The sequence below is a fragment of the Stenotrophomonas sp. I18B00994 genome (assembly GCF_014145825.1).
Classification (GTDB): Bacteria; Pseudomonadota; Gammaproteobacteria; order Xanthomonadales; family Xanthomonadaceae; genus Stenotrophomonas; species Stenotrophomonas maltophilia.
Window position 1 is genome coordinate 55883 of record NZ_JACIUW010000013.1, and the last position, 54121, is coordinate 110003.

General features: G+C 66.9%; 49 protein-coding genes and 2 tRNA genes (1 of these 51 only partly in view). 26 read left to right on the top strand and 25 right to left on the bottom strand.

The genetic code is table 11. From position 1 onward, the window contains the following. The 10 genes from H4O10_RS15055 to H4O10_RS15100 form a co-directional block, all read right to left on the bottom strand. Nucleotides 1–361, bottom strand: the start of a protein-coding gene (locus H4O10_RS15055; protein WP_033832932.1) for an endonuclease/exonuclease/phosphatase family protein. It extends 524 nt beyond the left edge of the window; 361 of the gene's 885 nt are visible here — the first part of the coding sequence; it begins with the start codon at nucleotides 359–361; the stop codon falls past the left edge of the window. 2 nt (nucleotides 362–363) lie between these two features. Continuing rightward, a complete protein-coding gene (locus tag H4O10_RS15060) occupies nucleotides 364–3531 on the bottom strand; it encodes a discoidin domain-containing protein (protein ID WP_033832933.1) in 3168 nt (1055 codons plus the stop codon). Further along, the gene (locus H4O10_RS15065) at nucleotides 3528–4364 is read right to left on the bottom strand and encodes a carbohydrate ABC transporter permease (RefSeq protein WP_005410322.1); all 837 of its coding nucleotides are present in this window, start codon (nucleotides 4362–4364) and stop codon (nucleotides 3528–3530) included. Before H4O10_RS15065 ends, H4O10_RS15060 begins: the two co-directional genes overlap by 4 nt. Next, nucleotides 4361–5242, bottom strand: a complete 882-nt coding sequence (locus tag H4O10_RS15070) for a sugar ABC transporter permease (RefSeq protein WP_049452161.1) — start codon at nucleotides 5240–5242, stop codon at nucleotides 4361–4363. The genes H4O10_RS15065 and H4O10_RS15070 overlap by 4 nt, the downstream gene beginning before the upstream one ends. After that, nucleotides 5239–6579, bottom strand: a complete 1341-nt coding sequence (locus tag H4O10_RS15075; protein ID WP_049452160.1) for a sugar ABC transporter substrate-binding protein — start codon at nucleotides 6577–6579, stop codon at nucleotides 5239–5241. Before H4O10_RS15075 ends, H4O10_RS15070 begins: the two co-directional genes overlap by 4 nt. A 4-nt stretch (nucleotides 6580–6583) precedes the next feature. Then, nucleotides 6584–8188 carry a glucoamylase family protein gene (locus H4O10_RS15080; RefSeq protein ID WP_033832935.1) on the bottom strand — a complete coding sequence of 535 codons (1605 nt, stop codon included), beginning with the start codon at nucleotides 8186–8188 and terminating at the stop codon, nucleotides 6584–6586. A gap of 247 nt (nucleotides 8189–8435) precedes the next feature. Further along, entirely contained in the window at nucleotides 8436–11492 is a 3057-nt protein-coding gene (locus H4O10_RS15085; protein WP_033832936.1) for a TonB-dependent receptor, read from the bottom strand. A gap of 76 nt (nucleotides 11493–11568) precedes the next feature. Next, nucleotides 11569–12606, bottom strand: coding sequence for a LacI family DNA-binding transcriptional regulator (locus H4O10_RS15090; RefSeq protein ID WP_012480808.1), 1038 nt, complete (start codon nucleotides 12604–12606; stop codon nucleotides 11569–11571). Nucleotides 12607–12755: 149 nt separating this feature from the next. Beyond that, the gene (locus H4O10_RS15095; RefSeq protein WP_032963317.1) at nucleotides 12756–13007 is read right to left on the bottom strand and encodes a BolA family protein; all 252 of its coding nucleotides are present in this window, start codon (nucleotides 13005–13007) and stop codon (nucleotides 12756–12758) included. 20 nt (nucleotides 13008–13027) lie between these two features. Next, nucleotides 13028–13327 carry a YciI family protein gene (locus H4O10_RS15100; protein ID WP_005410329.1) on the bottom strand — a complete coding sequence of 100 codons (300 nt, stop codon included), beginning with the start codon at nucleotides 13325–13327 and terminating at the stop codon, nucleotides 13028–13030. Between the two features lie 374 nt (nucleotides 13328–13701). Between H4O10_RS15100 and H4O10_RS15105 the strand changes: the two genes are divergently transcribed. The 3 genes from H4O10_RS15105 to H4O10_RS15115 are packed head-to-tail and all read left to right on the top strand — an operon-like array spanning nucleotide 13702 to nucleotide 17117. After that, complete coding sequence (locus H4O10_RS15105) at nucleotides 13702–14607, top strand: ScpA family protein (RefSeq protein ID WP_005410330.1); 906 nt, start codon at nucleotides 13702–13704, stop codon at nucleotides 14605–14607. Between the two features lie 13 nt (nucleotides 14608–14620). Further along, nucleotides 14621–15496: an SMC-Scp complex subunit ScpB gene (gene scpB, locus H4O10_RS15110; protein WP_033832937.1), complete on the top strand. Its 876-nt coding sequence runs from the start codon at nucleotides 14621–14623 to the stop codon at nucleotides 15494–15496. Beyond that, nucleotides 15489–17117, top strand: coding sequence for a pseudouridine synthase (locus H4O10_RS15115; protein ID WP_088470632.1), 1629 nt, complete (start codon nucleotides 15489–15491; stop codon nucleotides 17115–17117). The genes scpB and H4O10_RS15115 overlap by 8 nt, the downstream gene beginning before the upstream one ends. Nucleotides 17118–17233: 116 nt before the next feature. Here H4O10_RS15115 and H4O10_RS15120 read toward each other — a convergent pair whose 3' ends face one another. Then, entirely contained in the window at nucleotides 17234–18022 is a 789-nt protein-coding gene (locus H4O10_RS15120) for a helix-turn-helix transcriptional regulator (RefSeq protein WP_033832939.1), read from the bottom strand. A gap of 90 nt (nucleotides 18023–18112) precedes the next feature. Between H4O10_RS15120 and H4O10_RS15125 the strand changes: the two genes are divergently transcribed. Beyond that, complete coding sequence (locus H4O10_RS15125; RefSeq protein WP_049454330.1) at nucleotides 18113–19267, top strand: MFS transporter; 1155 nt, start codon at nucleotides 18113–18115, stop codon at nucleotides 19265–19267. Between the two features lie 68 nt (nucleotides 19268–19335). Here the strand turns inward: H4O10_RS15125 and H4O10_RS15130 are convergent, their stop codons facing one another. After that, nucleotides 19336–19743: a hypothetical protein gene (locus tag H4O10_RS15130; RefSeq protein WP_033832942.1), complete on the bottom strand. Its 408-nt coding sequence runs from the start codon at nucleotides 19741–19743 to the stop codon at nucleotides 19336–19338. Nucleotides 19744–20096: 353 nt separating this feature from the next. On the opposite strand from H4O10_RS15130, the gene H4O10_RS15135 reads away from it, so the two are divergent. After that, nucleotides 20097–20390 carry a hypothetical protein gene (locus H4O10_RS15135; RefSeq protein WP_049402653.1) on the top strand — a complete coding sequence of 98 codons (294 nt, stop codon included), beginning with the start codon at nucleotides 20097–20099 and terminating at the stop codon, nucleotides 20388–20390. On the opposite strand, the gene H4O10_RS15140 is transcribed toward H4O10_RS15135, so the two are convergent. From H4O10_RS15140 to H4O10_RS15150, 3 genes are all read right to left on the bottom strand, one after another. Next, on the bottom strand, nucleotides 20377–20811 hold the full coding sequence (locus H4O10_RS15140; RefSeq protein ID WP_005410336.1) for a hypothetical protein: 435 nt from the start codon (nucleotides 20809–20811) through the stop codon (nucleotides 20377–20379). The genes H4O10_RS15135 and H4O10_RS15140 overlap by 14 nt on opposite strands. A gap of 103 nt (nucleotides 20812–20914) precedes the next feature. Further along, nucleotides 20915–21721: an amidohydrolase gene (locus H4O10_RS15145; protein WP_032966922.1), complete on the bottom strand. Its 807-nt coding sequence runs from the start codon at nucleotides 21719–21721 to the stop codon at nucleotides 20915–20917. A gap of 14 nt (nucleotides 21722–21735) precedes the next feature. Next, nucleotides 21736–22884, bottom strand: a complete 1149-nt coding sequence (locus H4O10_RS15150) for a pyridoxal phosphate-dependent aminotransferase (protein WP_049454327.1) — start codon at nucleotides 22882–22884, stop codon at nucleotides 21736–21738. 186 nt (nucleotides 22885–23070) lie between these two features. On the opposite strand from H4O10_RS15150, the gene ccmA reads away from it, so the two are divergent. From ccmA to H4O10_RS15205, 11 genes are all read left to right on the top strand, one after another. Next, nucleotides 23071–23700 (top strand): heme ABC exporter ATP-binding protein CcmA, encoded by a 630-nt coding sequence (ccmA, locus tag H4O10_RS15155; RefSeq protein ID WP_005413987.1) that lies wholly within the window; start codon nucleotides 23071–23073, stop codon nucleotides 23698–23700. Further along, complete coding sequence (gene ccmB / locus H4O10_RS15160; protein ID WP_005410340.1) at nucleotides 23697–24392, top strand: heme exporter protein CcmB; 696 nt, start codon at nucleotides 23697–23699, stop codon at nucleotides 24390–24392. Before ccmA ends, ccmB begins: the two co-directional genes overlap by 4 nt. Nucleotides 24393–24435: 43 nt before the next feature. Continuing rightward, the gene (gene ccmC / locus H4O10_RS15165) at nucleotides 24436–25206 is read left to right on the top strand and encodes a heme ABC transporter permease CcmC (RefSeq protein WP_033832945.1); all 771 of its coding nucleotides are present in this window, start codon (nucleotides 24436–24438) and stop codon (nucleotides 25204–25206) included. Beyond that, on the top strand, nucleotides 25203–25391 hold the full coding sequence (locus tag H4O10_RS15170) for a heme exporter protein CcmD (RefSeq protein WP_033832946.1): 189 nt from the start codon (nucleotides 25203–25205) through the stop codon (nucleotides 25389–25391). The genes ccmC and H4O10_RS15170 overlap by 4 nt, the downstream gene beginning before the upstream one ends. Next, nucleotides 25388–25849 carry a cytochrome c maturation protein CcmE gene (ccmE, locus tag H4O10_RS15175; RefSeq protein ID WP_005410343.1) on the top strand — a complete coding sequence of 154 codons (462 nt, stop codon included), beginning with the start codon at nucleotides 25388–25390 and terminating at the stop codon, nucleotides 25847–25849. The genes H4O10_RS15170 and ccmE overlap by 4 nt, the downstream gene beginning before the upstream one ends. Further along, complete coding sequence (locus H4O10_RS15180; protein WP_049454325.1) at nucleotides 25850–27769, top strand: heme lyase CcmF/NrfE family subunit; 1920 nt, start codon at nucleotides 25850–25852, stop codon at nucleotides 27767–27769. 8 nt (nucleotides 27770–27777) lie between these two features. After that, nucleotides 27778–28395, top strand: coding sequence for a DsbE family thiol:disulfide interchange protein (locus H4O10_RS15185; RefSeq protein ID WP_005410345.1), 618 nt, complete (start codon nucleotides 27778–27780; stop codon nucleotides 28393–28395). Nucleotides 28396–28399: 4 nt separating this feature from the next. After that, the gene (locus H4O10_RS15190) at nucleotides 28400–28849 is read left to right on the top strand and encodes a cytochrome c-type biogenesis protein (RefSeq protein WP_005413991.1); all 450 of its coding nucleotides are present in this window, start codon (nucleotides 28400–28402) and stop codon (nucleotides 28847–28849) included. Beyond that, nucleotides 28843–29832: a cytochrome c biogenesis protein gene (locus tag H4O10_RS15195; RefSeq protein WP_049454324.1), complete on the top strand. Its 990-nt coding sequence runs from the start codon at nucleotides 28843–28845 to the stop codon at nucleotides 29830–29832. The genes H4O10_RS15190 and H4O10_RS15195 overlap by 7 nt, the downstream gene beginning before the upstream one ends. Before the next feature lie 148 nt (nucleotides 29833–29980). Continuing rightward, complete coding sequence (locus H4O10_RS15200; protein ID WP_049454323.1) at nucleotides 29981–31093, top strand: homoserine O-acetyltransferase; 1113 nt, start codon at nucleotides 29981–29983, stop codon at nucleotides 31091–31093. Next, nucleotides 31093–31437: a DUF1294 domain-containing protein gene (locus H4O10_RS15205; protein ID WP_049454321.1), complete on the top strand. Its 345-nt coding sequence runs from the start codon at nucleotides 31093–31095 to the stop codon at nucleotides 31435–31437. The genes H4O10_RS15200 and H4O10_RS15205 overlap by 1 nt, the downstream gene beginning before the upstream one ends. A gap of 92 nt (nucleotides 31438–31529) precedes the next feature. Here H4O10_RS15205 and cydC read toward each other — a convergent pair whose 3' ends face one another. Together cydC and cydD are read right to left on the bottom strand one after the other, a co-directional pair. Next, complete coding sequence (gene cydC / locus H4O10_RS15210) at nucleotides 31530–33203, bottom strand: thiol reductant ABC exporter subunit CydC (protein ID WP_049454319.1); 1674 nt, start codon at nucleotides 33201–33203, stop codon at nucleotides 31530–31532. Further along, complete coding sequence (gene cydD / locus H4O10_RS15215) at nucleotides 33200–34945, bottom strand: thiol reductant ABC exporter subunit CydD (RefSeq protein WP_033832951.1); 1746 nt, start codon at nucleotides 34943–34945, stop codon at nucleotides 33200–33202. Before cydD ends, cydC begins: the two co-directional genes overlap by 4 nt. Nucleotides 34946–35173: 228 nt before the next feature. On the opposite strand from cydD, the gene H4O10_RS15220 reads away from it, so the two are divergent. The 10 genes from H4O10_RS15220 (at nucleotide 35174) to pgaD (ending at nucleotide 45865) form a co-directional block, all read left to right on the top strand. Beyond that, a complete protein-coding gene (locus H4O10_RS15220; protein WP_005410352.1) occupies nucleotides 35174–36763 on the top strand; it encodes a cytochrome ubiquinol oxidase subunit I in 1590 nt (529 codons plus the stop codon). A 15-nt stretch (nucleotides 36764–36778) separates the two neighbouring features. Further along, nucleotides 36779–37930 (top strand): cytochrome d ubiquinol oxidase subunit II, encoded by a 1152-nt coding sequence (cydB, locus tag H4O10_RS15225; RefSeq protein ID WP_033832953.1) that lies wholly within the window; start codon nucleotides 36779–36781, stop codon nucleotides 37928–37930. A 58-nt stretch (nucleotides 37931–37988) separates the two neighbouring features. Then, nucleotides 37989–38105 (top strand): cytochrome bd-I oxidase subunit CydX, encoded by a 117-nt coding sequence (cydX, locus tag H4O10_RS15230; RefSeq protein WP_005410354.1) that lies wholly within the window; start codon nucleotides 37989–37991, stop codon nucleotides 38103–38105. Between the two features lie 55 nt (nucleotides 38106–38160). After that, nucleotides 38161–38237, top strand: a tRNA-Pro gene (locus H4O10_RS15235). Nucleotides 38238–38377: 140 nt separating this feature from the next. Beyond that, nucleotides 38378–38454, top strand: a tRNA-Pro gene (locus H4O10_RS15240). Nucleotides 38455–38674: 220 nt separating this feature from the next. Then, nucleotides 38675–39880 (top strand): MFS transporter, encoded by a 1206-nt coding sequence (locus tag H4O10_RS15245; RefSeq protein WP_033832954.1) that lies wholly within the window; start codon nucleotides 38675–38677, stop codon nucleotides 39878–39880. A gap of 344 nt (nucleotides 39881–40224) precedes the next feature. Continuing rightward, complete coding sequence (pgaA, locus tag H4O10_RS15250; RefSeq protein ID WP_088470621.1) at nucleotides 40225–42252, top strand: poly-beta-1,6 N-acetyl-D-glucosamine export porin PgaA; 2028 nt, start codon at nucleotides 40225–40227, stop codon at nucleotides 42250–42252. A gap of 1 nt (nucleotide 42253) precedes the next feature. Continuing rightward, the gene (gene pgaB, locus H4O10_RS15255; RefSeq protein WP_049453468.1) at nucleotides 42254–44140 is read left to right on the top strand and encodes a poly-beta-1,6-N-acetyl-D-glucosamine N-deacetylase PgaB; all 1887 of its coding nucleotides are present in this window, start codon (nucleotides 42254–42256) and stop codon (nucleotides 44138–44140) included. Nucleotide 44141: 1 nt separating this feature from the next. Next, a complete protein-coding gene (gene pgaC, locus H4O10_RS15260) occupies nucleotides 44142–45398 on the top strand; it encodes a poly-beta-1,6-N-acetyl-D-glucosamine synthase (RefSeq protein ID WP_005414000.1) in 1257 nt (418 codons plus the stop codon). Beyond that, nucleotides 45395–45865, top strand: a complete 471-nt coding sequence (pgaD, locus tag H4O10_RS15265) for a poly-beta-1,6-N-acetyl-D-glucosamine biosynthesis protein PgaD (RefSeq protein ID WP_005410359.1) — start codon at nucleotides 45395–45397, stop codon at nucleotides 45863–45865. Before pgaC ends, pgaD begins: the two co-directional genes overlap by 4 nt. A 135-nt stretch (nucleotides 45866–46000) precedes the next feature. On the opposite strand, the gene H4O10_RS15270 is transcribed toward pgaD, so the two are convergent. Genes H4O10_RS15270 through H4O10_RS15305 form a run of 8 tightly spaced genes read right to left on the bottom strand, consistent with a single transcriptional unit; the run spans nucleotide 46001 to nucleotide 54015 of the window. Beyond that, nucleotides 46001–47272: a glutamate-5-semialdehyde dehydrogenase gene (locus H4O10_RS15270; RefSeq protein ID WP_049453466.1), complete on the bottom strand. Its 1272-nt coding sequence runs from the start codon at nucleotides 47270–47272 to the stop codon at nucleotides 46001–46003. Continuing rightward, nucleotides 47269–48426 (bottom strand): glutamate 5-kinase, encoded by a 1158-nt coding sequence (gene proB, locus H4O10_RS15275; RefSeq protein ID WP_049431572.1) that lies wholly within the window; start codon nucleotides 48424–48426, stop codon nucleotides 47269–47271. Before proB ends, H4O10_RS15270 begins: the two co-directional genes overlap by 4 nt. 11 nt (nucleotides 48427–48437) lie before the next feature. Then, the gene (locus H4O10_RS15280) at nucleotides 48438–48701 is read right to left on the bottom strand and encodes a YciI family protein (RefSeq protein ID WP_005414003.1); all 264 of its coding nucleotides are present in this window, start codon (nucleotides 48699–48701) and stop codon (nucleotides 48438–48440) included. Next, nucleotides 48701–49996, bottom strand: a complete 1296-nt coding sequence (gene argH / locus H4O10_RS15285) for an argininosuccinate lyase (protein ID WP_033834675.1) — start codon at nucleotides 49994–49996, stop codon at nucleotides 48701–48703. The genes H4O10_RS15280 and argH overlap by 1 nt, the downstream gene beginning before the upstream one ends. Before the next feature lie 20 nt (nucleotides 49997–50016). After that, nucleotides 50017–50970 carry an N-acetyl-gamma-glutamyl-phosphate reductase gene (gene argC, locus H4O10_RS15290; protein ID WP_005414005.1) on the bottom strand — a complete coding sequence of 318 codons (954 nt, stop codon included), beginning with the start codon at nucleotides 50968–50970 and terminating at the stop codon, nucleotides 50017–50019. Then, on the bottom strand, nucleotides 50967–51569 hold the full coding sequence (locus tag H4O10_RS15295; RefSeq protein WP_049453465.1) for a GNAT family protein: 603 nt from the start codon (nucleotides 51567–51569) through the stop codon (nucleotides 50967–50969). Before H4O10_RS15295 ends, argC begins: the two co-directional genes overlap by 4 nt. Before the next feature lie 3 nt (nucleotides 51570–51572). Next, on the bottom strand, nucleotides 51573–52901 hold the full coding sequence (locus H4O10_RS15300) for an acetylglutamate kinase (protein ID WP_033834678.1): 1329 nt from the start codon (nucleotides 52899–52901) through the stop codon (nucleotides 51573–51575). A 25-nt stretch (nucleotides 52902–52926) separates the two neighbouring features. Then, nucleotides 52927–54015 carry an acetylornithine deacetylase gene (locus tag H4O10_RS15305; RefSeq protein WP_005410367.1) on the bottom strand — a complete coding sequence of 363 codons (1089 nt, stop codon included), beginning with the start codon at nucleotides 54013–54015 and terminating at the stop codon, nucleotides 52927–52929. Nucleotides 54016–54121 lie beyond the last annotated feature (106 nt).

Sequence of the window (54121 nt, forward strand, 5' to 3'; positions counted from 1 at the left end):
TGCCGTAGCGCTTGGGCGCGCCGACCGCATCGGTGGACACGAACACGTGCTTGTAACCAAGTTGGCTGGCCAGCCATTGCGCCTGGTTTCGCACGTTGCGGCGTTGGATCACCTCCTGCAGGGCAACCGCATCCGGCTGCAGGCGCTTGAGTTCGGCCAGGATGGTGCGGCGCCGGCGTGGCCAGTCCTCGCGGTCATGATGCAGATTGAAGGTGACCATGCTCATGCCTGGCGCGGTGGCGACATCAGCCGCTGCCCCGGCGGCTGGATCGGCCGCCATCGCGGCGCCCGGCAGTGCCAATGCAGTGGCCAGCCCCAGGGCGCGCACGATCGTGCGCACTCTTGCCCCCTGCTGCTTCATCGTTACTGCCCCTTGCGCTCGGCGCGGCGCACCGCGCTCGGTACATCGATCTCGACCCGCGCCGGCAGCTGGTGCACGTGCAGTTCCTTGTTGACCCATTCGGCCGCTTCGCCATTGATGGTCGCCTCGCCCGGATCACCGGCGTACGGCCACGGCAACACCACGCCACCGAGCGGTGGCACCAGGCCCGGCTGCACCTCCAGCACCAGCTGCTTGTCGCTGCGCTGCAGGCGGTAGTTGAGCTGGCCCTGCGGCGTGCGCAGGCCCTGCACGGCGATGCCCTCGCCCTGCAGCCAGGCGCTCGGAATGCCGGCGGCCAGCACCAGCGCATCGTCCATGTCACGGCTGTACGCGAACATGTCCAAGGCCGAGCGCACGAAGTCCGAGGCTACCCAGGCGTGCGGCAGGTCACCGACGAAGAACGGCTTGCGCGGCGTGCGCGAGACCACCTCGGCCCACTGGTTCCAGGCCTGCGGCGCACGGTCCCTGAAGAAGAACTCGGTGGCCTGCCAGGCGCGGTCACGCCAGCCCAGGCGTACGAACGCCGCCACGTTGCGCCACTCGTACGGGGTGTAGTCCTTCCACTCACGCTTGCCGTCGCGGCGGGCCACGAACTCCTTCCAGTAGCGCTCGAAGGTCGCCTCCAGCGCCTGTTGGGGCAGTCGGCCCTGCTCGCCGCCCGGCGCCAGCGCGATGGTGGTCGAGGTCGCATCGAAATCGCCCAGCTCGGCCGAGCCCGGCAGGTAGTCGATGTCGTGCTGCTGCATCGCCGACAGCAGCGAGGCCTGCAGGTCATCACGGAACTGGTCACGCGATCCGGCGATCTGCATCGCCTCGACCTTGCCCAGTTGGGCCGCCAGCGATGCCGAGTCCTTGTAGCCGCGCAACGCCCAGAAATTATCCCAGTACGAATGCATCGGCTTGGCCGAATAGCCTTCGTGGCTGATCGAGGCCGGCATCATGCCGTAAAAGGCAGGATTGCGCGCGCGGTTCTCCTCGGTGCGCTCGCTGGCGCGCAGCTGCTCCATGTAGTTGTAGGCGCCCTGCACGTGCGGCCACATCAGCTCGGTGAACGTGCTGTCGCCGGTGTAGCGTCCATACTCGGCAATGCTGTAGATCAGTTCGCCATGGCTGTCGTTCTCCGGTACCGGGTCGCTGCCGCGCGCGTCGACGCAGCACGGCACCTTGCCGTTCTCGAACTGGTACGGCGCATACCAGTTGATGTAGTCACGCACGGCATCGCTGCGCCCCATGCGCAGCAGGCCCTCGGAAATCATCGCGCCATCGCGGATCCAGCTGCGCGCGTACGAGCGCGTGCCCGGCTGCAGCCGTGGGCCAACCCGCGAGATCAGCATGTGCGCGACGGCCGTGCGCAGGGTATCGACCAGTGCCTGGCCCGCAGCCGGCACCTGCAGCGAGACCACGCCCAGCTTCTGCCGCCATTGATCGGCCACCTGCGCCTGCGCCCTGGCCACGTCCAGCGCCTGCGGCGCCCAGCCACCGGTCTGCGGCAGCACCACCGCCACTTCGCGGCTCTGGCCGGGCTCGAGCTTGATCATGTACATCAGCGCACCCGACGCCATGCCGGTGCTGTCCTTCACTGCGGTCGTGGCCGGGTACTTGCCGCTTTCCAGATGCATCGCATCGAGCTTGCCATCGAACGTACTGGCAAAGCGCGCATCCGGCACCTGCAGCGGATAGATGCGCGGCTCACCGTTGACCCGAACCAGCTGTTCGCCCACCTCCAGTGCATCGATGCGGCTGAAACCACCGACGGTGTTGAGGAACTGGGTGGGCGGGTTGACCTGCCACGGACGGATTGCCAGCGCCAGGGTGTACTCGTGGGCGACCTTGTCCGGATTGCTCAGCCGGTAGCGGCCGATCAGCTGCGCGCGCTCGGGCGTGCCCTGCACGAAACTAGTCACCGAAAGCCCGGCCTTCTCATGCACCCAGTCGACGGTGGCGATCGGCAGGTAGTGATCCTGCAGCGACTGGGTGATGGCGACCTTCGACCAGTCCAGCAGCTTGCCGTCCAGGCGGATGAACGGCTCGATGCTGAAGCTGCCCTTGGCCGGCTCCAGCGCGCCATCTTCGCTGATCAGCGCCTGCTCCTGGCCACCATCGAGGCCGAGCAGGGTCCAGTACGGCTGTTCGCCCACATAGGCACGCGGCAACGAGCCACGCGGCAGATCGGCGGCCACCGAGGACAGGAAGGCATTGGGCGTGGCGGCGAACGCCAGCGGCTTGAGTGCGATGTCACGGATGCCATAGCGCCAGTTCGGGCCATCGCGCAGATCGAAACGCACGTAGCGCGCGTCGGTATCCGGCAGCGCCAGCCAATCGCGCCCCCCCGCACCGCCGGTCACCTCGCGCACAGTGCGCCAGTCCCGGCCATCCTCGGACGTCCGCACGGTGTAGCGATTGGCTTCCAGGTTCGGCAGCCAATCGATCACTACACCGCCGATCTCGCGGCTCTTGTGCAGGTCCAGGCTGATGGTCTGCTGCTTGACGCCACCGCTGATCCAGAACGTGTCGCTCTTGCCGTCGATCATACGGTCCTGCAGCGCGGTGGCCGTATCGGCAATCACCGATGGCACCAACGCCGAATCATCCTGCGGCGGCAGGCCCTGCAGGGTCAGCTTGTCGAAGCACACCGTGCCGCGGCCACCGACCTTGCTGTAGATCGTGAACTCGACGGCGGCGCTTCGTGCCATCTCCTTCTCGGGCGAGGGACCCCACGCCTTGTCGATCTGGCGGCGGCGGTACTCGACCGGCGTCCACGCCTTGGGGAAGCTGTAGCCGGGCCGGTTGACCCACCAGACGTTGTCGCCGCTGGCATCGATCAGCTTGAACTGCAGGTCGTTGCCCGGCGATTCGCCACGCAGCTGGAATCCGAAGCGGTAATTGACCGGGTATTCGATGTTCAGCGCGCGGCGGATGCCGACGTAGCCGGAGACATCGTGGAAGTCATAGTCCAGGCACAGCGCGCGGCCACCACCGGCGCCACTGACCGGGCGCAGCGAACCGCTGACCTGATCGGACAGCACAAGCGTCCAGGCTGCGATGTCGTCGAAGTCGTCCAGCACCTTCGGTGCCGGCAGCGCCGGAGGTGCGGCGATCGCCAGGGAAGTCCACAACAGGCCCAGTCCAACGGCGATCGCTCGCTTCATCCCTTGACGCTCCCCAGCAACAGACCTTGGATGTAGTACCGCTGCAGCACCAGGAACAGCGCCAGCACCGGGACCACGGTGACCACCGCGCCAGCCATCATCATTTCCACGTCCATGATGTGCTCGCGCGAGAGGGTGGCCAGCGCCACCGGCAAAGTGTAGTGCTCCTGGTCGGTCAGCACGATCAATGGCCACATGAAATCGTTCCATGCGCCCATGAAGGTGAAGATCGCCAGGGTCACCAGCACCGGCTTGAGCATCGGCAGCACAATCTGGAAGAAGATGCGCAGCTCCCCTGCCCCGTCGATGCGCGCCGCTTCCAGCAGTTCGTCCGGGATGGAACGCGCGTACTGGCGTACCAGGAAGATGCCGAACACGCTGGCCAGCGCTGGCACGATCACGCCACCGAAGCTGTTGACCAGGCCCAGCTGCTTCATCAGCAGGAACAGCGGCAGCATCGCCACCTGCGCCGGAATCACCAGCGCCGCCATCAGTACCTGGAACAGGCGCTCGCGGCCGACGAAGTTGAGCTTGGCGAAGGCGTAGCCGGCCATGGTGTTGAGTAGCAGCGAACCGACCGTGATGCCGAGCGACACCAGCAGGCTGTTGGCGAAGTTGCCGCCCATGCCAGTGCGCGCGAACAGCTCATGGTAGTTGTGCGTGGTGATGCTGGAAGGCAGCAGCGGCGGCGGGAAATGGCTGGCCTCGCCCTGCGGCATGAACGAGACCGAGAGCATCCACAGCAGCGGTGCCAGGCTGACCAGGGCCAGCACCAGCAACGCACCATTGATCAACCACGGGTACCAGCGCGACTGGCCGATTTCACGACTCATACCAACTGCCTCTTGCGGCCGAAACGCAGCATCACGGTGGTCACCGCCAGGATGATCAGGAACAGCAGGAACGCCACGGCGGAGGCGCGTCCCAGGTTCCACCACTTGAAGCCTTCCTCGAACATGAAATACAGCACGCTGACGGTGCTCTGCAGTGGGTCGCCGCGGGTCATCACGTAGGGTTCGGCGAACAGCTGGAAGTAGCCGGACACGGTAATCACGCCGACCACCAGCAGCACCGGGCCGAGCATCGGCAGGGTGATGTGCAGGAACTGCTTCCAGCGCGAGGCACCGTCGATGCGCGCGGCCTCGTACAGGTCATGCGGGATCGCCTGCAGGCCGGCCAGGAAGATCACCATGTTGTAGCCGAAGTTCTTCCACACCGCGAACAGCATGATGGTCGGCATCGCCCAGTTGGGATCACCCAGCCAGTCGATCGGGCTGATGCCCAGATGGCCCAGGCCGTAGTTCACCAGGCCGTAGCTGGTATGGAACAGGTAGCGCCAGATCACCGCCACCGCCACCAGCGTGGTCACCACCGGCGCGAACAGCGCGGTGCGGAAAAACGCCTTGAAGCGTGCGGCCGGCGCATTCAGCAGCATTGCCGCGCCCAGCGACACGCCGATCGACAAGGGCACGCCGATCAACACGAAGTAGGTGGTATTCCACAGCGACTTCCAGAACATCGGTGTCTGCAGCAGATCGATGTAGTTGCCGAGGCCGACAAAGCGCAGGTTGCTGCTGTCAGCCAGGGCATACAGGTCGAAGTCGGTCACGCTCAGCGCCAGCGCCGAAGCCACCGGCAGGCCGAAGAACACGCCCAGCACGATCAGCGAGGGACCGGCGAAAATCCAGCCGGCGAGTGAAGTACGTTTCATTGCGCGCTCCCGGCGGCCACGGCACTGCTCGATTGCGGCGACGGAACGCGCTGCTGCAGGCGTTGTTGTTCATGCATCCAGCGGCGCTTTGCCAGCACCTTGTCCACGCGCTGGTCGAGTTCTTCGACGGCCTTGTCCTGCGGCAGGCCACCGCGCACCACCTTCTCGGTGACGATGCGCATTTCCTGCACGATGCGCTCCCATTCGAGCACCTTCGGCGTCGGCTTGACCCGCTCCAGCTGGTCACGGAACGCTGCGGCCAGCGGATCGTTGGCCAGCGACGGCGCACTCCACGTGCTGCGGCGTGGCGGCAGGTCGCCGATGATCGAATGGAAACGTGCCTGGATCTGCGGGCGCGACAGGAACTCGATCAGCTTCCACGACGCCTCCTTCTGCTGCGACTTGCGGAAGATCACCAGGCTGGTGCCACCGGCGATACCCGCGCCCGGACCCTCCGGCCCCGGCAGCGCTGCGGTGCCCCACTGCCCTTCCAGTTCCTTCGGCTGCAGCTTCTTGAACTCGCGGATGTTCCATGGGCCGGAAATGTAGAAGACGTTGAAGCCGCGGAAGAACTCATCCCAGACGTTTGAGATCTGCGTCTCGGACATCTTCGGCGCCCAGCCCTGCTCGAACATGTTGGCGTAGAACGCCAGCGTGCGGCGGAAGCCGGGGCTGCTGAAGTTGCCGCGGGTGTCATCATCGTGCAGCAGCGGATCGGGCTGCTGCAGTGCCAGCGACAGCTGCTGCTCGAACTCGTTGATCGGCATCAGCACCGCATAGCGGTTCGGGCCCTGCATGCGCTTGATCGCTGCCATCTGCTCATCCCACTCCTGCCACGTGCGCGGCGGGTGGTCGTAGCCGGCCTTGGCCAGCAGGTCCTTGCGGTAGTAGATCAGGCGTGTATCGACATACCACGGCACGCCCACCAGCTCGCCGTGGATCACGTTGGTGTCCCAGATGCCCTGGAAATAATCATTCTCATCGACCACGGCAGAGCGATCGACGAACGGCTGCAACGGGGTCAGCGCATCGAGCTCGGCGAACTCCGGCACCCAGGTGTTGCCGAGCTGGCACACGTCCGGCAGGCCGTCGGCGGCGAACGCGGTCAGCAGCTTTTCGTGCGCAGCGGTCCACGGGATGTTCTGCACGTCCACCTTGATGCCCGGGTTCTCGGCTTCGAACTCATGGATCAGTTCGCTGACCACCTCGGCTTCCCGGCCCATTGCCCAGAAGCGCACAGTGGTGGTGCCCGGTTCGGTGCGGGCGCAGCCGGCCACGGCCAGTGCGGCCAGGGCTGGCAGTGTCCAGCGGCGCAGACGGTCGATCCAGTTCGGCATCGGGTTACTTGCCCTGGCCTGTGTTGCGGTTGGCATTGTTCTTCTGTTCCTGCGCGGCAGCCGCGCGTGATTCGGCGATACCCACCGCGCGTGCCGCCGCGGCCTTTTCGTCTTTCTGCAGTTCCAGCGGCTGGAACGAACCTTCCGGCGCCAGCCAGCCACCACTGAACCCCGCCCGCTCCAGGCCCTTGCGGATGTACGGGTTCTTCTTCATCACTTCCCAGACGAAATCATTGCGGTAGTTGGCGATCATGGTCAGGATCGGCCCCTGGTCGATGGCAATGTAGTCGCTGGCGACCCAGCCACGATCCGGCACCACGCGACCGGTCTTGATCGGGATGTCGTAGTTGAAGCTGGGATTGAACGAATCCAGGAAGCCGTAGCTGGAATAGATGTAATCGCCGTAGCGCTTGTGCATCTCCAGCGTGGCCGGGATCACCTGTTCCGGCGCGAACACCACCGACGCGATCGCGGCGGTCGGAGCGATGGTGCCGTCATCGAAGTTCTCGCGCAGGCCAGCGCCGCGCGAAGAGTAATGGCGGAACTGGCGCTGCTCGCCACGGTATTCCTGCGTGGTGTTCTGCGGGCCATCGCTGGCGGTCAGGCCCCAGACGTTCTCGCCGTAATCCTTCCACTGCATCGGGTTGGCGATGGCGTACTCACGCTGGGCAAGTGCGGCCGAGCGGCTGTTGAGGAAGTAGGTACTGCCGCGCTCGCGCATGTAGGCGTCCTGGATGTCGCGGAAGTCGATCCAGACGTGGCTGTACTGGTGGCCGAACAGCGGGCCGAAGGACAGGTATTCCTGGCCCTGGTAGACCCCCCAGTCGTTGTCATAGGTGCGCGTCCACACCGTCCACGCATCCGGGCTGACCGGGTGCGTCGGCGAACCCAGGGCAAGGATGTAGACCATCATCGCCTCGTTGTAGCCCATCCAGTCGTGGTCGATGAAACCGCTCTCGGGGAACCAGCCCATCGAGATCAGCGGCGCACGCTGCTGCAGCCAGGGCCAGTCGACCTTCTTGTACAACGTGTCGGCGATCTGGCGGATTTCCTTCTCGCGCGGATCGTCACCGTCGTAGTACGACTGCGCGAACAGCACCCCCATCATCAGCAGCGCGGTATCCACCGAGGACAGTTCGACCCAGCTGTCGTAGCGACGGCCTTCCTGCATGTCCAGGAAGTGGTAATAGAAGCCCTTGTAGCCCGCCTTGCCGGTACGCTGCGGGCCCATCGGCACGTCGCGGAAGAATTTCAGGGTAGTCAGGGTGCGGTCGATCGCCTGGTTGCGGCTGACCCAGCCGTTCTCGATGCCGATCGGATACGCGGTCAGTGCGAAGCCGACCGAGGCGATGCTGGCGAACGGCCGCGACGGATAGCGGTCCGGGGTCAGGCCATTGATCTCGTTGGTGGTATCCCAGAAGAACTGGAAGGTGCGGCGCTCGATGTCATCGAACAGCGGCGGCAGCTCAGGTTTCATCGGCCGCGGCGGTGTATCGGCCTCGATCAGGATCACCGGCGGCCGCGGCTTGGCAGGCTCCTGCTGGGCCGGCTGGCAGGCGGCCATGGCCAGGCTCAACGCTGCGGCGGACAACAGATGACGTGCCTGCATGGCGCGATTTCTCCGGTGGTCTGATCGATGGGAAAGCATACCGTCCAATGATCTGAAATCGTTTACAAGGTGCGTTCTTAAAAAACCACGAAAAACGTGGTTTGACACCGCGATCACTGCCCATGCCGATGCCCCCTGACCGGCAGCGGCATGGGCAATGGACCGGCGCAGGGCCGGCCATTGCCGTTTTCACGCGACCGATGCCGCCGGCGGAGCGGCGGCATCGGGGTCATGCATCCATCCGGGCTTAGAAGCGGAAGCCCACTTCGGCCTTGACCTGGCGCGGCGTACCGACGATGTCGCCGGTCTCGTTGTAGCTCGCGGTCAACTTGCCATTCTTGTAGTAGTTGTAGTTCGAGAAATTGTCGAAGTTGAACACATTGATGATGTCGATACGCGCATACAGCTCGGTATCGCCCGGCATCTTGAACGTCTTCGTCGCCTGCAGGTCGACCGAGCGATAACCGAAGATCTTGCCACCCAGCAGGAACTTGCCGTTGCCACCCGGAACCGCCGCCATCGGGGTCGGCAGGTCGAAACCATTGGCCTGCGGCACGCCGTACCAGTCGTTGATCGCGGTCGGGGTGGCCAGGGTGATCTTGCCACCGAAGGTGATGCCCCAGAAGCCCGCATACGAACCGGTCACCACCAGGCGGTGACGCGGCGCGCCGTTGGAGCGGATGGTCGGGTAGTCACCGATCACGCCACGGTCGAACGCGTAGTGCTCGTTGATGTCACGGTTGTGGCGGGCGGTGGTCCAGGTATAGGCGATGGAGGTGCCCCAGCCGCTTTCCTGGGTGAACGGCTTCTGCGCCGACAACAGGATCTGGGTAGCACGGGTCTTGATGCCCTGCTGGCCGATGATCAGGCTGCCGAAGCCCGGCACGTTGCAGCTCCACGCCTGACCCAGACCGGCTTCGGTGCCACCGCACAGACGCGGATCGTCGAAGAAGTTGCCGGTCGGGTAGCGGTTGCCCAGGGTGAAGGCGAAGCCGTCATAGGTGAGCGTGCGCGAGATGGTGGCGTCGGTCAGCCAGTCGCCGATCTGGTTGCTCATGCCCAGGCTGAACTGGTCAGCGTAGGGCACCTTCAGATTGTTGTTCAGCAGGTCGACTTCCAGGCCTGCATTGCTGGTCGAACCGACCAGACTCTGGAGGTTGCCGATACCGTTGAGCAGGTTCGGATTCCAGTCATAGCACGCGGCGTTGCCCTGGAAGCACTGACCGGTTGCCGGATTGCGGAAGTAGATCGTCGGCTGCGGCAGGGCCAGCTTGGTGGTTTCCAGCTGCAGGTAGTCGAACAGGTCGCGGTCGTAGGAACGACCGGCACCACCGTGGATCACGTGCTGCTCGTCGGCATTGATGTCATACGAGAAACCCAGACGCGGCTGCCAGGCATTCTTGAATGCCTTGCGGTTGTGGCCGTTGCTGATGTAATCGTTGATGTTCAGGCCGCTCAGCGCCAGCGTGTCGGCGTAGCTCTGGCCAGCGGCGGCACGCGGATCCTGCGCGAACAGCGCATTGACCACTTCCGGCGGGGTCACGAAGTCCAAATAGGACGGGTTCTTCTCGTAGTCCCAGCGCAGGCCGAGGTTCAGCTGCAGGTGGTCGTTGACCTGCCAGTCATCCTGGATGAACAGACCGATCTGCTTCACCTTCGAGCGCACTTCGCCGGACACGCCGGACACGCCGGTGACCGGCTTCACGAACTGTGCCTTGTACGGGATGCTGTCCGGGAAGGTCGGGTTGTCGATGGTGTAGTAGAACTGCGGATTGATCTGCGCCGCATCGGAGGCGTACAGGTCGATCTGCTTGTACTTGGCACCCATCTTGATGGTGTGGTCGCCCGCCCACTGGATGCCATCCAGGGTCAGGTTGTCTTCGATCGACCAGCCCTTCTGGCCCTTCACCTGCGACGACATTGCCGAGGAACCACCGATCGAGACGATGGCGCGCTCCTCGCTCTTGCCGTCCGGCGCGGTGTAGTTGAAACCGTTGCCCATGCTCAGCGGCTTGGGATTGTTGAACGAATCCTCGTGGGTAACCATCAGCTCGTTGTAGTAACGCTCACCGCTGTGGTTCCAGCGCAGCGCGTAACGACGGTCAGTGTTCTTGGTTTCCTTGCCGTGCATCGGCGCGGTCTGGTCCGAGAACTGCTGCTGGGTTTCATCACGGTCCTGGAAGGTCAGTTCCAGGCGATCGTTGTCGGTCGGCTCAAAGTCGACCTTGGCGAAGATCAGGTCCTGCTGGAACGGCTGGCTGGCCGGGCCCAGGCCGGCCTGGGCATCAGCCGGGACGCGGTTGGCCTTGTTGGTCACCGAACCATGCGGTGCGATGGTCACCGGCAGATCGAAGCGCTTGGCTTCATAGGTCACGAAGAAGTGGGCCTTGTCCTTGACGATCGGGCCGCCCAGGGCGAAACCGTATTCCTTCTCGGCCGAATCCTCCTTGCCCTTGCCCGGCTGACGCTCGGCCGGGGTCATCGCGCGCATGCTGTCGTTGGTATAACGGTAGAAGGTTTCACCCTTGAACTCGTTGGTACCCGACTTGGTCGCGGCCGTGACCGCTGCACTGGACACCTGGCCGTACTCGGCCTTGTAGTTGCCGGTGATGACCTTGTACTCGCCGATGGCCAGCTGCGGGAACGGGTTGCCGGCACTGCCGGACTGACCGGCCACGCCGCCGCCCTTGACGTAGCTCTTCTGGCCCACACCGTCGATGTAGACGTTGGTGCCGTCGGAGTTGGTGGCGCCGCCGCGCAGCGAGGTGTTGCCCTTGGCGTCGCGGGTGAAGATCATGCCCGGCACTGCGTCGGCGAACTCCAGGAAGTTGCGCGAGACCTGCGGGGTGGTCTGGATCTGCTGCAGGCTGACGGTCTTGCCGACTTCGGACGTGCGCACTTCCTGCAGCAGGGTCGGCGCGACGACGTTGACAGTGTCCAGGTTGGTGGCTGCGGTCGTACCCGGGGTGCTGCTGGCAGCGCCGGCAAAGTTCAGGGTAGCGGTCGAGGCCACGGTGACGGTGACCTTCTGCGACTGGCCGTTGGCGACCACGTCATAGGTGCCCGGGTCCAGGCCCATCAGCGAGTAGCTTCCATCGGCACGGACGGTACCGCGACGGACGGTGCCGGTGGCCACGTTGGTGGCGGTCACCTCGGCGCCGGCCTGCGCGCCGGAAACCTGGCCGCGCAGGCTGGCATTGGCCGACTGCGCCATGACGTTCGGAGCAGCAGCCAGCATCAGGCAGCTGACCAGTGCGGTGCTCAGCAGCCGGCGTGCCGGCGTGCGGAAGGTGGTGTGCATCATCAACTCAATCTCCGGGTGGCGGTAACCGCTTGCGCGGTCCCTGCGATCAATCAAAAAAGAAGGAACGCCTCCGGCTTCAACGGCCGGATGGCGGAGTGGTGGAATCGCGAACTATCAAGCGGGGAACCAGGGTCTGCTTGTCCCCTGTCCCATCCGTGGAGGTGCCGTCCATCAACTGCATCAGGCGCGTCATGGCCCGATCGCCGAGTTCGGCGATGCTGACCTGCATGGTGGTCAGCGACGGGTGGACGAAACGCGCCAGTGGAATGTCATCGAAACCGGCCAGGGCGACGTCGGACGGAACGTGGACACCTGCCTGCGTGAACGCATACAGGCAACCCAGCGCCATCATGTCGTTGGCGGCGAACACGGCATCAGGCAGCGCTCCGGCTGCCAACAACTCCTGACCGGCGCGATGGCCGGAAGCTTCGTCGAAATCACCGGGCAGCTCGATGCCTTCGGCGTCACTGCCGAAAGCCGCCAACGCGTCACGGAAGCCGCGCAGGCGCTCGCGCGCGTCGAAGTTGAGGTCCGGGCCAGAAATGAAAGCGATACGGCGGTGACCCGCGTCAAGCAGATGGCGGGTCATCGCCATCGCACCGGCATGGTCATCGATGCTCAGCACCGGGTGGTCCTGCCCGGGCAGATAGGTGTTGATCAACACCGTTGGCAACGACTGCGGCAGGTTGTCGGTAAGGAATCCCGGGCTCTCCGCATAGGGCGAGAGCACCAGCAGGCCGTCGACGCGGCCGCGCATGGCGCGCAGGGCCGCGCCCTGCTGCTCCTGGTCACCGTGGTAACTGGACACCAGCAGGTGCTGGCGGCGGTTGCGGGCGACGTTGTCGATGCCGCGCATCAGCTCGGAGAAGAATTCGCCGTACAGGTCAGGCAGTACCACGCCCACCGTATTGGTGCGACGGCTGCTGAGGCTGCGGGCGGCGGCGTGCGGGGTGTAACGCAGCCGTGCGGCCACCTCCAGCACAAGCTGGCGGACCGGTTCGGCGACATTCTCATGCCCGTTGAGCGCGCGGGAAACCGTGGCCACGGAGACCCGGGCTTCGCGAGCGACGTCTTTGATTGTGATAGCTGCCTTGTTCACGAAGCCGCCCTCCACGGCTTGGACCTACCAGCATTGGCGCGGAATGTAAGCGTTTCCATCTGGGCTTGTAAACAGTCCGTTAGGCGAATGTCCTGAAATGGACATGGAAATCTGTCTGTGGCGGGCCCGCTGACGGACCCGCCAGGACAGTGTGGGACAAGGGCTCAGCCCTGTTCTGACGGGGTCAATGCACGAATGGACAGCGCGTGGATGTCGGTCTCCATCATCGCGCCCAGCGCGGCATAGACCGCGCGATGCCGGGCCAGTGGACCCAGTCCGGCGAAGCGTTCACTGACCACATGCACGTTGAAATGGCCGCGGCCATCGCGCGCACCGGCGTGGCCGGCATGACGATGACTGTCGTCTTCGATTTCCAGCACGCTGGGGGCCAGCGCCTGCTGCAGTGCGTCACGCATCCGCTCGATCCGCTCCGCGTTCACGGCAGGACCTTGCGGAACGGACGCACCTGTACATGGGTGTAGACGCCCGCGGCTACGTAAGGGTCGGCATCAGCCCAGGCCTGGGCCTGCACGAGCGACTCGAACTGCGCGATCACTACCGAACCACTGAAGCCGGCCGGGCCCGGGTCCTCGCTGTCTACTGCCGGGCACGGTCCGGCCAGCAGCAGGCGGCCTTCGTCGCGCAGCGCGTGCAGGCGCGCCAGGTGTTCCGGACGTGCCTGCAGTCGCTGTGCCAGCACGTCCTGGCCGTCATAGCCTTCAATCACATACCACACGGCATTTCCTCGCTTGCGTTGTCGGGTGCGCAGATTCTAGCCAATGCCGCCCTCGCCCCAGCCCGGCTGGACACTGGCGCGACAAAGGCTTACCCTAGACACCATTGCACGTGGCTGGATGCAGCAGCCCGTCGGTTTCTGCGGCCAATGCAGCCCCCGACGACCGTCCCGCTGCTTCGAACCGGACCACCTGGCCGGGCCACGTAGACGACCTCCCCGTAGTTCCGTCGCCGCCGTTTCCTGCGGCGCGTCCTGCTGTTTGATATGTGTGGAATCGCGCCGATCCCGGCGTGTCTGGTGCCGTGGGGCGCCGTGGCGTTGGCCCGGTGAACCCGCTGCCGCGACTGGTCCGATGCAATCCTGATGTCCATTAGATGACTTCCGAACTCGCGCTCGACGCGAACCCGCCAACCCGGCCGCCCGCCCCCCAGCAGCAGGAAATGCCGCTGGCCGTGGTGCATGGGCAACCGGTCCTGCAGATTCCGCAGGACCTGTACATCCCGCCGGACGCGCTGGAAGTCATCCTGGATGCCTTCGAAGGCCCGCTGGACCTGCTGTTGTACCTGATCCGCCGCCAGAACCTGGACGTACTGGACATTCCCGTGGCCGAGATCACCCGGCAGTACGTGGAATACATCACCGTGATGCGCGAGCTGCGCTTCGAGCTGGCCGCCGAGTACCTGGTCATGGCCGCGATCCTGGCCGAGGTGAAGTCGCGCATGCTGCTGCCGCGCCCGGTCAGCGAGGAAGGCGATGAGGCCGACCCGCGCGCCGAACTGGTGCGCCGCCTGCAGGAGTACGAACGCTTCAAGCAGGCCGCCGAGGACATCGACGCCCTGCCCCGCCAGGACCGCGACACCACGGTGGCACACGCCTTCATGCCCGAACGTGCTGCGGTGAAGCTGCCGCCGCCGGTGGACCTGAAGGAAATGCTGCTGGCCCTGCACGACGTGCTCAAGCGCGCCGAGCTGTTCAGTGGCCACGCCATCAAGCGCGAGGCGCTGAGCGTGCGGCAACGCATGGGCGAAGTGCTGGGCCGGCTTGAAGATGGCAAGTTCTACCGTTTTGAAGGGCTGTTCACCGCAGAAGAAGGCAAGCTGGGCGTGCTGGTCACGTTCCTGGCGGTGCTGGAACTGGCCAAGGAACAGCTGCTGGACATCGTCCAGGAAGAGCCGCTGGCGCCGATCTACGTGAAGTCCCTGGCCGCCGGCAACACCAATGCCCCGCTGCAGTTCAGCAGCGAGTTCGACGACAACGACGCCGCCAACGAGAACGAGTGAGCGCTGACTGCCGATGGACCAAACGCTGATCAACCGCATTGTCGAGGGTGCCCTGCTGGCCTCCAGCCAGCCGCTCACCCTGGCCCAGCTGAAAGACCTGTTCCCGGAAGAGGAGCCGGCACCGCCGGGCAGCATCGAACGTGCGCTTGAGCGCCTGCGCGAAGCCTGCGAAGGCCGTGGCGTGGAACTGGTCGAGGTCGCCTCCGGCTTCCGCTACCAGGTGACCGGCGAAGTGCATGGCTGGATCAGCCGGCTGTGGACCGAACGCAAGACCCGCTATACCCGTGCCACCCTGGAAACCCTGGCGCTGATCGCCTACCGGCAGCCGATCACTCGTGGCGAGATCGAGCAGGTGCGCGGCGTGGCGGTCAGCAGCAACATCATCCAGGCGCTGGAGGAACGCGAGTGGATCCGCGTGGTCGGCCACCGCGACGTGCCCGGCAAGCCTGCCCTGTTCGGCACCACCAAGGGCTTCCTGGACTACTTCGGCCTGAAGCGCCTGGACGAGTTGCCGCCGCTGTCGGAACTGAAGGACCTGGGCGAGCTGGAACCCCAGCTGGCCCTGGACCGCGACGCACCGGCCGCCGCCAGTGCCGAGGGTCCGGACATTTCAGCTGGCGCCGATGGCGCTGCTGCCAACGATGACGCCGGCCTGGCCGGCAGCGACACCCCCGATTCCGCCGACGCAGCGACTGCGCCGGCTTCCGATGAGCAAGCACCTTCGCCCCTTGATGATGGGCACCCCGATTCCGCGCCGGGCGAGCGCGCGGTGCCCCTGAACGAACGCGAAGACAACGCCGTCGCGATGACGACCGTGGCTGTTGACCAAGCCGATTCCGAACCAGAGGCCGACCCCGAAACCGTCGGCCGGAGCAAAACTGATGAGTGACACCCCCCGTAACAAGCTCTCGCTGAAGCGCGAAGCCACCTCCGAACAGTTCAAGCTGGAAGAGCGCCTGCACAAGGTGCTGGCCCAGGCCGGCCTGGGTTCGCGCCGCGCGCTGGAACAGCGCATCGCCGAAGGCCTGGTCAAGGTCAACGGTGAAGTCGCGCAGACCGGCATGTCGGTCAAGAGCGGCGACAAGATCGAGCTGGATGGCCGCGGCTTCGTCGCCACCGCCCTGGCCGAACCGTCGCGCGTGCTGGTCTACAACAAGCCGGAAGGCGAAGTGACCACCCGCGAAGACCCCGAAGGCCGCCCGACCGTGTTCGAATCGCTGCCGCCGCTGAAGGGCGCGCGCTGGATCGCCATCGGCCGCCTGGACATCAACACCACCGGCCTGCTGCTGGCCACCACCGACGGTGAACTGGCCAACGCCATGATGCACCCGTCGTTCGAGGTCGAGCGCGAGTACGTGGTGCGCGTGCGCGCCCCGGAAGGCGAGGAGAAGGTCTCCGACGCCATCGTCGACCGCCTCGCACGCGGCGTGGCACTGGAAGACGGCCCGGCCAAGTTCGACGAGATCGAACGCATCGGCGGCACCGACTCGCACGACTGGTTCCGCGTCGTGGTGAAGGAAGGCCGCAACCGCGAAGTGCGCCGCCTGTGGGAGTCGCAGGGCTGCCAGGTCAGCCGCCTGAAGCGCACCCGCTACGGCAAGGTGAGCCTGCCGCGCGAACTGGCCCGTGGCCATTCGGTGGAACTGGGCACCGCCCAGGTTGAAGCCCTGCGTGCGCAGCTGAAGCTGGAAGAAGGCGCGCCGTCGGCTCTGACCCTGCAGCCGGTGATCGGCCAGCGCCGCGCCGCCAAGACCACCGTGCGCGTGCGCGAAGGTGGCCGTGGCAATGCCTACGTCAACGGCCATAACACCGCAGACGAAGGCCGCGAGCTGCGTCGCTTCGACAACGTCCGCGAAGACCGCGGCCGTGGCCGCGGCGGCAGGGGCGGCGGTTTCAAGGGTGGCCTGACGGTCAGCGGTGAAGCAGCAGCCAAGCAGTCGCAGAAGCCGTTCAAGCAGCGCACCCAGAAGAACGACCGTTCGCTGCCGGAAGGCAACCCGGCCGCGTTCCGCACCTGGTACGTGCCGGATGGCGTGAGCACGGGCCCGAGCGGCCATCGCAATGCCGGTCCGGGCGCGCGCGGCCCGGGTGCCCGTGGTCCGGGCGCAGGCGGCCAGGGCCGTCCGTACGGCAAGCCGAAGGGTCCGGGCGCCGGCGGCGGACAGGGCCGTGGCGGTTTCGGCGGTGAAGGCCGTGGCGGCGCAGGCGGCCAGGGTCGTCCGGCCGGTGCCGGCAACCGCTCGCAGGGCCAGGGCAACAAGCACCCGTATGGTCATCCGGGCAATGCCCCGAGCTTCCCGTCCGACCACGCCACGCCGGGCTTCAACCCGTATGGCAGCCCCAAGCCGGCGCAGGGCGCCCGTCCGGGCGGTCGCGGGCCGGGTGGTGGCAACCGTGGTCCGGGCGGCAATCGCGGCCCCGGCGGTCCGGGTGGCAACCGTGGCCCGGGTGGCCCCGGCGGCAACCGCGGTCCGGGCGGCCCGCGCCGCAGCGGCCCGCGCGGCGGCTGATCACCGGCACGCCTGAAATGAAAAACCCCGGCGCAGGCCGGGGTTTTTCGTTGAAAAGGGGACGGAGGGGATTAAGTCGTTTTTGCCACGGCCTGTGTCAAAGGGGCGAGAGCGACTTAATCCCCTCCGTCCCCTTTTGCGTGGCGCTGGAACGCGGCGGGTGTGGTGCCGGTCATGCCGCGGAAGAAGGCGATGAACGGGCTCTCGGCGGAGAAGCCGGTGTCCTGCGCCACGTGCGCCACGCGTTGGCCCAGCAGCAGCAACTCCATGGCCCGCATCAGGCGCCATTGCTGGCGCCAGGCCTGGTAGCTCATGCCGGTATCACGCTGCATCAACCGGCCGACGGTACGCGCGCTCAGGCCCGTGCGCGCGGCCAGCTCCCCCAGTTCGGGCGGCAGCTGTTCGGCCACCGGGAGGCACCGTGCGATCCGCGGATCACGAGGCAGAGGCAGGTCCATCGGCGCCACCGGTGCAGCAGCGATTTCCAGCACGCACAACGCCAGTTGGTGGTGCGCGCGCGGCGACTGCCAGTCATGGTCGAACGGCGCCTGCGCGATCGGCTCCAGCAAGGCCTGCAGCAGCGCCCCCACGCCGATGATCGTCGGCTGCCGGGGCAGCTGGGCCGACAGCGTGGCGTCGAAGTACAACGAACGGTAGTCGACCGCCTGGCGCATCTGCGCGCGATGGCGCAGCCCGCCCGGAATCCACGCGGCACGCGCGGGCGGCAGCAGGCTGATGCGATCACCGTAGGTCAGGCGCGTGCAGCCCTGCCGGGTGTACAGCAGCTGCGCGCGTGCATGCTGGTGCCAACCCGAGTCGTGATCCGCCAGTGAGGCTGCAATCCCCAGCACCGGAGCGCTCCAGGCATCGGCGTCGAAGTGCGCGTGCGGCTGCAACCAGGCCATGTCTGATTTCATACATTCGATGACAGGATAGACAGAGTGCGCCATTGCGGACGCGACCACAATGCGGGGCCCTGTTCCTGGAGCGCCCGCATGTCGCGCCGCCTGTTGTTGCTCGCCATTGCACTGCTGATGTTCCCGCAGTTGGCACAGACCCTGTACAGCCCGGCCCTGGCCGATCTGGCCGAACGCTTCGCCCTGCCGCCGAGTGCCGCCAGCCAGGCCATGAGCCTGTACCTGTTCGGCTTCGCTGCAGGCGTGCTGCTGTGGGGGCGCCTGGCCGATCGTATCGGTCGTCGCCCTGCCCTGCTATGCGGCCTGGCCGTGTTCGCACTGGCCGCCTGCGGCGGCCTGCTGGCCAGCACCTTCGGCCAGGTCCTGCTGGCACAGGCACTGGCCGCACTGGGTGCGGCGGCGGCCTCGGTGGTAACCCAGACCGTACTACGCGACCACCTGCAGGGACTCGCGTTGGCGCAGGCGTTCTCCTGGATCGGCATGGCCCTGGCCCTGAGCCCGGCCATCGGCCTTGCACTGGGCACGCTGCTGGTCGCCGCCCATGGCTATGTCGGCGTACAGTCCGGCCTGCTGCTGATCGCTGCCCTGCTGGCAGTCGCATGCCTGGCGGGCCTGCGCGAAAGCCGCCCTGCACAGATCCCGCACGTGCCCATGCTGCCGCTGCTGCGGGAACTGCTGCGCGATCGCTGGATCTGGTCACACGCGTTGCTGGTGATGGCCTTCAACGTGGCTATGTACAGCTGGTATGTGCTCGGCCCCTTCGTGTTTGCGCGCCTGCACTGGCCAGCCACCTGGTTCGGCGCCAGCGGCGCGGTGCTGGCACTGGGCTCGGCACTGGGCGCGTGGGGCAATGGCCGCCTGCTGCGTGCAGGCGTTGCCGCAACCACGCGCATCCGCATCGCCGCGGGACTGGTCCTGACGGGAGGCCTGCTGGCCGCGCTGCTGCATGATCACCCGGCCCTGATCGTGGCGATGGTACCGGTGGTGACGGGCTTCGGCCTTGCCATTCCCAATGTGCTCGGCCAGGCCCTGCGCGGCTATCCACACTGTCGTGGCAGCGCAGGCGCGCTGTTCGGCCTGCTCTACTACCTGTTGATCGGTGCGGCGATGGCGCTGGTCGGTGCAGTGCAGATGCTGGCACCGACCGTTATCGCGTGTGGCCTGCTGGCGCTCTGGCTGAAGCGGGGTCGGTCAATTGACGGCGAAAGCCCGGGACGTGCAGCGCCTCGGTGAAGAAACCGCTCCTGCGGCCATGGGGACCCCGGGTCCCTGCCCCGGGGCCAGGATCAGCGGGCAACCGACTACTGGACGTTGATCACTTCGTCCATCGGCGCCAGGAAGTTGCCGGCATTGTTGCGCGACGCCGAGATCACGTAGGTTCCAGGCGTTGCGATGGTCGCGGTGCAATGTCGGATGGGCGTGGTGTTGCCACCGTCGAGATTGTCATTGGTACGGCACAGGAACTGGCCATTGGCATACACCGAGAAATTACTCGTTCCATCCACCTGGCCGCCCCCTGTGATGTAGATTTCCGAGGGCGAGCCCGCCACACGCGGCAAGGTCCCAATCTCGAACCGGGACGTCACGGGATGCGGCAACAGCCTTGGACAGGACACGACGATTCCGCTGTCGGACAGGCAGACTTCGGCGTGGGCGATGGCGGGCGCGGCGATGAGGGCCACGAGCAACACGGACGTTCTGAGCTCCATTCAGCGTCTCCTATGATCCCAGCAGAATCGCTGGGATGTCCCTGTTATTCACTGCAGGGTTACTGCGGGATCAAGGAAACGTTAATCGCTGCGCGCACACAGCCCCCGGATCACGGCGGGATCCCTTGTGGGCGGGGACATTGCACGCCTGCGCTGGGGCTGCCACCCATCCCTTCCTGATGACTTCACGTCGATGCAGGATGCCCACCATCGCGCAGCACATTTCGTGCCTGTCCCAATGTTCACACCCCGGTTTAGGAATTGCTGCAAACACGAGGTGTTGTGTACCACGCCCGGAATTCACATCCGGTTGCTGGCTATCGTGCGCGCGCTCCCACACAAGGCAGATGCCCATGATCACCATCACCGCCGAACAGGCCCGCGCCAACGTCGATGCCGCCAAGCGCCCGATCGAACTGTTCTACCGCGATCTCGACAACGCCATCCAGATCGGCTCGGAAAATGGCCGCCGCTACATCGTGTTCGGCTTCAGCCAGGTGATGGCCAGCGAGCAGCTCGTCGAAGATGTGGTCGCACAGCTGCTGAAGAATGGTTTCGGTGTCGAACGGTTGTTGAGCGATTCCGAACAGCACTACATCCGCATCAGCTGGGGAACTGCCGCGCCGTCGCGCCTCAGCGCCGACTGAGGGTGAACGCGGTGCCGTCCACGCCCAGATCCCAGCCCTTGCCGGTACCGGACAGGGCCAGCGAGATGTCGCCCTTGGTCATCACCTGCGCGTTGCTGGACTTCACCGCACCGGCATGCGCGCCCACCGAGGCGTAAGTACCCAGCAGCTCGTTGACGCTGACTGCGCCGGTGAAGCTGCCACGTCCGTTGGTGATCTTCGACTTGCCCACGGTCAGGCCGCCGCCCTTCATCTGGATGCGCACCGGCATGCTGGCGCCATTGCTGCAGGTGACCGTGCCATTGCCGGATGCAGTCTTGTAGATCAGCGACCAGCCAGAGAGGTTGTAGCGCAGCTCGCAGTCGAGGTTGCCAGCGGCGTGCGCGGCCGGGGCCAGCGATGCGGCAGACAGGGCAAGCAGCAGGGCGAAGGGCTTGTTCATGGCAGGACTTCCAGTTCGGTCGGACTGCCGGCGAATCTAGCAGCGCGCGCGTGCACGTTGGATGCAGGCGCACGCGCTGGTGCAGCAGTGTTCAGGCCGTCGCTCAGGCCTGTTCGTCCAGGTGGAAGGCATCGGCATCGAGCATCGCCGGGAAACGCGCGCGGTGTGCGGCCAGCGCCTCGGCCGAGATGGTGGTGGTGACCACCTGTTCGCGTTCGCGGATTTCCACCTGCGGCTGGCCCAGGAAATCCAGCACCGCGCTGTCGCCTGCGTAGTGCAGCTGGTTGCCATCGACGCCGACGCGGTTCACCGCCGCCACGAAGCACAGGTTCTCGATCGCCCGCGCACGCAGCAGGGTCTTCCACGCATAGGCGCGCGCCGACGGCCAGTTGGCGACGAAGATCTGCAGGTCGAAATCCAGCTGCTGCGGACGCTCCACGTTGTAGCGGTTGCGGCAGAACACCGGGAAACGCAGGTCGTAACAGACCTGCGGATTGATCCGCCAGCCCTTCCATTCCACGCTCAGGCGGTCGCGACCGGCGGCATAGCGCTCGTGCTCGCCGCCGTAACGGAACAGGTGGCGCTTGTCGTAGTACTGCAGGTCGCCATCGGGCGTGGCGAACAGCAGGCGGTTGTAGACGCCCTCGCCGTCGCGCAGCTGCACGCTGCCGATCACCGCCGCGTTCAAGGTCCTGGCCTGTTCACGCACCCAGGCCACGGTCGGGCCGTCCATGCCTTCGGCCTGGGCAATGGCGTCGTTGGAGAAACCACTGGTGAAGGTCTCCGGCAGGATCACCAGGTCGGTGGTGCCGGCCAGCGGTGCCAGCAGCGCGCCGTAGTAGGCGCGGTTGCCGGCCGGATCGTGCCAGCGGGTGTCGCCCTGGACGAGGGAAATGCGCAGGTCCTGCATGTTCACGCCTCCGCTCAGAGCAGGCGCAGGCGTTCGATCGCCGCGTCCATCGTTGCTTCGTTCTTGGCAAAGCACAGGCGCACCAGGCGCTGGCCGGCCGGCGGGTTTTCGTAGAACGGCGACAGCGGGATCGCGGTCACGCCCTTCTCGATGGTCAGCCACTTCACGAACTCATGGTCCGGCAGGTCGCTGATGGCCGAGTAGTCGACCAGCTGGAAGTAGCCGCCGGGGACCGGCAGCGCCTTCAGGCGGGTGCCGGCCAGCTGCTCGCGGAAACGGTCGCGCTTGGCCTGGTAGAACGCGCCCAGCTCCAGGTGGTGTTCGGGTTCGTCGCGGATCATCGCGGCGAAGCCGTACTGCGCCGGGCCGAAGCTGGTGAAGGTGTTGTACTGGTGCACCTTGCGGAACTCGGCGGTCAGTGCCGGCGGTGCGATCGCATAGCCGATCTTCCAGCCGGTGCAGTGATAGGTCTTGCCGAAGCTGGAGATGACGAACGCGCGCTCGCGCAGTTCCGGGTAGCGCAGCGCCGATTCATGGCGGCGGCCGTCGTAGATGATGTGTTCGTACACCTCATCGGAGATCAGATAGATCTGCGTGCCACGCAGCAGCTCGGCCAGTGCCTGCATGTCCTGCGCCGACAGCATCGCGCCGGACGGGTTGTGCGGGGTGTTGACGATCAGCATGCGGGTGCGCGGGGTGATCGCCGCACGCACGCGGTCCCAGTCGACCGCGAAGGTCTGCGGATCCAGCGACACATGCACGGCCTTGGCACCGGCCAGGTCGATCGCCGGTTCATAGCTGTCATACGCCGGGTCGAGCACGATCACTTCCTCGCCGGCACGCACCACGGCGTGGATGGCGTTGAAGATGGCCTCGGTACCGCCACTGGTGACGGTGATCTCGCTGTCCGCATCGACCTGCGCGCCGTAGCAGTCCAGCGCCTTCTGCGCGATGGCCTGGCGCAGCGGCGCCACGCCGGTCATCGGCGGGTACTGGTTCAGCCCGGCGGCCATCGCCCTGGCGGTTTCGTCGATCAGGCGCTGCGGCGCCGAAAAGTCCGGGAAACCCTGGCCCAGGTTGACTGCGCCGTGTTCGGCGGCGAGCTGGGACATCACGGTGAAGATCGTGGTACCGACCTTGGGCAGCTTGGTGTTCGGTTGCATCGGCCTGGGCTGTGGGGGAACAGGCCTGCGAGTTTACGCAATCCGCGCGTCGGTAGTGCCGGCCGCTGGCCGGCACCCCTGGGACGATCTGCGGCGCCGGGTCGCATCTGCCGGCCAGCGGCCGGCACTACCATCGGCATTCACCGCTACAATTGCCATCGCACTCCGGCATGAAGACCCTGCCCCTTGAACACCCCTGCATTGCTGGCCGCCAGCGGCCTGAGCTTCTCCCGCAATGACGAGCCGGTGTTCGGCCCGCTGGACTTCCATGTGGACGCCGGCGAAGCCCTGCTGGTGCAGGGCGGCAATGGCGCCGGCAAGACCACCCTGCTGCGCGTGCTGGCCGGCCTGGCCCGGCCCGGCGCCGGCCAGGTGCGGATCGACGGCAAGCCGGCGAGCAATGCCGAACGTGCACGCTACGTGGCCTACCTCAGCCATCTGCCGGCCCTGAAGCCAGACCTGGACACGCTGGAGAACCTGCACTTCCTGTGCGGCCTGCATGGACGGCGTGCGCGGCAGATGCCCGGCAACGCGCTGGCCATCGTGGGCCTGGCCGGTTATGAGGACACCCTCGTTCGGCATCTGTCCGCCGGGCAGAAGCGGCGGCTGGCACTGGCACGCATCTGGCTGTCGCCAGCGCCGCTGTGGCTGCTGGACGAGCCCTATGCCAACCTCGACCTGGAGGGCATCACCCTGGTCAACCGGATGATCTCGGCGCACCTGCGTGCCGGCGGCGCTGCGCTGGTCACCACCCATGGCGCCTACGCCGCACCGCCGGTGCGTACCCGCCAGCTCGACCTCGGCGGTGCCGCATGATCGCGCCGGGTACCGAACCAGGCCTGTGGCAGACCGCAGGCGCCCTGCTCAAGCGCGACCTGCGCCTGCTCTGGCGCCGCCGTGGCGATGCGCTGCAACCACTGCTGTTCGCGGTGCTGGTAGTGGTGCTGTTCGCGCTGGCCCAAGGCCGCGAACCACAGCTGCTGGCCGCCACCGCGGGCGCGGTGCTGTGGCTGGCCGTGCTGCTGGCGGGACAGCTGTCGCTGGATTCACTGTTCCGTTCCGACGCCGAAGATGGCTCGCTGGAACAGTGGCTGCTGGCGCCGGTGCCGCTGGCCTGGCTGGTGCTGGTGCGCGTGCTCCTGCACTGGGCGACCACTGCGCTGCCGCTGATCGTGGTCAGCCCGCTGTTGGCCGAAATGCTGCATCTGCCGCATGACCAGCTGCCGATGTTGCTGGCATCGTTGCTGCTGGGAACGCCGTTGCTGAGCCTGATCGGTGGCGTGGTCGCCGCACTGACCGTTGGCATCCGACGCTCTGGTATTCTCGTGGCGCTGCTGTCGCTGCCGCTGTACGTGCCGGTGCTTGTGTTCGGCGCCGGCAGCCTGGCGGCAGCCGGACGCGGGCAGGATCCGGTCGGTGCGCTGCTGATGCTGGGCGCTGGCCTGCTGCTCGCGCTGGTGCTGGCTCCGCTGGCCACTGCCGCTGCAATACGTATTTCTCTGAGTTGACCGAGCTGAGAGCCAATCCACCCCTGCTGGATAACCGCCACGCATGAATCCGATTGTCCGCTGGTTCCACCAACTCGGTTCGCCTCCCACGTTCGACCGTTTCGCTGCCCGCTGGTCGCGGGTGTTCTACCTCGCGGCGGTGCCGGTGCTGCTGGTCGGCATGTGGCAGGCGCTGCTGGTGGTGCCGCCGGAAGCCAAGCAGCTGGACAGCTTCCGCATCCTCTACATCCACGTGCCCAGTGCCTGGATGAGCCTGTTCGTGTTCGCGCTGATGGCGCTGTATGCCGCCATCGCGCTGATCTGGCGGATCAAGGTCTGCGAGATCCTGGCCATGGCCTGTGCACCGATGGGCGCCGGTTTCACCCTGATCACCCTGCTGACCGGCAGCATCTGGGGCAAGGGCACCTGGGGCACCTGGTGGGACTGGGACCCGCGCATGACCAGCGAACTGGTACTGCTGTTCCTGTACCTGGGCGTGATCGGCCTGTACCACGCCATCGAGGACCGCCGCAGCGCCGCGCGCGCCGCTGGCCTGCTGGCCATTGTAGGTGTCAGCCTGCTGCCGGTGATCCGCTATTCGGTGGACTGGTGGGGTGGCCTGCACCAGCGCCAGTCGATCAACGTGTTCGGTGAATCGGCAATCAGCAGCGCGATGATCGCGCCGCTGTGGTGGATGGTGATCGGCACCAAGTTCTGGTTCGCCGGTTCGGTGCTGGCCAAGGCCCGCGCCGACAATCTCGACCGCGAGGCCGGCAAGGCCTGGGTCGGCGGCCGTGTCGATGCCGCGCGCGCCTCACGGGAGGCCCAGCCATGACCCACCTGCCCTATGTGATCGGCGCCTACGCCGTATTCGTGCTGGTACTCAGCGCCGATGCCCTCGGTTCGTGGCTGCGCCTGCGCGTGGCACGCCGGCTGGCGCTGGCCCGCCAGCAGCGGCAGCAGACCCGCGCCGGCAGGCGGGACGCAGCTGCGCCGCTGTCGACGGAGCTGGAACGATGACCCCGGTACAGCGTCGCCGCTTGGCATGGGTGCTGCTGGCCCTGCTCGCCTCCGGGCTGGCCACTGCGCTGGTGGCGATGGCACTGGAGCGCAACATCGCCTATCTGTACACGCCTTCGGAAGTGCTGCGCGGTGATGTCGATGCGCAGTCGCGCTTCCGCTTGGGCGGCATGGTGGTGAAGGGCTCCTTCAATCGGCCGGTCGGCTCGCTGGAAGCACGTTTCGAAGTGACCGACGGCGACGCGCAGCTGGCAGTGACCACCTCGCGGATCCTGCCAGACATGTTCGCCGAAGGCACGGCGGTGGTCGCCAGCGGCCGCCTGCAGGACGGCACCTTCGTCGCCGACGAAGTGCTGGCCAAGCACGATGAGAAGTACGTGCCGAAGGAAGTGGCCGACAAGATGGGCGATGCCCACCGCAAGCACGATGTGCCGGTGACGGCCCCCGAGGTGCGCTGAGTGCTGCCCGAACTGGGTCAGATCCTGCTGATGTGCGCATTGCTGGCCTCGCTGCTGCAGGCCGGCCTGCCGCTGGTCGGCGCACATCGCAACAACACGGCATGGATGGCGGTGGCACGGCCAGCCGCGTTCGCGCAGCTGCTGCTGCTCGCCGGCGCGTTCGCGGTGCTGACCGCCGCGTTCGTGCAGCAGGATTTCTCAGTGCGCTACGTGGCCGAGAACTCCAATTCGCTGCTTCCGATGATCTACCGCTATTCGGCGGTCTGGGGCGCGCATGAAGGCTCACTGCTGATGTGGGCGCTGGTGCTGGCATTGTGGACCGGCGCGGTGGCGCTGTTCTCCCGGCACCTGCCGGCACCGGTGCAGGCGCGCGTACTGGCGGTGATGGGCATCGTCAGCGTCGGCTTCCTCGCCTTCCTGATATTTACTTCCAACCCGTTCCTGCGCCTGAACCCGGCGCCGCTGGAAGGGCGCGATCTCAACCCACTGCTGCAGGACCCGGGGCTGATCATCCATCCACCGATGCTGTACATCGGTTACGTGGGTTTCGCCGTTCCGTTCGCATTCGCGGTGGCGGCGCTGCTGGAAGGTCGCGTGGATGCGCGCTGGCTGCGCTGGACGCGACCCTGGACCAACGTCGCCTGGGGCTTCCTGACCCTGGGCATCGCGCTGGGCAGCTGGTGGGCCTACTACGAGCTGGGCTGGGGTGGCTGGTGGTTCTGGGACCCGGTGGAAAATGCCAGCTTCATGCCCTGGCTGGTCGGCGCGGCACTGATCCATTCGCAGGCGGTCACTGAGAAGCGCGGCACCTTCGGCAGCTGGACCCTGCTGCTGGCGATCGCCGCCTTCGCGCTGTCGCTGCTGGGCACCTTCCTGGTGCGCTCCGGTGTGCTGACCAGCGTGCATTCGTTCGCCGCCGATCCCTCGCGCGGCCTGTTCATCCTGGTGTTCCTGTCGGTGCTGGTCGGCGGCAGCCTGCTGCTGTACGCGCTGCGCGCCAGCCAGCTGAGCGTGGACGCCGACGACCCGCGCCGTGGCTTCACCGCCACCTCGCGCGAGACCCTGCTGCTGGCCAACAACCTGCTGCTGGCCACGGCCTGCGCGATGGTGCTGCTCGGCACGCTGTATCCGTTGCTGGCCGATGCGCTGTCGCTGGGCAAGATCTCGGTCGGCCCGCCCTACTTCGGCAGCCTGTTCCTGCTGCTGATGGCGCCAATGATCCTGCTGCTGCCGTTCGGCCCGCTGGTGAAATGGCAGCGTGACCAGCCCTCGCGCGCCTTCGCGCTGCTGGCACCGTGGCTGGGCCTGGCGCTGCTGCTGGGCGCGATGGCCTGGTGGCAGGCGCCGCAGAACGGCTGGAAGGCCGGCATCGGCGTGGCCGCTGCGGCCTGGGTCGCACTCGGTACCGTACGCTTCGTCTGGCAGCGGCTGCGCGGCAACGGCCGCTTCACCGCCGAAATGCTCGGCATGATCGTTGCCCACGCCGGCATCGCCGTGTTCCTGGCCGGCGCGCTGCTGGTGGAAGCCTTGAACGTGCAGCGCGAAGTGGCGCTGGCCCCGGGCCAGCAGCTGGTGGTCGGTCGCCACGAAGTGCGCTTCGAGGGCGTGGACCATCGCGAAGGCCCCAATTTCATCGCCGACCGCGGTCACCTGCGGGTGTTCCGCAACGGCCGCGAACTGGCCCTGCTGCACCCGGAGAAGCGCCAGTACGCCAGCGGCGGCCAGGTGATGACCGAGGCCGGCATCGATGCACGCTTCGACGGCGATGTCTACGTGGCATTGGGCGAGCCGCTGGGCAACAATGCATGGGCGGTACGGGTGCACATCAAGCCGTTCGTGCGCTGGATCTGGCTGGGCGCGCTGCTGATGGCCCTGGGCGGATTCATCGCCGCCGCCGACCGCCGTTTCCGTCGTCCGTAGGAGTTTCCATGTCCGAGTCCCCCGCCCCGCGCCCCTCCCGCCCGCTGCCGCCGGTAGCCATCGTGATCGGCGTGCTGTTCTTCTTCGGCCTGCTCGGGCTGATGATCTACGGGGTTATGAAATCGGGTGATCCGCAGCGCGACGTGCTGCCATCGGCGCTGATCGACAAGCCGGCGCCAGCATTCGCGCTGCCGGTGCTGCACGACCCGGAAATGATCGTGCACAGCGACGAACTGCGTGGCGCGCCGTACCTGTTGAACGTGTGGGGCAGCTGGTGCGCGGCCTGCCGCGAGGAGCACCCGGTGCTGACCCGTTTCGCCGAGAGCAAGCGCGTACGTGTGATCGGCTACAACTGGAAGGATGAACCGACCGATGCCCTGCATTGGCTGGAACAGCTGGGCAACCCGTTCATGGTCGTGCTCAGCGACGTGGAAGGCCGCACTGCGATCGACTGGGGCGTGACCGCCGCACCGGAAACCTTCCTTGTCGACGGCAGCGGCATCGTGCGCTGGAAGTACAGCGGTGCGATGACCCAGCGCGTGGTCGACGAGAAGCTGATCCCGGCGCTGGAGAAGATCGAGAAGGCCCAGGGCAATGCCGGCAGCACGTTGCACACGGCGCCCTGAGCCCATGCGCTGGCTGCTGGCGCTGCTGCTCCTGATGCTGCCGCTGGCCGCGCTGGCACAGCAGCCGCTGCATGATCCGCAGCCGCTGCAGTTCCGCGATGGCGCCGAAGAACGCCGCTTCCACGACCTGGCCGCGCAGCTGCGCTGCGTGCAGTGCCAGAACCAGTCGCTGGCCGATTCCAACGCGCAGATCGCGCAGGACCTGCGCCGCGAGGTGCTGCAGCTGATGCAGCAGGGCCACGACGACGCGCAGATCAAGCAGTTCCTGGTCGCGCGCTACGGTGAGTTCGTGCTCTATCAGCCACCGTTGCAGCCGGGCACCTGGCTGCTGTGGGGCGGTCCCCTGCTGATGCTCGGTGCGGGTGCTCTGGTGGTGCTGGGCATCGTCCGCCGCCGTGGCCGTACGGTTGGCGCCGCAGCGGCCGGCAAGGCCGATGAAGGAGACGGATGGTGAGCCATTGGCTGCCGATGCTGGCCGGTCTGGTTGCTGCGTTGATGGCAGTGCTGGTGCTGTGGCCGCTGCGCCACTCTGGCCGCCGCGGCTTCGTGGTCGGCGTACTCGCACTGGGCGTGGCCGGTGCCTGCCTGTACCTGCTGGTCGGTGATCCGCGTGCAGCACAGGTGCAACCGACGCCTTCGGTAGCCACCCTGCGCGATGGCGTGCAGGCCCTGCAGGATGCACTGGAGCGTGACCCACAGCGGGCCGATGGCTGGGCACTGCTGGGCCGGTCGCAGGCCGAACTGGGCAACGCCGCAGCCGCGGCGGACGCCTTCGCACGTGCCGCCGCTCTCGCCCCGGAAGACCCCGGCGTGCTGGTGGAAGCGGCGCAGGCACGTGCGCAGGCCGATGCCGGCAAGCAGTTCGATGACACCGCGATGGCCTGGTTGCAACAGGCGCGTGCACAGGCACCCGATGCCGAGCGCGCCAGCTGGCTGCTGGGCATCGCCCTGCGCCAGCGCGGAAAGAATGCCGAGGCCGCGGATGTGTGGAGCGGCCTGCTGCCACGGCTTGAGCCCGGCGCCGCGCAGGCGCTGCAGGCGCAGATCGCCATCGCCCGTGAAGCCGCCGGTCAGCCGTCCGATGCAGCCGTTGCGGCGCCACCGGCGCTGTTGCAGGTGCGCGTGCAGTTGCCTACGTTGAAGGGCACCGAGTGGCCGGCCAGCACCCAGGTATTCGTGCTGGCCCGCGCCGTGGGTGGACCGCCGATGCCGGTGGCCGCACGCAAGCTGCCCTTGGCCGGATTCCCGGCCACGGTCGGGCTGGGTGACGCTGACAGCCCGATGCCAACCGCACCGCTCTCGGCCCATCGCGAAGTGGAAGTGCTGGCACGCATCTCGCGCACCGGCAGCGCCAACCGCAGCGAGGATGACCTGCAGAGCGTGCCGGTGAAGGTGAGCCTGCCCCACGACGGTGTTGTGGAGCTGCGCTTCCCGTAACGCGCCGCGGTAGTGCCGGCCGCTGGCCGGCAACCTCATGAATCGTGATGCGCCTGCGAGGTTGCCGGCCAGCGGCCGGCACTACCTGCATCGCCGATGGAAACCAGCGTGTCGCCAGCTCCACATGCGGCCCCGCTAGAATGCCTGCATGACCGAATTCATCCCGCCCGGCACCCGCTTCCACGCCCTGCCCTCGCCCTTCCCGTTCAAGCGCGGCGGCGCCCTGCACGGCGCGCGCGTGGCCTATGAGACCTGGGGAACACTGGCGGCCGACGCCAGCAACGCGATCCTGATCGTGACCGGCCTCTCGCCGGATGCACACGCGGCAGCCAACGACGCCAACCCGGCAGCGGGCTGGTGGGAAGGCATGGTCGGACCCGGCGAGGCGATCGATACCGACCGCTGGTTCGTGGTCTGCGTGAACTCGCTGGGCAGCTGCAAGGGCTCGACCGGTCCGGCCTCGCTCAACCCGGCAACCAGCCAACCGTATCGTCTCGACTTCCCCGAGCTGTCGATCGAAGACGGCGCGCGCGCCGCGATCGAAGTCGTGCGCGCCCTGGGCATCGAACAGCTTGCCTGCGTGGTCGGCAATTCGATGGGCGGCATGACCGCGTTGGCCGTGCTGATGCTGCACCCGGGCATTGCGCGCAGCCACGTCAACATTTCCGGCAGCGCGCAGGCGCTGCCGTTCTCCATCGCGATCCGCTCGCTGCAGCGCGAAGCGATCCGCCTTGATCCACGCTGGAATGGTGGCCACTACGACGACGACGCGTATCCCGAGTCCGGCATGCGCATGGCGCGCAAGCTGGGCGTGATCACCTACCGTTCGGCACTGGAATGGGATGGCCGCTTTGGCCGCGTGCGGCTGGATTCGGACCAGACCGACGACGATCCGTTCGGCCTCGAATTCCAGGTGGAAAGTTACCTGGAAGGCCACGCACGGCGCTTCGTGCGTTTCTTCGACCCCAACTGCTATCTGTACCTGAGCCGCTCGATGGACTGGTTCGACCTGGCCGAGTACGCCGATGGCGATGTGCTGGCCGGGCTGGCGAAGATCCGGGTGGAGAAGGCGCTGGCGATCGGCGCCAACACCGACATCCTGTTCCCGGTGCAGCAGCAGCAGCAGGTCGCCGATGGCCTGCGTGCCGGAGGCGCTGACGCCCATTTCATCGGATTGGAGTCACCGCAGGGTCACGACGCCTTCCTGGTCGACTTCGATCGTTTCGGCCCCGCCGTGCGCGGCTTCCTCGACGCGCTGTAATGGCTTGGCGGCGCAACCTGGCGCTCGCCGCGTTCGGCGCGTTGATCGCGCTGATGGTCAGCGGTGTGCTGCCGCTGTGGCTGGGTGGCTGGTGCGTGCTGGCCAGCGCGGTGTCGTTCGCGCTGTACGGCCAGGACAAGCGCGCGGCGCAGCGAAAGCAGTGGCGCATTCCCGAACGCACCCTGCAGCTGCTGGCCTTTGCCGGTGGCTGGCCGGGCGCGCTGCTGGGCCAGGCGCTGTTCCGCCACAAGCACCGCAAGGCCGCATTCCAGGGGGTGTTCTGGTTGTGCGTGCTGGCCAACGTGGCCTCGATCGCGGTACTGCTGCGCGAGTTCTCGCGGTAACCCTCGCAATCGGTAGTGCCGGCCGCTGGCCGGCAATTCCGTGTCCGTATCAAGCGCCATGAGGTTGCCGGCCAGCGGCCGGCACTACCGGTTCACGCTTCGCGTACCAGAGCCCCGTCGCGCAACCGGTACTGCGCATCAACCACGCCTTCGGGCAGGTCGTCGTGGGTGATCATCAACAGGCTGCGCCCGTCCAGCAAACCGGAAAGGTCCTGCAGCAGCGCGCGTGCGGTATCCACGTCGAGGCCTTCGGTCGGTTCGTCCAGCAACAGGATCGGCGCATTGCGCAGCAGTGCACGGGCCAACGCCAACCGCCGCGCCTGCCCGGCCGACATCGTCGCGCCGTTCTCGCCCACCCAGGCCTGCAGGCCGCCGTTGCGCTCGGCCCATTCGCCCAGGCGCACGCGGCGCAGCACCGCCCACAACGCGGCGTCGCTGGCATCGGGATCACCCAACCGCAGGTTCTCGGCCACGCTGCCGGCAAACACCGGCGCGTTCTGCGGCAGCCACGCCAGTTGCCGGTGCCAGTCGGCCTGGGCGAAATCACGCAGGTCGCGGCCACCGTAGGTCAGCCGTCCCTGCTGCGGATCCCACAACCGCAGCAGCAGGCTCGACAGCGTGGTCTTGCCGCTGCCGCTGTCTCCACGGATGGCGATGCGTTCGCCTGGCGCCAGGGTCAGCTGCAGGCCGGACAACACCGGCCGCGCGCCGCCTGGCCATTGGAAATGCACGTCATCCCAATGCACGCGCGCAGCCGGCGGCACCACCTGTGGCGCCTGCGGATCGTCCACCGTCGGCGGTTGCTCGACGATCGCCTGCAGGCGATCGGCGGCAATGCGCCCGGACTGCAGCGACTGCCAGGCCAGGCCCATGCCGGCCCACAGCTCGACCAGCGCCACGGTGAGGAACACCAAACCTGCGGCCATTTCCGGTGCGATGCGCTGCTGCTCGGCCGCGTGCAGGGCCAACGCCAGCATCGCCACCAGGCCCAGCCCCGCCACCAGGCCGTGCAGGGTCGAGGCCGCGATCAGGCGCCAGCGGCGGCGGCGGTCACGCGAGGCCAGCTGCTTGGCTGCCACGCGCACCTTCAGCTGCCACGCTGCATCGGCATGCAGCGCGGCCAGGTCACCCGCACCTTCCAGCCCTTCGAATGCGGCGGTACGCAATGCGGCACGATGCGCGGCACGGTCGGCCTCTTCGTCGTCATGGCCACGCACGCCCAGCCACCGCACGCCGAAGGCGATCAGCAGCGCCAGCACCGCCAGCAGCACCGCAGCCGACGGCAGGATCAGTGCTGCCGAAACGATCGCGACCAGCGACAATCCGCCCAACGCCACCAGCGGCCCGATCGCACGCACCAGCAGGCCGTCCACTTCACCAATGTCGCCGAGCAGGCGCGCCAGAAGGTCGCCGGTGCGCGTAGCCCCCAACCGTGCGGGTGCCAGCGGCAACGCGCGGCGGAAGAACCACACGCGCAGGTCACGGGCGATGCGCAGCGTGGCGTCGTGGCCGACCAGCTTCTCGAAGTAGCGCGACACGATGCGCGCCATCGTCAGCCCGCGTATACCCGCGGACGGTGAGAAGAAGTTGAAGCCTTGGCCGAGGCCGGCCGCCCCAGCCAACGCGGCGGCGGTGAGGAAGCCACCGGACAGGCCAAGCAATGCGGTGCCGGCCAGCATGGTGGTCCACAGCAGCAGCACGGTCAGCAGCAGGCGCGGCCGATGGCGCAGGAACACCGCGCGCAGCGAATCAGGCGAACGGCTCATGCGCGCACCGCCTGTGCCGGTTCGACCAGGCGCCCTTCCGGCAGCAGCAGGCAGCGGTCGGCCCAGGCGATCACCGCCGGGCTGTGGGTGGCGACCACCACACTGCGACCCCGCGCATAGGCAGCCAGGCTGCGCAGCAGTGCGGCCTCGGTATCGGCGTCGAGAAACGCGGTGGGTTCGTCCAGCAGCAGGACCTGCGGGTCGCGCAGCAACAACCGGGCCAGGCCGATACGACGGGCTTCGCCGCCGGACAGGCCGAAGCCACGTTCGCCGATCACCGTGTCCAGGCCCTGTGGCAGGCGCTGCGCGAACTGCAGCACCTGCGCGGCCTCGGCCACCGCACGAAGACGCGCATCGCTGGCACCCGGATCGGCCAGCCGCAGGTTGTCGGCAATGCTGCCGTGGAACAGGTAGGGGCGCTGGCTGGCATAGGCCACCTGCACACCGGGACGCAGCTGCAGCTTGCCGGCGCGCGGCGGCAGCCAGCCGGCCAGCGCTTCCAGCAGAGTGCTTTTACCGGAACCGCTGGGACCAACCAGGGCCAGGCGCTGGCCCGGCTCCAGCCGCAGGTCCAGATCCTGCAGCACATCCTGCGGCGCGCCCAGCGGGCGCAGCACCAGCCCTTGTGCCTGCAGCGGCGGCAAGGCGGCCTCGGCCGGCTCCACCGCCAGCGGTGCAACCTCGTTCTCGACCAGGCCCTGCTCATCGGGCAGCGACTGCAGCAGGCGCTCCACTTCGGCGGCGGCGGCCAGTGCATTGGCGCGATCATGGTAGTGCGCGGCCAGCCGTCGCAGCGGCGCATAGAATTCCGGTGCCAGCAGCAGGCAGAACAGCCCCGCACCCAGCGTCGGCACCGCTGCATGCAGCGACATCATGCCCAGATAGCTCAGGCCCAGGTACAGCGCCACCATCGCCACGCTCACCGAGGCGAAGAATTCCAGCACCGTGGACGACAGGAAGGCAATCCGCAGCACCTTCAGCGTGCGCACGCGCACGCCTTCAGCGGCAGCCTCGATACCCTCCAGCTCGGCGTCACCGCGGCCATACAGGCGTAGCAGGCCCAGGCCCTTGATGCGGTCGGCGAAATGGCCGCTCATGCGTGCCAGCTCATCCAGCTGCGCACGGCCGGCCGCTTCGGCGCCCCAGCCCACCAGCATCATGAAGAACGGCACCAGTGGCGCGGTGAACAGCAGGATCAGCGCCACCACCCAGTCCACCCAGGCCACCGCGGCCAGGATCAGCAGCGGCACCACCACCACTTCAGTGCGCACCGGCAGGAAGCCGCTGTAATAGCTCTCGATCGCATCACCGTGATGCAGCATCAGTTCACCCAGTTCGCCGGTGCGGCGCTGCCGCAGCCACAGTGGGCCGTGGCCCAGCAGGCGTGCGAACACGCGTTCGCGCAATGCCAGGCGTGCGGCGTCGGCCACGTCACCGGCGGCGGCCTGGGTGGCGCTGCCCAGCAGGGTGCGCAGCACCAGGATCACCGCCAATCCCGCCAGCACCGGCAGGCCAGAGGCCAGCGGCACGCGCTCCACCAGCACCTGCTGCACCAGCCAGGCGATGGCGGCAGCCTGGCCGATCAACAGTGCGCCGGACAGGCTGATGCACAGCGCGGCCAGGCGCTGGCGGCCCCGGGCGGAGCGTGCCAGGTCGGCCAGCCAGGCCGTGCGCACACGCCGCTGGCGGGCGGTTTCAGCTTCCGGGGACAGGCCGTCAGGGGTCGTTTCGGCAGCGCTCAAGAGGTCTTCACGGGCAACGGGGGAGACACGGCATTGTAGGCGCAGGCAATAGCCCGCCCCTGCGGCCGGCGGTCGCAGTCTTCATCAGGTTGGCATACGATCAACCGGGGCACCTGTTCATACATTGATCTGGATCAAGGCTGTTTGAAGTAGTCGGTCACATCATTCACGTCGTAGACCACCCTTCCCGCCACCTGCAACGGCACTATCCAACGAGGTAGCCAGGCCATGATTGATCAGACAGTCGTAGAACTGTCGCGGCTGCAATTCGCGCTGACCGCGATGTACCACTTCCTATTCGTACCGCTCACCCTCGGCCTGTCCTTCATGGTGGCCATCATGGAGAGCGTGTATGTGATGACCGGCAAGGAGATCTGGCGCAGGATGACCCTGTTCTGGGGCGTCCTGTTCGGCATCAACTTCGCCATGGGCGTTGCCACCGGCATCGTCATGGAATTCCAGTTCGGCATGAACTGGTCCTACTACAGCCACTACGTGGGTGACATCTTCGGTGCGCCACTGGCCATCGAAGGCCTGATGGCGTTCTTCCTGGAAGCGACCTTCGTCGGCCTGTTCTTCTTCGGCTGGAACCGCCTGAGCAAGGTCAAGCACCTGATGGTGACCTGGCTGATGGCGCTGGGGACCAACCTGTCGGCGATCTGGATCCTGGTGGCCAATGGCTGGATGCAGAACCCGACCGGTGCGGTGTTCAACCCGGAAACCATGCGCATGGAAGTGGTCGACTTCATGGCGGTGGTGTTCAACCCGGTGGCGCAGGCCAAGTTCGTGCACACCGTCAGCGCCGGCTACGTGACCGGTGCGGTGTTCGTGATGGCGATCAGCGCGCTGTTCCTGCTGCGCAACAAGCACAAGGACCTGGCCCGTCGTTCGTTTGCGGTGGCCGCGGCGTTCGGCCTGCTGTCATCGCTGTCGGTGGTCGTGCTGGGTGACGAGAGCGGTTACGCCGCCAGCGAACACCAGAAGATGAAGCTGGCCGCGATCGAAGCGATGTGGGAGACCGAGCGTGCGCCGGCCGACTTCACCGCCTTCGGCATCCCGAACCAGGAGACTCACCAGAACGACTACGCGGTGAAGATCCCCTACCTGATGGGCCTGATCGCCACCCGCTCGTTGAACCAGCCGATTCCCGGCATCCTGGAACTGGTCGAGCGCGCCGAACACCGCGTGCGTGGCGGCCAGCTGGCCTACGGTGCATTGGAACGCCTGCGCGCCAACAAGAACGACGTTGAAGCGCGCGAGATGTTCGACCGTCACTGGCAGGACCTGGGCCACGGCCTGCTGCTCAAGCGCTATCGCGATGACATCCTCAACGCCACCCCGCAGGAAATCTCGCAGGCGGCGATGGATACGGTGCCGCGCGTGATGCCGTTGTTCTGGACCTTCCGCGTGATGGCCGGCCTCGGCTTCTACCTCATCGCTTTCTTCGCCCTGGCCTTCTACTACTCCTGCCGCAACAATTTCCAGGACAAGCGCTGGTTCCTCAAGCTGGCCCTGTGGACGCTGCCGGCACCGTGGATCGCGATCGAGTGCGGCTGGTTCGTGGCCGAGTATGGTCGCCAGCCGTGGGCGGTCGATGGCGTGCTGCCGACCTTCTATGCAGCATCGGGGCTGGCCCTGCATGAAATCGTGCTGACCCTGGCCGGCTTCACTGCCATCTACACCGCGCTGATCGTGGTCGAGATCAAGCTGATGCTCAAGGCGATCCGCAAGGGTCCGGACGAGGTGCTGCCGTCACTGCAGTCGCCCCAGCCGCATGCTTCCCACAATGCCTCGGCGCCGGCCGCCGGCCAGGCCTGAGGCAGGAGAACCAAGATGGATTTCATTCTTCTGGACTACACCACGCTGCGCGTGATCTGGTGGCTGCTGCTCGGCATCCTGCTGATCGGTTTCGCCGTGATGGATGGTTTCGACCTGGGCGTGGGCACCCTGCTGCCCTTCGTCGCCCGCAACGACGCCGAGCGCCGGCTGGTGATCAATACCATCGGTCCGGTATGGGAAGGCAACCAGGTGTGGCTGATCCTGGGCGGCGGCGCGATCTTCGCCGCATGGCCGCCGCTCTACGCGGTCAGCTTCTCCGGGTTCTACCTGGCGATGTTCGTGATCCTGTTCGCGCTGATCCTGCGACCGGTCGGCTTCAAGTTCCGCAGCAAGATGCCCAGCGAGCGCTGGCGCAACACCTGGGACTGGGCGCTGTTCATCGGTGGCTTCATCCCGGCGCTGATCATGGGCGTGGCGGTGGGCAACGTGGTGCTGGGCGTGCCGTTCCACTTCGATGACAGCATGCGCATCTTCTACACCGGCTCGTTCTTCGGCCTGCTGATGCCCTTCGCGCTGCTGGCCGGCCTGCTCAGCGTGTCGATGCTGGTCGCCCACGGTGCCGCCATGCTGGTGCTGAAGACCGACGGCCCGGTGGCCGAACGTGCGGCCCGTTTCGGCAGCATCGCCGCGATCATCGCCTTCGTGCTGTTCGCGGTGGGCGGTGCCTGGGTGGCCTTCGGCCTGCCGGGTTACCAGATCACCTCGCAGGTGGTCACCGACGGCGCCACCAATCCGCTGCTGAAGACCGCCGAACTCGGCGCCGCCGGTGGCTGGATGCGCAACTACAGCGCCATGCCGGCCACGATCCTGGCGCCGCTGCTGGGCCTGGCCGGCCTGCTGGCCAGTGCGGTACTGCTGCGGGCCCGTCGCGGCGGCTCGGCCTTCATCGCCTCGGGGGCCGCCATCGCCGGCATCATCCTGACCGTCGGCTTTGCGATCTTCCCGTTCCTGCTGCCGTCCTCGAGCCAGCCCACCTCCAGCCTGACCGTGTGGGACGCCTCGTCCAGCCACCTGACCCTGTGGATCATGCTGCTGGCCACGGCGGTGTTCCTGCCGATCATCCTCGCCTACACCACCTGGGTGTACCGCGTGCTGAAGGGCAAGACCACCACCGAAGAGATGGGCAACAACCCGAACGCGTACTGATTGCTTGCACGTGTGCCGACCAACGGTCGGCACCTACCCGGAATGAAGGAGACTGATCATGTGGTATTTCGCCTGGATTCTCGGTGCCGGCCTCGCCTCGACGGTGGCCATCCTCAACGGCATGTGGTTCGAAGCCCGCGAGCAGAACCGCATCGAGAAGGAAAATCGTCGCTGAGCTGTAAAAAAGCCTTGCCGCCTTGGCCTTCACACGGTATCTTAGGCGGCTCCTTCGGGGTGTAGCTCAGTCTGGTAGAGCGCTACGTTCGGGACGTAGAGGTCGCAGGTTCGAATCCTGTCTCCCCGACCACTCACGTGGTCGCATTGAAGCCTGGTGAAGTCGTCCAGGCTTTTTTGTTCCCTGAAGTGGCACTGCTTCGGCAGTGTGAAGAAAACAGCATTCCCCCCTTGCCGCCATCGGGGTGAATCGCTAGAATAGGCGGCTCCCTTCGGGGTGTAGCTCAGTCTGGTAGAGCGCTACGTTCGGGACGTAGAGGTCGCAGGTTCGAATCCTGTCTCCCCGACCACTTCGGTGGTCACCAAGAAGCCTGGAAGACATCACTGTCCTCCGGGTTTTTTTGTATCAGGCACCTGGCCGCCCGCATGACGGGACCTTGCCGGAGCCCGCACGTACAATGGCCGCGCTGCCGGCCCGCCAGCAGCCCTCCCCCACCTGCCGCTTCGGCGTAGACCGATGCCGGCGCTGCATGCCACTGCCCCGGCGTGCGACACCTGCAAGGACCACCGATGAGTTCCTCCACTTCCGATTCGCCGTCGCTGCTGCACGGCCGCGTCCTCGCATTCGCCGCGATCCTGCTGGCAGCGATCAACCTGCGCACCGCGGTCACCTCGATCACCCCGCTGCTGGACGTGCTCGGCCAGCAGTTCGGTTTCGGTACCACCATGACCGGCGTGCTGGGCATGCTGCCGACCGCGTCGTTCGCACTGTTCGGCGTGGCCACGCCGGCGCTGGCGCGGCGCCTGGGCCTGGAGCGCACCACGCTGCTGGCGATGGTGATGGCGATGGCCGGCCTGCTGCTGCGTTCCAGCGCCGGCAACGTCGGCACGCTGCTGTTGGGTTCGGTGGTGGCACTGGCCGGCATGGGCATCGGCAACGTGGTGGTGCCGCCGCTGGTGAAGCGCTATTTCGCCAACAAGGTCGGCACCATGAGCACGCTCTACATCAGCGTGCTGCAGCTGGGCACAATGCTGCCGGCGCTGCTGGCGGTGCCGGTGGCCAACGCCGCAGGCTGGCGCGTGTCGCTGGGCATGTGGGCACTGCTGGCACTGGCCGCAGCATTGCCGTGGCTGGTTCTGGCCAGGCGCGCACCGAAGCCGCAGGCAGATGCCACCGACCCGGCCGCACAGCCGCATGGGAAAGTCTGGCGCACCTCACTGGGCTGGAGCATGACGCTGATGTTCGGCATGACTTCGCTGATGACCTATTCGATGTTCACCTGGCTGCCACGCATCGTGGTCGAGGCCGGCGGCACACCGGCCTTTGGTGGCGTGATGGTGGCGGTGTTCTCGGCGCTCGGGCTGCTGCCGTCGCTGGTCATTCCGTCCATGGCAGTTCGCATGCAGAACCCGTTCCCGCTGGTGCTGATCGGTTTCTTCTCGTTCGTGATCGCCTTCACCGGCCTGCTGCTGGCACCGATGAAGGCCCCCCTGCTGTGGGCGTGCCTGCTCGGCGTCGGTCCATCCACCTTCCCGCTGGCGCTGACCCTGATCAACCTGCGCACGCGCACCCCCACCGGCTCGGCGGCACTGTCCGGCTTCATGCAGGGCGTGGGTTACAGCTTCAGCTGCCTGGGGCCGTTCCTGGTCGGCTGGCTGCATACGGTCAGCAACGGCTGGACGCTCCCGTTCAGCTTCCTGTTCGGCTGCGCCACCCTGATGCTGTGCGCCTCCTGGGTGGCCTGCAAGCCGCGCAAGCTGGAAGACCTCTGGTAAGCCGCGCAGGGCCTCGCAACCGGCCCTACCTACCGCTCGTCAGCCCGTCTGCGCATTTTGACACCGGGCTGACAATTCCGGGCGGATAGTGCCCACGAATGCCCATCCTTGCCGCGTGCCGGCATCGGGCATGGGGGCGGCAGCGCCGCCCAGGCCGCCATTCGGTGTGCGGGGGACTCTCGTTTCAGACAAGACATTGCAGGTCGCTGTCCGGGTTTGTATCCGTCCTTGCTGGACGGGAATGCACGAAGGGAGTGACGCGGGCCACGGCCACGCCAAAAGCTGGCATGTGATGTGCGTCACATTTCTCAGGTTGTCTGGTTCGGAAGCCAAGGGGGTTCCCGATGGTTGTCCACCGCCGGCTGGCGCTCAGCGTCGGCCTTGCCTGTACCACCCTGGCCTGGGCCAGCAGCGCTGCCCCGCCTGACCGCGAGGCGGCCCTGGCCGAGATCGGCCGCTACCGCGACCAGGCCCGCTGGCTGGATGCCCTCGGCGCGATCGAGCGCGCCAGCCAAGAGCAACCCAGCGACGACCTGCTGTTCAAGCTGCGCGTACTGACCCTGGGCGACATCGGCAACGCCTGGCGCGCCTGGGAGCTGTACCAGCAGCGCCCGCAGCTGTTCGACGCTGCACAGAAGCAGCGCATCGAAGGCGACTACCTGGCCAAGCTGGTGGTCTGGAGCCTGGCCTACAGCAGCAGCGAAGACAGCCGCCTGGAAGAAGCCGAATCGACCCTGGCGCGCATGCAGCGCTACCTGGGCAGCGAAGGCACCCCGCCCGCGCAGGCGCCGCTTCGCGTCCGCATGGACCGGCTGATCCTGCTCAACCGGCTGGGCCGCCATGCGCAGGTGCGCGAGGAAGCCCGCGCACTGCAGGCCGAAGGCCATGCCCTGCCCGACTATGTGCTGCCTGCGGTCGGCGATTCGCTGATGGGCACCCTGCATCCGGAAGAAGCCATACCGGTGCTGCAGGCGGCAGTGGCCGGCGACCCGACACGCGATGCCTCGCATTCGGAACTGGCCTATGCCTACCTGGAGAGCGAGCAGCAGGAAAAGGCGATCGACCTGCTGCAGGCCTGGCGTGACAAGGAGCCGGCGTGGCGCTGGAGCAACGGCAAGTCACCGTACGCGAACTGGTCACGTTACGAGGCCGACCTGAATCTGGCGATGGTACGCGCCTACAGCGGCGACCTGCGCACCGCACAGCACGACCTGGAGTCGATGGTCGACATCGCACCGGGCAACGGCGGCCTGCAGAGCGCGCTGGGCAGCGTGTACATGATGCGCGGATGGCCACGCATGGCACTGCAGCGCCAGCAGATGGCACATGCGCTGGACCCCCGCGACATCGAGCCGCGGCTGGGCATGGAGGAGGCCTACGTCGCCCTGCAGCGCGATGACCTGGCAAGGCCACTGCACGACGATCTTGTCGCACGCTACCCGACCCAACCCGCCGTCGAACGCATGGACCAGGCCTGGCGGGCGCATCGCGGTTGGCAGCTGAAGGCATGGACCGACATTGGTCGCAGCTCCGGCGGTGGCGGCACCTCGCCGCTGGGCAACAACGACCGTCACTACGGGGTCGAAGTGCAGACACCGGTACTCGACGACCGCTGGCGGTTGTTCGCCTTCGCCGACAGGCGCTCGGTCGACTTCCAGGACCAGCGCATCGACCCGCTGTGGCTGGGCGCGGGCGTACGCTACCGCTTTGGCCAGCTGGATGCGGAAGCGGCGGTACTGCGCGCCAACGACCACATTGGCGATACCGGCCTGCGCATCGGCGTGGGTTGGCAGTTCAACGATTACTGGCATGCCGGGCTGGTGGCCGCACGCAATGACCCGGAAGCCTCGATGCAGGCGCGCGTGGCGGGCATCAGCGCTGACAGCGTGAGCGCGCAGGTCGACTACCGGCGCAGCGAGCTGACCCACTGGATGTTCGGCGCCAGCCGCTTCCGCTACGACGACGGCAACCACCGCGAGCTGTTCAGCACCAGCATCGAACAGCGCCTGCTGACCCGCCCGCGCTGGTTGATCGACGGCCTGGCCAGTGCCTACACCAGCCGGGGCAGCCGCGACGACGCGCCCTACTTCAACCCGAAGCGCGACCGCATGGTCGAGATCGGGCTGCGCATCGACCAGCAGCTGTGGCGGCACTACGAGCGCCACTTCCGGCACCGCCTGACGGTCTCGCTGGGTGACTACTGGCAGGACGGCTTCGGCAGCGCTCTGGTCCCTTCGGTGTCCTACATGCACGAATGGCAGCTGGGCCAGGGCCGCGTGCTCGAGTACGGCGTGCGCTGGTCGCGGCCGGTCTACGACGGCCACCGCGAGCGTCATATCGGCTTCGAAGCCGCACTGCGCTGGGGAGAGTGACATGGCCCGCATCCTGCGACTGATCGTGCTCCTGCTGCTGGCCGCCACGCCGCCGGCGTTCGCGCAGCAGGCCCTGCATCTCGATGCCACTGACAACGGCCTGCTGATCCTCAGCTACCACGACATCCGCGACCGGGTCGCGGCCAAGGGCGACGCCGATACCTACGCGGTGAGCACGCAGAACTTCGCTGCGCACCTGGATTGGCTGGGGGCACACGGCTACCACCCGGTGTCGCTGTCGCAGGTGATCGACGCCTCCCAGGGACGCGCCACGCTGCCACCGAAACCGGTACTGCTGACCTTCGATGATGGCCTGCGCAGCGTCTACGACAAGGCGTTCCCGCTGCTGCAGGCGTACCGCTACCCGGCGCTGGTGGCAGTGATCACCGATTACGTGGACATGGCACCCGGGCGCACGATCGACTATGGCTACCGGCCGTTCGGCCACGATGACTTCGTTACCTGGGCGCAGCTGAAGCAGATGCACGACAGCGGCCTGATCGAAGTGGCCAGCCATACCGACGACCTGCACCACGGAGTGCTTGCCAATCCGCAGGGCAATTCGACGCCAGCGGTGGTCACCCGCATCTACCGGCCGGCCACGCGCAGCTACGAGAGCGAGGCGCAGTACGAGCAGCGCCTGCGCGCCGATCTCAGCCGCAGCGTGCAGCGCATCCAGCAGCACCTGGGCGTGCGCCCGCGCGCCATCGTCTGGCCGTACGCCGCCTACAACCAGTTGAGCAACGACATCGCCGAACAGCTGGGCATGCCGGTGTCCTTCGATCTGGAAGGCCGCAGCACGCCAGTGGCCAGCGACCTGCATGGGCTGGCGCGCTTCCTGGTCAGCGACAACCCGACCGTGGAGGGCCTGGCCTACGAGCTGCGGCGCGACGTTGCGCTCGACGGCATCCGCGCGTTGCAGGTCGACCTGGATGATGTGTACGACCCGGACCCGGCGCAGCAGGGGCGCAACCTCGATGCGCTGATCGAGCGGGTCAAGCGCATCTCGCCCACCCACGTCTACCTGCAGGCGTTCGCCGATCCGGACGGCAACAACACCGCCGATGCACTGTACTTCCCCAACCGGTACATGCCGATGCGCGCGGACCTGTTCAGCCGGGTCGCCTGGCAGCTGAAGTCGCGCGCGGGGGTGAAGGTCTACGCATGGCTGCCGGTGCTCGGCTTCGAGCTGCCCGACCCCGTGCAGCGCAAGGCACTGGCGATCCACAACGGCGATGCCGACGGCATGTACCGGCTGGACTTCACCAATCCGAAGGCACGCCAGATCATGCTCGACATCTACGAGGATCTGGCCGTCAACTCGTACTTCGAAGGCCTGCTCTTCCATGATGATGGCTACCTGCGCGACACAGAACTGCCGACGCTGGCGGCCGGCGACGATGGCAGCGCTCGCACCCGGGCGCTGATCGACTTCACCCTGGCCCTGCGCGACAGTGCGCAGCGTTGGCGGCCGAAGCTGGCCACGGTGCGCAACCTGTACGCGGAGCCGGTACTGCGTCCGCAGAGCGAAGCCTGGTTCGCGCAGCGCTTGGACCTGTTCAACAAGGCCTACGACCAGACCGCACTGATGGCGATGCCGTGGATGGAAGGCAGCAGGCATCCGGAACGCTGGCTCGACCAGCTGCTGGCCGCGGTGCGTGCGCACGATCCCCAGTTGCAGCACACCCTGTTCGAACTGCAGACCGTCGATTGGCGCAGCGGGCAACCGATTCCCGCCGAGCGGCTGCGCGCACAGATCCGCCAGCTGCAGGCGCAGGGCGTGCACCACTTCGCCTGGTACCCGGACGACTTCATCGCCGGCCAGCCTTCCACCCATGATGCCCGCGCGGCGATGTCCGCCGGCAACTTCCCGTACCCGGAGAAGTGACATGGACATGCACCCGCTGCTGCAGGTCCTGTTCCAGTTCGCCTTCTACTACCCGATGGTGATGGCGTTCTTCTGGATGTCGGGCGGCCTGTATTACTACTTCCGGCGCGAACGCCATTCGCGCCCACGCAACGACCCGCCGCTGATGGTCGATCCACCGTTCGCGAGCCTGTTGATTCCCTGCCACAACGAGTCCGCGAACCTCGACGACACACTCGGCGCGGCGCTGGCACAGCGCTATCCGGCCGACTACGAGGTGATCGCCATCGACGATGGCAGCAGTGATGACACCGGCGCCCGGCTCGACGTGCTGGCGGCGAAGCATCCGCGGCTGCGCGTGCTGCACCTGGACCGCAACCTCGGCAAGGCCAACGCGCTGCGCATGGGTGCGCTGGCGGCCCGCTCGGAGTACCTGGTGTGCATCGATGGCGATGCCATGCTGGAGGAACACGCCCTGCACTGGATGGTCTGGCACCTGGTCAGCGGCAACCGCGTCGGTGCGGTCACCGGCAACCCGCGCATCCGCAACCGTTCCACCCTGCTTGGACGCCTGCAGGTGGCCGAATTCTCCTCGATCATCGGCATGATCAAGCGCGCGCAGCGCGTGTACGGGCGCATCTTCACCATCTCCGGAGTGATCGCCGGCTTTCGCCGCACCGCCCTGCACCAGGTCGGCTGGTGGTCGGATGACATGGTGACCGAAGACATCGACATCAGCTGGCGCCTGCAGCGTGCGCATTGGGACATCCGCTACGAACCCAACGCGCTGTGCTTCATCCTGATGCCGGAAACGCTGAAGGGTCTGTGGCGGCAACGGCTGCGCTGGGCGCAGGGTGGCGTGGAAGTGATGCTGCGGCATGCGCGTTCACTGCTGCACTGGAAGGAACGGCGCATGTGGGGCGTACTGCTGGAGTACGTGCTGAGCGTGATCTGGGCCTACACCATGTTGTTCATCGTGGTGCTGTGGGTGCTGGGCAAGCTCATCGACATGCCGCCGCAGCTGTACATCGCCAGCCTGCTGCCGCAATGGCATGGCGTGATCCTGGCCCTGGTCTGCCTGATGCAGTTCGCCAGCAGCCTGATCATCGACCGTCGTTACGAAACACAGATTGGACGCAACTACTTCTGGGTCATCTGGTACCCGATGGCGTACTGGCTGATCAGTCTTTCCACCACCCTGGTGGCGTTGCCGAAGACCCTGCTGCGCCGTCGCAGCAAGCGCGCCACCTGGACCAGTCCCGATCGGGGGATCCGATGAACGCACAACGCCCGTCCAACCGCTTCGACTCGCGGATGATCCGCAAGCCGCATCGCCAACCACGCTTCCAGCGCACCGCCTGGGGCTTCGTCACCCTCGCGTTCTGGGGGTTCTACTTCTACCTGTGGGCACCGTTGGTGACCCTGTTCTCGTGGCTGATCGGCGGCCAGCTGGCCTGGCAGCAGCTGTACGAACGGCAAAGCCAGTTCGACCCCTATGTGCTGGTGGCGCTGCCGCTGATGCTGCTGTGTGCCAGCGTGCTGCTGATCGGCTGGGCCGAGTACAACCGCGCGCGCTTCCGTGGCCACGAGCGACGCCTGCCGCGACCGCTGGCCAGCCTCAATGAAGTCGCGGCCGATCTGGGTGCCAGCACCGGCCTTGCCGAGCGCCTGCTGGGCTGCAAGGCCGCCACGCTGCACATGGACGATCACGCGCGGCCGATCGGTATCCGCCGCGAGGTGGTGTGACGCCCCGGTAGTCGCCGACCCGGGTCGGCGCTTGCTTGGGTAGCTGCCGACCCTGGTCGGCGCTTGGGCCTGGTGGGCGCCGACCTTGGTCGGCACCGGGGTCTAACGCGAAGAGCATCCGCGCATCGCGTGGATCTACTTGCGCGTCTGCCCTTCACCGCGCACGACAAATCGTTCGACGGTGAGTGCTTCCAGGCCCATTGGGCCGTACGCATGCAGGCGCGTGGTGGAAATGCCGATCTCGCTGCCCAGGCCCAGCTGGCCACCGTCGGAGAAGCGCGACGAGGCATTGACCATCACCACCGCCGAGCGCAGCGCAGTGACGAAGCGCTCGGCATGGCCGGCGTCTTCGGTGGCGATCACTTCGGTATGGTCGGAGGTATAGGCACGGATGTGCGCGATGGCCGCCTCGAGGTCATCAACCACGCGCACGGCCAGCACCAGGTCGAGGAACTCGGCAGCGTAGTCGTCTTCGCTGGCGGCGGTGCTGCCCGGCAGCAGCGGCTGCGCGTTCGTGTCGGCGCGCAGCTCCACGCCACGCTCACCGAGCGCCTGCGCCACGCGCGGCAGGAAGGCTTCGGCCACATCACGATGCACCAGCAGGGTTTCCAGCGAGTTGCAGGCCGACGGACGGCTGCACTTGCCGTCCACCAGAAGGTCGATGGCTTTGCCGAGGTCGGCGCTGGCATCCACGAACAGGTGGCAGACACCCTTGTAGTGCTTGATCACCGGCACCCGCGCATGCTCGGCAACGAAGCGGATCAGGCCTTCGCCGCCGCGCGGAATCGCCAGATCGATCAGTTCATGCAGCTGCAGCAGCTCCAGCATTGCTTCGCGGCGCAGGTCGGTCAGCACGGTCACTGCCGCCGCCGGTACACCATTGGCCTGCAGGGCGCCGGCCAGCGCCTGGGCGATGGCGGTGTTGGAGTGGACCGCTTCGGAACCACCGCGCAGGATCACGCCATTGCCGGCCTTCAGGCACAGCGCAGCCGCTTCGGCGGTCACGTTAGGGCGCGCCTCGTAGATCATCGCGATCACGCCCAGCGGCACGCGCACCTTCTGCACGCGGATGCCGTTTGGACGCACATCGTTGCGGGTGATCTGGCCGACGGGATCGGGCAGCGCGGCGATCTCTCGCACGGCTTCGGCCATCGCGAACAGGCGTGCCGGGTCCAGCGCCAGGCGGTCGAGCATGGCACTGCCAATGCCTTTCTCGCGCGCAGCGGCAAGGTCGCGCGCATTACCGGCCAGGATCAGCCCGGCATTCACTTCCAGTGCCTGGGCCATTGCCAGCAGCAGCGTGCGGCGCGCCGCACTGTCGAGGCCGGCAACGATCTGGGCCGCGTCACGGCAGGCACGCGCCTGCGCTTCGATTTCACTCATCGGGGAGTCCTTCAAACCGGTCATGGCAGCACCAGATCGTCGCGATGGACGACGCTGCCACCGTAGTTGTAGCCCAGCACGGCCTCGATGTCGCGCGAATGGCGGCCGGCGATCCGGCGCACATCATCGGCCGCGTACTGGCTGACGCCGCGCGCCACGCAGACGCGGCCCTGTGGCGCGTTCCAGCACACCTGCACCATGTCGCCACGGCGGAACATGCCCTCCGCGCCGGTGATGCCGCCGGGAAGCAGCGAGGCGCCCTTCTCGCGCATCGCCTGCGCCGCGCCGGCATCGATCACGATCGCACCCTCGACCAGCGGCGCGTGCCGCAGCCAGTGCTTGCGGGCCGCCTCACGGCTGCGCGCGGCGTGGATACGGGTACCGAACAGGCGGTCCTGGGCCAGCGCGCGCACCACGTCACCGCTGCGGCCATTGAACAGATAGGTTTCGATGCCGAGACGACCCGCCTTCGCTGCCGCTTCCAGCTTGGTCCGCATGCCGCCGGTACCGGCGCCCGAGCCGGCGCCGCCGGCCATCGCCAGCACCTCGTCACTCAGTTCCGGCACCTCATGCAGCGGCCGCGCATCGGCCACGGCGCGCGGGTCGCCGCTGTACAGGCCATCGATATCGGTGGCGATGAACAGCGCATCGGCATCGACCAGTGCCGCCACCGTCGCCGCCAGGTTGTCGTTGTCGCCAAGCTTGAGCTCGTCCACCGACACGGTGTCGTTCTCGTTGACCACCGGCAACGCGCCCAGCCGCAGCAGTTCGTTGAGCGTGGCGCGTGCGTTGAGGTAGCGGCGGCGGTTGCGCAGGTCGTCATGGGTCAGCAGCACCTGCGCCACCGGGCGCTCGAAGAAGCGCTGCCAGAGCCCGATCAGCTGGGCCTGGCCGAGCGCAGCCAGCGCCTGCCGCGCCGCCATCGCCGCGCCAGGCTCATCGGCCCGCGGCAGGATCGCGCGCCCGGCAGCGACCGCGCCGGAAGACACGATCACCACCTCGCGCCCGGCCAGGACATTGGCCGAGACGAACTGGGCCAGGCCCAGCGCGTGGCGTGGTGACAGGCCGCCGCCATCGGCTGCCAGCAGGCTGCTGCCGACCTTCAGCACCGCACGCCGCCATGGCGGCAGCGCTTGTTCGGGGAACGGCGAGGCGACGTTGGCAGCGTGCTGGATCATCGGTCAGTGTCTCAGCGGGTGTTCCATTCGTGCACGGTCAGCTCGGAGGCCTGCATCGTCACCAGCGGATCGGTGGCGACGATGGCCTGCGCCTGCGCCAGGCTGTCCACGTTGCACAGCACATAGGCGCCACCACTGCCGTCGGCGAAACCACCGGTCAGCTGCAGCTTGCCCTGCGCCTGCAACGCATCGAGGAAATCGCGGTGCGGCTGCACTGCTGCATCGTTGAAGTCCGGCCGGCGCATCGCCATCACCAGGTAGACAGTGCCCGCCATCAGGACAGCGCCTGCCAGCGCGCGCGCAGTTCGTCCAGGCGCAGGTCGGCGGCCGAACCCGGCGACACGCGCGCGGCGAGGCTGCCTTCCGGGGTACGCCCCTGCCCTGCACTGTCGGCACCGGCCGCAGCGGCCTTGTAGGCCTCACGGAACGGCACGCCGGCCACGGCCGCTTCCACCGCCACGTCGGTGGCATACATGCCCGAATCGATGGCCGCACGCAGCTTGTCGTCACGCCATTCCAGATTGGCCAGCAGCGCCGGCAGCAGCTCCAGCGCGGCCAGGCCACGGCCGAAGCCGTGGAAGATGGCACCCTTGGACGACTGCAGGTCGCGGTGGTAGCCCGACGGCAGCGACAGCAGCTGCTCGATCTCGGTGCGCGCTGCGGCGACGCTGGCGTGGGTCGCACGCATCAGCTCGATCACGTCCGGGTTGCGCTTGTTGGGCATGATCGAACTGCCGGTGGTGTACTGCGCCGGCAGCGCGACGAAGCCGAACTCGGCGCTGGTGAACAGCGACAGGTCCCAGGCGATGCGGCGCAGGTCCAGCGTGGCACCACCGAGCGCTTCCAGCGCGGCCAGCTCGAACTTGCCGCGCGACAGCTGTGCGTAGATCGGCGAGATCTGCATGCGCGCGAAACCGAGCGCGGCCGTGGTGTGTTCGCGGTCCAGCGGCAGGTTCACGCCGTAGCCGGCAGCCGTGCCCAGCGGATTGGCATCGACCAGCGCATGGGTGTCACACGCGCGGATGGCATTGTCGATGAAGGCCTCGGCCCAGCCCGCCCACCACATGCCGGCCGAGGACACTACGGCGCGCTGGATGTGGGTGTAGCCGGGAATCGGCAGGTCCTTCTCGGCCTGTGCGCGGTCCAGCGCGACCTTGGCCACTTCGGCGCTGAGCTGTGCCACGCGCTGCAGCTTCTCCTTCAGCCAGAGGCGGGTGGCGACCAGGATCTGGTCGTTGCGGCTGCGGCCGGTGTGGATCTTGCGGCCGGCATCGCCGAGGCGTTCGGTCAGGCGCGCTTCGATCGCCGAGTGGCCATCCTCATACTGGGTATCGAGCACGAAGCGGCCTTCGCGGAAGTCCTGCGCCAGCACCTCCAGTTCGCGCAGCAGGCCGTCCAGCTCGTCGGCACTGAGGATGCCGATGTGCTGCAGGCCCTGCGCGTGCGCGGCGCTGGCGGCGATGTCGTGCAGGAAGAACTCGCGGTCGAGGATCACGTCGTCGCCGGCGAGGAAGGTCTGGATCTGGGCGTCGACAGCGACGCCGGGCTTCTGCCAAAGAAGGTCTGCCATGGGGGCTCCGGAAGGCGTGTTCAGTGCGGGATGGACATCAGTTCGTCGATGCCCAGCGCGAGGTTGAGGTTCTGCATGGCCTGGGTGGCCGCGCCCTTGAGCAGGTTGTCCAGGGTCGCCACCACGACGACCCGCTTGCCGCCCGGGGCCAGGGTGAAGCCACCGACCTGGGCACCATGTCGGCCGGCGATGCGGCTGACCCACGGCGCTTCATCCACCACGTCGATCAGGGGTTCGCCGGCATAGGCCTGCTGGAAGCGCTCGACGATCTGTTCGCGGGTCTGCACGCGGTTCAGCCACAGGTTGGCGGTAAGCGTGATGCCCCGGAAATGCGGCGCGACATGTGGCATGAATTCAACAGCCACACCCAGCTGCACCGACACCTCGCGCTCGTGCACGTGGTTGGTCAGCGCGTAGGGCATCAGGTTGTCGGCCAGCAGTTCGACGTTGTTCTTGTCCGACGGCGTGGTACCGGCGCCGGAGTAGCCGGAGACACCGAAGCACTGCGGCGGACCGGCCAGCAGGTCCAGCAGCGGATGCACCGCCAGCTGCATCGCCGTGGCATAGCAGCCTGGGTTGCTGATGTGCTTCTGGCCGTTGTAGCGGCCGCGGGTCAGCTCTGGCAGGCCGTAGTACCAGCTGTTGTCGAAGCGATAGTCGGCCGAGAGATCGACGATGACGGTGTCCGGCTTCGCCGCTTCCAGCGCAGCCACGAACGGTGCGGCCAGGCCATTGGGCAGGGCCAGGATCACTGCGTCCACACCCTTGGCCGCCACCGCGTCGGCGTCCAGGTTCTCGTACTGCAGATCGCCCTGGAATTCCGGGTGATGGTCGGACAGGCGCTGCCCGGCGCGCTCGCGCGAGGAGACGAAAGCCAGTTCCAGCCGCGGATGGGCGGCCACCAGCTTGATCAGCTCGGCGCCGGTATGGCCGCGGGCACCGACGATGCCAAGGGTAAAGGTCGAATCGTTCATGCGTGGCTGTCCAGGCGGTACTGCAGGTGGCGCCTCACGCCCTGCCATTCCGCGTCGATGATGGAGAAGATGACGGTGTCGCGCGGCGTGCCGTCGGCATGCCGCTTGTGGTTGCGCAGCACGCCATCCTGCTTGGCGCCGAGGCGGGCGATGGCAGTGCGCGAGGTGGCGTTGAACCAGCTGGTTTCCAGCACCACGCTGATGCAGCCCAGCGTTTCGAAGGCGTGCTGCAGCAGCAACAGCTTGGCTTCGGTGTTGGCACCGGTACGCTGCACGCGCGGCGCATACCAGGTGTAGCCGAGGCTGAGTTTCGGCACACCGGCATCCATGTCATAGAAACGGGTACTGCCAACGATTCCGCCAGCCGCATCACGGATCACGAACGGCAGCACCTTGCCTTCGCTCTGCGCCTGCAGCGCGGCCCGCACATAGGTCTCGGCCTGTTCCGGCGACGGCACCTGGGTGTACCAGAGCTGGTCCAGGCCGCTGCCTTCAAGCGCATCGCGCAGGCCGGGCACGTGTTCCATCTGCAGCGGCTGCAGGGTTACGTGCTGGCCGCGCAGGGTGGGAACCGTGTTCCAGGCATCGAGGTTGCTCATTGCTCAGCCCTGCAGGCTCGGGGTGCGCTGCGCGCAATGATCGACATAGGTCTTGATCCGGTCTATGCCATCGGCACCGAACCAGAATACCTTCCAGTGGTCCTGCTTGTAGCAGCCGTCGGATTCGGCGTAGTAGAAGTGATTGATCGGGTTGCCATGGCGCGAGCGCCAGAACAGCTGCGGCGTCTCTTCCAGCATCACGTTCCAGACCGCACGGCCCAGGCCCTCGCCCTGCGCGTCGTCGAGCACGGCGAACTTGTCCAGGTACACGCCCTCTGCCTCGTCGGTGAGGATGACCGCGGTGCGGTAGTTCTCGCTGACGTAGGCACGCAACAGCTTGGTCTTCTCGAAATAGTCCGGCACCAGCGCGCGGCCGAAGCTGGATTCGATCAGGCCCTTCAGGCGCGGCAGGTCCAGTTCGTTCCAGGCGGTGGCGCGCAGCACCTTTTCACCCTTGCGCACCAGCGTGCCCGAACCCTTGTGGGTGAACAGTTCCTTGGCCAGGTCGGCCGGGCGCGTGATCGACACCGACGATTCCAGCGGCAGGCGGTCGAGCAGATCCTTGATCTGTTCGATCTTCACCTTCATGCCGCCGTGGATCCACGGCTGCGCGATCAGGTGGTCGTACTCGGTGGACAGGTTGATCGAATCGATCACGTTGCCCACCTCGTCCAGCAGGCCGCCCGTGCCGGTCAGGAAGATGATCTTGTACGGCTGCAGTTCCTGTACCAGCTCGTTGGCGGCGAAGTCGGCGTTGACGTTGAGGATCTGGCCGCCGGCGGTCTCGCCCAGGCTGGTGATGACCGGGATCGAGCCGGCGCGCAGGCTGGCCTCGATCGGTGCCAGGTTGACCTTCTTCACCTCGCCGACCAGGCCGTAGGTATCCACATCCAGGTACTCGGCTTCGAACACGCCGCCGGTGATCGAGGTGGCGCGCGCGCCGTTCTGCTGCAGCGCCTCGACCAGCCGCAGGTTGGACTGCTGGAACACCCGGCGCACGATTGCCAGCGCTTCCGGCGAGGTCACGCGCAGGCCGTTCACGGTCTGCTTCTCGATGCCGGCGGCCGACAGTTCGGCATCCAGCTGCGGGCCGGCGCCGTGCAGCACGATCGGGGTCAGCCCGACTTCCTGCAGGAACGACAGCGAAGAGGTCAGCGCGTCGAGGTCGTCGCGCAGCACCGCGCCGCCGACCTTGACCACGGCGAAGCGCTTGGCATCCAGCTGCGAGAAGCGCTTGAGGTACTGGCTGATCTCCTTCGCGCTGGCCATGCTGGAAAGCAGGCGCACGATGGTCTGGCGGGTCTGGCGATGGGGCTGGAGGGCAGGAGACATTTCGGTTTCGTCGGAAAGGGAAGAATCAGGCGCCGGCGGCGATGATGCGGTGCACGGCGTCGGTGTAGCGCTGCAACTGCTCCAGCGTCACGAACTCATCGGCGGTGTGGGCCTGGGCGATGTCACCCGGGCCGAACACCAGCGTGGTGTAACCACCGGCCGAGAACAGCGAGGCCTCGGTCCAGAAGTCCACCGCGTTGCCGATCGGCAGTTCCAGCGCATCGGCCACGTCACGTGCCAGCAGGCGGCGGTTCTCGGCTTCGGCGATGTCGCCGGCCGGCAGGCTGGGGCCACGGAAGGTTTCGGTGAATACCGCCGCTTCCGGCTCGGCGAAACCGGCGAAGGTGGCCAGCAACGCGTCGATGTTCATCGACGGCAGCGGCCGGAAGCCGAAGCGCACTTCGGCAGCGGGCGCGATCATGTTGGCCTTGATCCCGCCTTCGACGCGGCCGATGTTGAAGCGCAGGCCCGTCAGCCCACCGAAGCGCGCCGAAGCCAGCGATTCCACATGGTCCAGCGCGCGATTGCCCCAGCGCATCGCCTGGTGCAGCGCGCTGGCAGCCGCATCCTGCTTGCCCGAGGCGTGCCCTGCACGACCGGCGAACTGCATCAGCACCGAGCTGATGCCGCGATGCGCCAGCACCGCTTCGCTCATGGTCGGCTCGGCCACCAGCACCGCTTCGTACGGAATGCCGCGGGCCAGGAACGCGGCGATGCAGCGCGGATCGTTGGCTTCTTCATCGCTGGAGAACAGGAACGCGGCATCACCATCGCTGGCATTGGCCGCAGCCACCAGTGCAGCGGCCGCGCCCTTGATGTCACACACGCCCAGGCCGACCACGCGGTCGTCCAGGCGCCGCATCACATGCGGGTCGGCACTCCAGTGCGGCGAGTCCGGCACCGTATCCAGATGCACGTTGAACAGGTACTTCGGCGTACCACGCACGGCGTACAGGCTGACCGCGCCCGCGCCATGGTCGATCACCTCGACGTTGAAGCCGGGCAGGTTCGCGCGCAGGTAATCGAAGATGCCACCGGTGGTGATCGCACGCGGCGGGTTGCGGGTGTCGAAAGACACCAAGGCCTGCAGGTGATCGAGCGTCTGTTCAAGCATGTGTCTGAATATCCGTAGGGTTCGAAATCGGTAGTGCCGGCCGCTGGCCGGCTCCGCAATGATCCAGCCGTGCCACGAGCCGGCCAGCGGCCGGCACTACCCTCCA

What these genes read in the sequence shown, in the direction of transcription:
- H4O10_RS15150 (WP_049454327.1), bottom strand. Translation starts at nt 22,884, where the DNA reads ATGCAACCGAACACCAAGCTGCCCAAGGTCGGTACCACGATCTTCACC.
- H4O10_RS15205 (WP_049454321.1), top strand. Translation starts at nt 31,093, where the DNA reads ATGGCTTGGCGGCGCAACCTGGCGCTCGCCGCGTTCGGCGCGTTGATC.
- cydB (WP_033832953.1), top strand. Translation starts at nt 36,779, where the DNA reads ATGGATTTCATTCTTCTGGACTACACCACGCTGCGCGTGATCTGGTGG.
- H4O10_RS15105 (WP_005410330.1), top strand. Translation starts at nt 13,702, where the DNA reads ATGACTTCCGAACTCGCGCTCGACGCGAACCCGCCAACCCGGCCGCCC.
- H4O10_RS15305 (WP_005410367.1), bottom strand. Translation starts at nt 54,015, where the DNA reads ATGCTTGAACAGACGCTCGATCACCTGCAGGCCTTGGTGTCTTTCGAC.
- cydX (WP_005410354.1), top strand. Translation starts at nt 37,989, where the DNA reads ATGTGGTATTTCGCCTGGATTCTCGGTGCCGGCCTCGCCTCGACGGTG.
- H4O10_RS15280 (WP_005414003.1), bottom strand. Translation starts at nt 48,701, where the DNA reads ATGGCGGGCACTGTCTACCTGGTGATGGCGATGCGCCGGCCGGACTTC.
- H4O10_RS15145 (WP_032966922.1), bottom strand. Translation starts at nt 21,721, where the DNA reads ATGCAGGACCTGCGCATTTCCCTCGTCCAGGGCGACACCCGCTGGCAC.
- H4O10_RS15075 (WP_049452160.1), bottom strand. Translation starts at nt 6,579, where the DNA reads ATGCCGAACTGGATCGACCGTCTGCGCCGCTGGACACTGCCAGCCCTG.
- proB (WP_049431572.1), bottom strand. Translation starts at nt 48,426, where the DNA reads ATGATCCAGCACGCTGCCAACGTCGCCTCGCCGTTCCCCGAACAAGCG.
- H4O10_RS15185 (WP_005410345.1), top strand. Translation starts at nt 27,778, where the DNA reads ATGTCCGAGTCCCCCGCCCCGCGCCCCTCCCGCCCGCTGCCGCCGGTA.
- H4O10_RS15060 (WP_033832933.1), bottom strand. Translation starts at nt 3,531, where the DNA reads ATGAAGCGAGCGATCGCCGTTGGACTGGGCCTGTTGTGGACTTCCCTG.
- scpB (WP_033832937.1), top strand. Translation starts at nt 14,621, where the DNA reads ATGGACCAAACGCTGATCAACCGCATTGTCGAGGGTGCCCTGCTGGCC.
- H4O10_RS15295 (WP_049453465.1), bottom strand. Translation starts at nt 51,569, where the DNA reads ATGAGCAACCTCGATGCCTGGAACACGGTTCCCACCCTGCGCGGCCAG.
- H4O10_RS15065 (WP_005410322.1), bottom strand. Translation starts at nt 4,364, where the DNA reads ATGAGTCGTGAAATCGGCCAGTCGCGCTGGTACCCGTGGTTGATCAAT.
- H4O10_RS15245 (WP_033832954.1), top strand. Translation starts at nt 38,675, where the DNA reads ATGAGTTCCTCCACTTCCGATTCGCCGTCGCTGCTGCACGGCCGCGTC.
- H4O10_RS15220 (WP_005410352.1), top strand. Translation starts at nt 35,174, where the DNA reads ATGATTGATCAGACAGTCGTAGAACTGTCGCGGCTGCAATTCGCGCTG.
- H4O10_RS15125 (WP_049454330.1), top strand. Translation starts at nt 18,113, where the DNA reads ATGTCGCGCCGCCTGTTGTTGCTCGCCATTGCACTGCTGATGTTCCCG.
- H4O10_RS15115 (WP_088470632.1), top strand. Translation starts at nt 15,489, where the DNA reads ATGAGTGACACCCCCCGTAACAAGCTCTCGCTGAAGCGCGAAGCCACC.
- pgaB (WP_049453468.1), top strand. Translation starts at nt 42,254, where the DNA reads ATGGCCCGCATCCTGCGACTGATCGTGCTCCTGCTGCTGGCCGCCACG.
- H4O10_RS15070 (WP_049452161.1), bottom strand. Translation starts at nt 5,242, where the DNA reads ATGAAACGTACTTCACTCGCCGGCTGGATTTTCGCCGGTCCCTCGCTG.
- H4O10_RS15300 (WP_033834678.1), bottom strand. Translation starts at nt 52,901, where the DNA reads ATGTCTCCTGCCCTCCAGCCCCATCGCCAGACCCGCCAGACCATCGTG.
- H4O10_RS15170 (WP_033832946.1), top strand. Translation starts at nt 25,203, where the DNA reads ATGACCCACCTGCCCTATGTGATCGGCGCCTACGCCGTATTCGTGCTG.
- cydC (WP_049454319.1), bottom strand. Translation starts at nt 33,203, where the DNA reads ATGAGCCGTTCGCCTGATTCGCTGCGCGCGGTGTTCCTGCGCCATCGG.
- H4O10_RS15270 (WP_049453466.1), bottom strand. Translation starts at nt 47,272, where the DNA reads ATGACCGGTTTGAAGGACTCCCCGATGAGTGAAATCGAAGCGCAGGCG.
- ccmC (WP_033832945.1), top strand. Translation starts at nt 24,436, where the DNA reads ATGAATCCGATTGTCCGCTGGTTCCACCAACTCGGTTCGCCTCCCACG.
- H4O10_RS15130 (WP_033832942.1), bottom strand. Translation starts at nt 19,743, where the DNA reads ATGGAGCTCAGAACGTCCGTGTTGCTCGTGGCCCTCATCGCCGCGCCC.
- H4O10_RS15120 (WP_033832939.1), bottom strand. Translation starts at nt 18,022, where the DNA reads ATGGCCTGGTTGCAGCCGCACGCGCACTTCGACGCCGATGCCTGGAGC.
- H4O10_RS15080 (WP_033832935.1), bottom strand. Translation starts at nt 8,188, where the DNA reads ATGCAGGCACGTCATCTGTTGTCCGCCGCAGCGTTGAGCCTGGCCATG.
- pgaC (WP_005414000.1), top strand. Translation starts at nt 44,142, where the DNA reads ATGGACATGCACCCGCTGCTGCAGGTCCTGTTCCAGTTCGCCTTCTAC.
- H4O10_RS15195 (WP_049454324.1), top strand. Translation starts at nt 28,843, where the DNA reads ATGGTGAGCCATTGGCTGCCGATGCTGGCCGGTCTGGTTGCTGCGTTG.
- argC (WP_005414005.1), bottom strand. Translation starts at nt 50,970, where the DNA reads ATGAACGATTCGACCTTTACCCTTGGCATCGTCGGTGCCCGCGGCCAT.
- H4O10_RS15135 (WP_049402653.1), top strand. Translation starts at nt 20,097, where the DNA reads ATGATCACCATCACCGCCGAACAGGCCCGCGCCAACGTCGATGCCGCC.
- pgaD (WP_005410359.1), top strand. Translation starts at nt 45,395, where the DNA reads ATGAACGCACAACGCCCGTCCAACCGCTTCGACTCGCGGATGATCCGC.
- H4O10_RS15140 (WP_005410336.1), bottom strand. Translation starts at nt 20,811, where the DNA reads ATGAACAAGCCCTTCGCCCTGCTGCTTGCCCTGTCTGCCGCATCGCTG.
- argH (WP_033834675.1), bottom strand. Translation starts at nt 49,996, where the DNA reads ATGGCAGACCTTCTTTGGCAGAAGCCCGGCGTCGCTGTCGACGCCCAG.
- ccmB (WP_005410340.1), top strand. Translation starts at nt 23,697, where the DNA reads ATGATCGCGCCGGGTACCGAACCAGGCCTGTGGCAGACCGCAGGCGCC.
- H4O10_RS15190 (WP_005413991.1), top strand. Translation starts at nt 28,400, where the DNA reads ATGCGCTGGCTGCTGGCGCTGCTGCTCCTGATGCTGCCGCTGGCCGCG.
- pgaA (WP_088470621.1), top strand. Translation starts at nt 40,225, where the DNA reads ATGGTTGTCCACCGCCGGCTGGCGCTCAGCGTCGGCCTTGCCTGTACC.
- H4O10_RS15095 (WP_032963317.1), bottom strand. Translation starts at nt 13,007, where the DNA reads ATGCGTGACGCACTGCAGCAGGCGCTGGCCCCCAGCGTGCTGGAAATC.
- H4O10_RS15200 (WP_049454323.1), top strand. Translation starts at nt 29,981, where the DNA reads ATGACCGAATTCATCCCGCCCGGCACCCGCTTCCACGCCCTGCCCTCG.
- ccmE (WP_005410343.1), top strand. Translation starts at nt 25,388, where the DNA reads ATGACCCCGGTACAGCGTCGCCGCTTGGCATGGGTGCTGCTGGCCCTG.
- H4O10_RS15085 (WP_033832936.1), bottom strand. Translation starts at nt 11,492, where the DNA reads ATGATGCACACCACCTTCCGCACGCCGGCACGCCGGCTGCTGAGCACC.